Origin of the sequence: Pantoea sp. Tr-811 (assembly GCF_011752535.1) — a bacterium.
In the GTDB taxonomy this organism is placed as follows: domain Bacteria; phylum Pseudomonadota; class Gammaproteobacteria; order Pseudomonadales; family Pseudomonadaceae; genus Aquipseudomonas.
Genome location: NZ_VWXJ01000005.1, coordinates 114,792 through 172,462, shown reverse-complemented (window position 1 = coordinate 172,462; position 57,671 = coordinate 114,792). Strand labels below are relative to the sequence as shown.

50 protein-coding genes and 1 tRNA gene (2 of these 51 cut by a window edge) are annotated in these 57,671 nt (G+C 62.5%); 28 read left to right on the top strand and 23 right to left on the bottom strand.

The genetic code is table 11. The features are described from left to right. Positions 1–251, top strand: the 3' portion of a protein-coding gene (locus tag F3J44_RS09750; RefSeq protein ID WP_167069630.1) for a hypothetical protein. Its footprint begins 31 nt before the window's first position; 251 of the gene's 282 nt are visible here — the last part of the coding sequence; the start codon falls outside the window, past its left edge; it ends in the stop codon at positions 249–251. Positions 252–379: 128 nt separating this feature from the next. Further along, positions 380–1,357 carry a L,D-transpeptidase family protein gene (locus tag F3J44_RS09745; RefSeq protein ID WP_167069632.1) on the top strand — a complete coding sequence of 326 codons (978 nt, stop codon included), beginning with the start codon at positions 380–382 and terminating at the stop codon, positions 1,355–1,357. 139 nt (positions 1,358–1,496) lie between these two features. Here F3J44_RS09745 and oprI read toward each other — a convergent pair whose 3' ends face one another. Further along, positions 1,497–1,748 carry an outer membrane lipoprotei OprI gene (gene oprI / locus F3J44_RS09740; protein WP_003259780.1) on the bottom strand — a complete coding sequence of 84 codons (252 nt, stop codon included), beginning with the start codon at positions 1,746–1,748 and terminating at the stop codon, positions 1,497–1,499. Between the two features lie 510 nt (positions 1,749–2,258). On the opposite strand from oprI, the gene F3J44_RS09735 reads away from it, so the two are divergent. Then, positions 2,259–2,540 carry a GNAT family N-acetyltransferase gene (locus F3J44_RS09735; RefSeq protein WP_084854752.1) on the top strand — a complete coding sequence of 94 codons (282 nt, stop codon included), beginning with the start codon at positions 2,259–2,261 and terminating at the stop codon, positions 2,538–2,540. A 67-nt stretch (positions 2,541–2,607) separates the two neighbouring features. On the opposite strand, the gene F3J44_RS09730 is transcribed toward F3J44_RS09735, so the two are convergent. Then, positions 2,608–3,684: a 3-deoxy-7-phosphoheptulonate synthase gene (locus tag F3J44_RS09730; RefSeq protein ID WP_167069650.1), complete on the bottom strand. Its 1,077-nt coding sequence runs from the start codon at positions 3,682–3,684 to the stop codon at positions 2,608–2,610. A gap of 203 nt (positions 3,685–3,887) precedes the next feature. Between F3J44_RS09730 and F3J44_RS09725 the strand changes: the two genes are divergently transcribed. The 3 genes from F3J44_RS09725 to cysB all read left to right on the top strand — a co-directional run bounded on the left by F3J44_RS09725 (position 3,888) and on the right by cysB (position 6,541). Beyond that, the gene (locus F3J44_RS09725; RefSeq protein ID WP_167271978.1) at positions 3,888–4,835 is read left to right on the top strand and encodes a putative 2-dehydropantoate 2-reductase; all 948 of its coding nucleotides are present in this window, start codon (positions 3,888–3,890) and stop codon (positions 4,833–4,835) included. 104 nt (positions 4,836–4,939) lie between these two features. After that, positions 4,940–5,437, top strand: coding sequence for a universal stress protein (locus tag F3J44_RS09720; protein ID WP_167069654.1), 498 nt, complete (start codon positions 4,940–4,942; stop codon positions 5,435–5,437). 129 nt (positions 5,438–5,566) lie between these two features. Then, on the top strand, positions 5,567–6,541 hold the full coding sequence (gene cysB / locus F3J44_RS09715) for an HTH-type transcriptional regulator CysB (RefSeq protein WP_167069664.1): 975 nt from the start codon (positions 5,567–5,569) through the stop codon (positions 6,539–6,541). Between the two features lie 176 nt (positions 6,542–6,717). Here the strand turns inward: cysB and F3J44_RS09710 are convergent, their stop codons facing one another. From F3J44_RS09710 to F3J44_RS09690, 5 genes are all read right to left on the bottom strand, one after another. After that, positions 6,718–7,452, bottom strand: a complete 735-nt coding sequence (locus F3J44_RS09710; RefSeq protein WP_167069666.1) for a phosphoadenylyl-sulfate reductase — start codon at positions 7,450–7,452, stop codon at positions 6,718–6,720. 82 nt (positions 7,453–7,534) lie between these two features. After that, on the bottom strand, positions 7,535–8,878 hold the full coding sequence (gene pabB, locus F3J44_RS09705; protein ID WP_167271976.1) for an aminodeoxychorismate synthase component I: 1,344 nt from the start codon (positions 8,876–8,878) through the stop codon (positions 7,535–7,537). A 189-nt stretch (positions 8,879–9,067) separates the two neighbouring features. Continuing rightward, positions 9,068–10,048 carry an alpha-L-glutamate ligase-like protein gene (locus F3J44_RS09700; RefSeq protein ID WP_167069670.1) on the bottom strand — a complete coding sequence of 327 codons (981 nt, stop codon included), beginning with the start codon at positions 10,046–10,048 and terminating at the stop codon, positions 9,068–9,070. After that, positions 10,048–11,583 carry an inactive transglutaminase family protein gene (locus F3J44_RS09695; protein ID WP_167069672.1) on the bottom strand — a complete coding sequence of 512 codons (1,536 nt, stop codon included), beginning with the start codon at positions 11,581–11,583 and terminating at the stop codon, positions 10,048–10,050. The genes F3J44_RS09700 and F3J44_RS09695 overlap by 1 nt, the downstream gene beginning before the upstream one ends. 5 nt (positions 11,584–11,588) lie before the next feature. Beyond that, positions 11,589–12,050 (bottom strand): ATP-dependent zinc protease, encoded by a 462-nt coding sequence (locus tag F3J44_RS09690; protein WP_205299801.1) that lies wholly within the window; start codon positions 12,048–12,050, stop codon positions 11,589–11,591. A gap of 368 nt (positions 12,051–12,418) precedes the next feature. Here F3J44_RS09690 and F3J44_RS09685 point away from each other — a divergent pair, with 368 nt between their 5' ends. From F3J44_RS09685 to prpD, 6 genes are all read left to right on the top strand, one after another. Next, entirely contained in the window at positions 12,419–13,135 is a 717-nt protein-coding gene (locus F3J44_RS09685; protein ID WP_167271972.1) for a GntR family transcriptional regulator, read from the top strand. Further along, on the top strand, positions 13,132–14,022 hold the full coding sequence (prpB, locus tag F3J44_RS09680; protein ID WP_167069678.1) for a methylisocitrate lyase: 891 nt from the start codon (positions 13,132–13,134) through the stop codon (positions 14,020–14,022). The genes F3J44_RS09685 and prpB overlap by 4 nt, the downstream gene beginning before the upstream one ends. 155 nt (positions 14,023–14,177) lie before the next feature. After that, the gene (gene prpC, locus F3J44_RS09675; RefSeq protein WP_167069680.1) at positions 14,178–15,305 is read left to right on the top strand and encodes a 2-methylcitrate synthase; all 1,128 of its coding nucleotides are present in this window, start codon (positions 14,178–14,180) and stop codon (positions 15,303–15,305) included. A gap of 127 nt (positions 15,306–15,432) precedes the next feature. Next, complete coding sequence (acnD, locus tag F3J44_RS09670; protein ID WP_167271970.1) at positions 15,433–18,021, top strand: Fe/S-dependent 2-methylisocitrate dehydratase AcnD; 2,589 nt, start codon at positions 15,433–15,435, stop codon at positions 18,019–18,021. A gap of 125 nt (positions 18,022–18,146) precedes the next feature. Further along, the gene (gene prpF, locus F3J44_RS09665; RefSeq protein ID WP_167271968.1) at positions 18,147–19,337 is read left to right on the top strand and encodes a 2-methylaconitate cis-trans isomerase PrpF; all 1,191 of its coding nucleotides are present in this window, start codon (positions 18,147–18,149) and stop codon (positions 19,335–19,337) included. Positions 19,338–19,477: 140 nt separating this feature from the next. Beyond that, complete coding sequence (prpD, locus tag F3J44_RS09660) at positions 19,478–20,962, top strand: 2-methylcitrate dehydratase (protein WP_167271966.1); 1,485 nt, start codon at positions 19,478–19,480, stop codon at positions 20,960–20,962. Between the two features lie 145 nt (positions 20,963–21,107). Here prpD and acnB read toward each other — a convergent pair whose 3' ends face one another. Further along, positions 21,108–23,717 (bottom strand): bifunctional aconitate hydratase 2/2-methylisocitrate dehydratase, encoded by a 2,610-nt coding sequence (gene acnB, locus F3J44_RS09655; protein ID WP_167272217.1) that lies wholly within the window; start codon positions 23,715–23,717, stop codon positions 21,108–21,110. 406 nt (positions 23,718–24,123) lie between these two features. Here acnB and F3J44_RS09650 point away from each other — a divergent pair, with 406 nt between their 5' ends. Together F3J44_RS09650 and F3J44_RS09645 are read left to right on the top strand one after the other, a co-directional pair. After that, the gene (locus F3J44_RS09650; protein WP_167069689.1) at positions 24,124–24,591 is read left to right on the top strand and encodes a DUF1289 domain-containing protein; all 468 of its coding nucleotides are present in this window, start codon (positions 24,124–24,126) and stop codon (positions 24,589–24,591) included. Between the two features lie 74 nt (positions 24,592–24,665). Then, complete coding sequence (locus F3J44_RS09645) at positions 24,666–25,310, top strand: hypothetical protein (RefSeq protein ID WP_167271964.1); 645 nt, start codon at positions 24,666–24,668, stop codon at positions 25,308–25,310. Positions 25,311–25,365: 55 nt separating this feature from the next. Here F3J44_RS09645 and queD read toward each other — a convergent pair whose 3' ends face one another. After that, positions 25,366–25,722, bottom strand: coding sequence for a 6-carboxytetrahydropterin synthase QueD (queD, locus tag F3J44_RS09640; RefSeq protein ID WP_167069693.1), 357 nt, complete (start codon positions 25,720–25,722; stop codon positions 25,366–25,368). Between the two features lie 319 nt (positions 25,723–26,041). Here queD and F3J44_RS09635 point away from each other — a divergent pair, with 319 nt between their 5' ends. The 5 genes from F3J44_RS09635 (at position 26,042) to F3J44_RS09615 (ending at position 30,171) form a co-directional block, all read left to right on the top strand. Next, a complete protein-coding gene (locus F3J44_RS09635) occupies positions 26,042–26,350 on the top strand; it encodes a PepSY domain-containing protein (RefSeq protein WP_167067632.1) in 309 nt (102 codons plus the stop codon). After that, positions 26,350–26,664: a PepSY domain-containing protein gene (locus F3J44_RS09630; protein ID WP_167271962.1), complete on the top strand. Its 315-nt coding sequence runs from the start codon at positions 26,350–26,352 to the stop codon at positions 26,662–26,664. The genes F3J44_RS09635 and F3J44_RS09630 overlap by 1 nt, the downstream gene beginning before the upstream one ends. A 1-nt stretch (position 26,665) precedes the next feature. Further along, a complete protein-coding gene (locus tag F3J44_RS09625; RefSeq protein WP_167271960.1) occupies positions 26,666–27,334 on the top strand; it encodes a response regulator transcription factor in 669 nt (222 codons plus the stop codon). After that, positions 27,331–28,647, top strand: a complete 1,317-nt coding sequence (locus F3J44_RS30335) for an ATP-binding protein (protein WP_167271958.1) — start codon at positions 27,331–27,333, stop codon at positions 28,645–28,647. The genes F3J44_RS09625 and F3J44_RS30335 overlap by 4 nt, the downstream gene beginning before the upstream one ends. Positions 28,648–29,013: 366 nt before the next feature. Then, a complete protein-coding gene (locus F3J44_RS09615) occupies positions 29,014–30,171 on the top strand; it encodes an HPP family protein (RefSeq protein WP_167271956.1) in 1,158 nt (385 codons plus the stop codon). Here the strand turns inward: F3J44_RS09615 and F3J44_RS09610 are convergent. Next, complete coding sequence (locus tag F3J44_RS09610) at positions 30,145–31,011, bottom strand: LysR family transcriptional regulator (RefSeq protein ID WP_167067644.1); 867 nt, start codon at positions 31,009–31,011, stop codon at positions 30,145–30,147. The genes F3J44_RS09615 and F3J44_RS09610 overlap by 27 nt on opposite strands. Before the next feature lie 198 nt (positions 31,012–31,209). Here F3J44_RS09610 and F3J44_RS09605 point away from each other — a divergent pair, with 198 nt between their 5' ends. Then, positions 31,210–33,099 (top strand): propionyl-CoA synthetase, encoded by a 1,890-nt coding sequence (locus F3J44_RS09605; protein WP_167271953.1) that lies wholly within the window; start codon positions 31,210–31,212, stop codon positions 33,097–33,099. A gap of 94 nt (positions 33,100–33,193) precedes the next feature. Here F3J44_RS09605 and zapE read toward each other — a convergent pair whose 3' ends face one another. Together zapE and F3J44_RS09595 are read right to left on the bottom strand one after the other, a co-directional pair. After that, complete coding sequence (gene zapE / locus F3J44_RS09600) at positions 33,194–34,279, bottom strand: cell division protein ZapE (protein WP_167271951.1); 1,086 nt, start codon at positions 34,277–34,279, stop codon at positions 33,194–33,196. A 105-nt stretch (positions 34,280–34,384) separates the two neighbouring features. Next, positions 34,385–34,627, bottom strand: coding sequence for a hypothetical protein (locus F3J44_RS09595; protein ID WP_167068242.1), 243 nt, complete (start codon positions 34,625–34,627; stop codon positions 34,385–34,387). A gap of 269 nt (positions 34,628–34,896) precedes the next feature. Here F3J44_RS09595 and F3J44_RS09590 point away from each other — a divergent pair. Beyond that, positions 34,897–34,971 (top strand) — tRNA-Gln (locus tag F3J44_RS09590). Between the two features lie 172 nt (positions 34,972–35,143). Here the strand turns inward: F3J44_RS09590 and F3J44_RS09585 are convergent. Genes F3J44_RS09585 through F3J44_RS09575 form a run of 3 tightly spaced genes read right to left on the bottom strand, consistent with a single transcriptional unit; the run spans position 35,144 to position 40,273 of the window. Next, entirely contained in the window at positions 35,144–37,531 is a 2,388-nt protein-coding gene (locus tag F3J44_RS09585) for a response regulator (RefSeq protein WP_167271949.1), read from the bottom strand. A 12-nt stretch (positions 37,532–37,543) separates the two neighbouring features. Beyond that, positions 37,544–38,005 carry a response regulator gene (locus tag F3J44_RS09580; protein WP_167068235.1) on the bottom strand — a complete coding sequence of 154 codons (462 nt, stop codon included), beginning with the start codon at positions 38,003–38,005 and terminating at the stop codon, positions 37,544–37,546. 15 nt (positions 38,006–38,020) lie between these two features. Then, positions 38,021–40,273 carry an ATP-binding protein gene (locus F3J44_RS09575; protein ID WP_167271947.1) on the bottom strand — a complete coding sequence of 751 codons (2,253 nt, stop codon included), beginning with the start codon at positions 40,271–40,273 and terminating at the stop codon, positions 38,021–38,023. A 520-nt stretch (positions 40,274–40,793) separates the two neighbouring features. On the opposite strand from F3J44_RS09575, the gene F3J44_RS09570 reads away from it, so the two are divergent. From F3J44_RS09570 to F3J44_RS09540, 7 genes are read left to right on the top strand one after another with little or no spacing between them, the layout of a single operon-like run. Then, positions 40,794–41,321, top strand: a complete 528-nt coding sequence (locus F3J44_RS09570) for a spore coat U domain-containing protein (protein ID WP_167068229.1) — start codon at positions 40,794–40,796, stop codon at positions 41,319–41,321. 30 nt (positions 41,322–41,351) lie between these two features. Further along, entirely contained in the window at positions 41,352–41,888 is a 537-nt protein-coding gene (locus tag F3J44_RS09565; protein WP_167068226.1) for a spore coat U domain-containing protein, read from the top strand. Between the two features lie 19 nt (positions 41,889–41,907). Then, on the top strand, positions 41,908–42,441 hold the full coding sequence (locus F3J44_RS09560; RefSeq protein WP_167271945.1) for a spore coat protein U domain-containing protein: 534 nt from the start codon (positions 41,908–41,910) through the stop codon (positions 42,439–42,441). 3 nt (positions 42,442–42,444) lie between these two features. Then, positions 42,445–42,948 carry a spore coat U domain-containing protein gene (locus tag F3J44_RS09555; protein WP_167271943.1) on the top strand — a complete coding sequence of 168 codons (504 nt, stop codon included), beginning with the start codon at positions 42,445–42,447 and terminating at the stop codon, positions 42,946–42,948. A gap of 40 nt (positions 42,949–42,988) precedes the next feature. Then, on the top strand, positions 42,989–43,765 hold the full coding sequence (locus F3J44_RS09550; RefSeq protein ID WP_167068216.1) for a molecular chaperone: 777 nt from the start codon (positions 42,989–42,991) through the stop codon (positions 43,763–43,765). 60 nt (positions 43,766–43,825) lie between these two features. Then, the gene (locus F3J44_RS09545) at positions 43,826–46,171 is read left to right on the top strand and encodes a fimbria/pilus outer membrane usher protein (protein ID WP_205299798.1); all 2,346 of its coding nucleotides are present in this window, start codon (positions 43,826–43,828) and stop codon (positions 46,169–46,171) included. Next, positions 46,168–47,136, top strand: coding sequence for a spore coat U domain-containing protein (locus F3J44_RS09540; protein ID WP_167068213.1), 969 nt, complete (start codon positions 46,168–46,170; stop codon positions 47,134–47,136). Before F3J44_RS09545 ends, F3J44_RS09540 begins: the two co-directional genes overlap by 4 nt. A gap of 120 nt (positions 47,137–47,256) precedes the next feature. On the opposite strand, the gene F3J44_RS09535 is transcribed toward F3J44_RS09540, so the two are convergent. The 8 genes from F3J44_RS09535 to F3J44_RS09500 all read right to left on the bottom strand — a co-directional run. Further along, positions 47,257–48,405: a M14-type cytosolic carboxypeptidase gene (locus tag F3J44_RS09535; RefSeq protein ID WP_167271941.1), complete on the bottom strand. Its 1,149-nt coding sequence runs from the start codon at positions 48,403–48,405 to the stop codon at positions 47,257–47,259. 69 nt (positions 48,406–48,474) lie between these two features. Continuing rightward, positions 48,475–48,732: a PAAR domain-containing protein gene (locus tag F3J44_RS09530; protein ID WP_167271939.1), complete on the bottom strand. Its 258-nt coding sequence runs from the start codon at positions 48,730–48,732 to the stop codon at positions 48,475–48,477. Positions 48,733–48,750: 18 nt separating this feature from the next. Continuing rightward, positions 48,751–49,560 carry a type IVB secretion system protein IcmH/DotU gene (icmH, locus tag F3J44_RS09525; protein ID WP_205299797.1) on the bottom strand — a complete coding sequence of 270 codons (810 nt, stop codon included), beginning with the start codon at positions 49,558–49,560 and terminating at the stop codon, positions 48,751–48,753. 108 nt (positions 49,561–49,668) lie between these two features. Continuing rightward, entirely contained in the window at positions 49,669–50,604 is a 936-nt protein-coding gene (locus F3J44_RS09520; protein WP_167271937.1) for a DUF6708 domain-containing protein, read from the bottom strand. A 267-nt stretch (positions 50,605–50,871) separates the two neighbouring features. Further along, positions 50,872–51,810, bottom strand: a complete 939-nt coding sequence (locus tag F3J44_RS09515) for a DUF6708 domain-containing protein (protein ID WP_167271934.1) — start codon at positions 51,808–51,810, stop codon at positions 50,872–50,874. A gap of 280 nt (positions 51,811–52,090) precedes the next feature. Beyond that, complete coding sequence (locus tag F3J44_RS09510) at positions 52,091–54,625, bottom strand: toxin VasX (RefSeq protein WP_167271932.1); 2,535 nt, start codon at positions 54,623–54,625, stop codon at positions 52,091–52,093. 205 nt (positions 54,626–54,830) lie between these two features. Further along, the gene (locus F3J44_RS09505; RefSeq protein ID WP_167271930.1) at positions 54,831–55,772 is read right to left on the bottom strand and encodes a DUF6708 domain-containing protein; all 942 of its coding nucleotides are present in this window, start codon (positions 55,770–55,772) and stop codon (positions 54,831–54,833) included. Then, positions 55,769–57,671, bottom strand: partial view of a toxin VasX gene (locus tag F3J44_RS09500; RefSeq protein ID WP_167271927.1) — the 3' portion only. The gene runs 911 nt beyond the window's last position; only the last 1,903 of its 2,814 coding nucleotides appear in the window; its start codon lies off the right edge, out of view; the stop codon is at positions 55,769–55,771. The genes F3J44_RS09505 and F3J44_RS09500 overlap by 4 nt, the downstream gene beginning before the upstream one ends.

Here is a 57,671-nt window from a genome sequence, read left to right as displayed (position 1 = left end):
ACCAATTGATCGAGCCCGATGAACAGCTCGACCTGTTCGCCTGCCAGGAAATTCGCGTTCACCTGGTCGCCCGTCAGCTCGAATTGGGCGTGCCGGTCGACCGTACCCTGTGTGGCGGCTTGTTGCCGGCGCAGCCGCGCTGGTCGGGGGTTGCGCGTGCCATCTACCGCGACGAGCGCCTGTGCGACCTGTGCCGGGCGATTCTCGATGCCCAGCGTCGCGGCATGCGGCCGGTCTGGCCGGAGCTGTAACGCGCCTGGCGCGGAACTACGCTCACCTTTCATCATCTGAAACGCATGGAAACCGCCAATGCCTCCCGCTGGCAGCGAGGCGGGTGTACAATCGTGCCTCTTGTCCCACCTTTCGAAGGATTTACCGGATGTTGCCGCGCTTTCCCGCCGTCACCCGTTGCCTGACCCTGGCCGCCATGCTGGCAGCAGGCCCCGCCGTTGCGCTGGAGCTGCCGCTGCCCCCTCCTGGTGAAGACGTCGTCGGCCAGGTTCACACGATCAAGGCCAAGTACGAAGACACCTTCGCCGACATCGGCACTGCCAACGACCTGGGCTACCTGGAAATGATCGCCGCCAACCCCGGCGTCGACCCCTGGTTGCCGGGCGCGGGCACCGAGATCATCCTGCCCACCCGCTACATCCTGCCACCGGGGCCGCGTGAAGGCGTGGTGATCAACCTGGCCGAGTACCGCCTGTACTACTACCCGAAAGGGCAGAACGTGGTGTACACCTTCCCGCTGGGCATTGGCCGTGAAGGTTGGGGTTCGCCCATCGCCAACACCAAGATCACCGCCAAGACGCCGAACCCCACCTGGACGCCGCCGGCTTCCATTCGCGCCGAGCACGCCGCCGATGGCGACATCCTCCCGGCCGTGGTGCCCGCGGGTCCCGACAACCCGCTGGGCCCGTTCAAGTTCACCCTGGGCGTGCCGGGCTACCTCATCCACGGGTCGAACAAGAAGTTCGGCATTGGCATGCGCACCAGCCATGGTTGCTTCCGCATGCTTAACAACAACGTGCTGGAGTTGTCGAAACTGGTGCCGGTCGGTACCCCGGTACGCATCATGAACGAGCCGTACAAGTTCGGTATCAGTGGCGGCAAGGTTTACCTGGAGGCGCATACGCCGCTGGACGACCAAGGCAACCCGTCGGTAGTCGATAAGCACACTGCCGTTATCAATGCCTTGCTCAAGCGTGAAGACCTCGCCAACAACCTGCGCATGAACTGGGACATGGTGCGTGACGTGGTGGCCGCCGAAGACGGCATGCCTGTGGAAATTGCCGTACCGGTCAATAATCCGGGTGCCGAAACTACCGTGTCGAGCATTCCTGCCGAACTGCAGTAAGGCGTTCTGCGACACACCTGGAGCCCGCTCAGGCGAACCGCCTGGGCGGGCTTCGTCGTGTGTGGGCAAGGGCTTTTCGGCAGGCAATAAAAAAGCCGACCCACAAGTGGGTCGGCTCCATAACAATCCGGGAGGATTATTACTTGCGGCTGGCTTTGTCCAGCATACGCAGAGCGCGCTCGTTGGCTTCGTCAGCAGTTTGCTGAGCCTTCTGAGCAGCGGCCAGAGCGTCGTCAGCCTTACGGTAGGCTTCGTCAGCACGGGCTTGAGCGCGAGCTGCTGCGTCTTCAGTCGCAGTCAGACGAGCTTCGGTTTCTTTGGATACGCTGCTGCAACCGGTAGCCAGAACTGCGGCCAGAGCCAGAGCAGAGAATTTCAGAACGTTGTTCATCGTGTTCCCCTTCAAGGACTTTCTATTAAATAGCCATCTCTCGGAAAAGAGAAACTGGCCGGCGTACATAGTACCCATTACTTGTAGTAAGTAAACTGACGGAGCGCAAGAACTGCAAAAAAATATGTTGCAAGGAGCGGTGGTCGACAGAAATTGTAGGGCAAATGTGAAAAAAGCGTGCGACGCTCGCAAGCGGTTGTAGTGCGGGAACTTTTTGTTGAACTAACGGTGACTTTAACTGTCCTTCGGCGTCTTAAGGTGCAGAACATCCGGCTGCTCTTGCCAGGTTGCCCAGCATCAAGCCGGGCGCGGGTTGGCGCTACTTTTTAAGCGTTGACTGCTTGAGTAATCCCGCTTGCGGTGCCTACTATTTGGGAGTGCCCGGCCCGGTCGAACGTTTGCCGTCGGCCCGGGGTCCAAGGGGCAAGAGGTGGCGTTGAGGTTCCTCCGCCGGATCAACCACCATCGGTTAAGGTAAGGGTCTGCCAAGAAGACCTGCGAGGAGTAGTGATGAGTGAAGCGCTGACCATCCACCATGACCAGGCCGGTCATCAGTTCGAGACCAACGTGGACGGTCATCGTGCCTACCTGACGTACATGGACCTGGGCAAGCAGACGCTGGATATCTATCGCACCTTCGTGCCCAACGCCCTGCGTGGCCGGGGGATCGCTGCAGCGTTGACTGAAAAGGCCCTGGAGTACGCTGAACAGATGGGTTACACGGTGATCCCTTCCTGCTCGTACGTGGAGCGCTACATGGAGCGCCAGCAGCGCCATTCAAGCAAGGCCTGAGCCGGCGCCCGCTCACACCAGACACAAAAACGCCGGGCAATGCCCGGCGTTTTCTTTGGCTGCACCCTTAGCTGCGCTTGCGCTGTGGCAGCACATCCTTGAGCTTGGCATGCATGCTGCGCAGGGTGTTCTCGGTAGCCGACCAGTCGATGCAGGCGTCGGTCACCGACACGCCGTACTGCAGTTCGTCGAGGTTCTTCGGAATCGACTGGCAGCCCCAGTTCAGGTGGCTTTCCACCATCAGGCCGATGATCGACTGGTTGCCTTCGAGGATCTGGTTGGCGACGTTCTCCATCACCAGCGGCTGCAGGGCCGGGTCCTTGTTGGAGTTGGCGTGGCTGCAGTCGACCATGATGTTGGCCTTGATCTTGGCCTTGGCCAGGTCTTGCTCGCACAGGGCGACGCTGACCGAATCGTAGTTAGGCTTGCCGTTGCCACCGCGCAGTACCACGTGGCCGTAAGGGTTGCCCTTGGTGGTGACGATCGACACGCCGCCTTCCTGGTTGATGCCGAGGAAGCGGTGCGGCTTGGACACCGACTGCAGGGCGTTGATGGCCACGGTCAGGCCGCCGTCGGTGCCGTTCTTGAAGCCAACGGCCGAGGACAGGCCCGAGGCCATCTCGCGGTGGGTTTGCGATTCGGTGGTGCGGGCGCCGATGGCCGACCAGCTGATCAGGTCCTGCAGGTACTGCGGGGAGATCGGGTCGAGTGCTTCGGTTGCGGTCGGCAGGCCCATTTCCGCCAGGTCCAGCAGCAGCTGGCGGCCGATATGCAGGCCGTCCTGGATCTTGAACGAGTCATCCAGGTACGGGTCGTTGATCAGGCCCTTCCAACCCACGGTGGTGCGTGGCTTCTCGAAGTACACGCGCATCACCAGGTACAGCGTGTCGGACACTTCCTCGGCCAGCACCTTCAGGCGCTCGGCGTATTCGTGGGCGGCCTTGATGTCGTGGATGGAGCAGGGGCCGACCACCACGAACAGGCGATGGTCCTTGCCATCGAGAATATTGCGCACCACTTCACGGCCGGCAGTTACGGTCTGCAGGGCCTTGGCGCTGAGGGGGATTTCCTTCTTGAGCTGATCGGGGGTGATCAAAGTCTCGTTGGAGGCAACGTTTAGGTCGTCGATCGGTAAATCAGCCATCGTGTTACTCGTCAGGTCACGGGTGCCGGCCGCCAGCAATCCCCGTGCGGCCCAGCAGCAAGAATGTTCGCAGCGGGGAGCGGAACCTTAGCGCGTTACAGGGGGCGCGACAATGGGCTTGGGCATGCGCAGATACACTTGCCGGTTCATCCCGGGGCGTGGAAGGGTGTAAAAAGGCCTGTCGACATTCCAAGGAGATTCGCATGACCCGTGGCAAACCTCGTATCGGCATTATTGGCAGTGGCGCCATCGGCGGCTTTTACGGGCTGATGCTGGCGCGTGCAGGGTTCGATGTGCACTTTCTGTTGCGCAGTGAATACGACGTGGTGCGCCAGCAGGGCTTGACGCTGGACAGCGCCGTGCACGGGCAACTGCAGATGCCGGTTCAGGCCTACGCCGGCGCGGCCGACATGCCGCCCTGCGACTGGCTGCTGGTGGGCGCCAAGGCCACCAGCAATGCCGAGCTGGCACCGCTTGTCAACCAGGCTGCGGCGGCCGATGCCAAGGTGGTGCTGCTGCAAAATGGCCTGGGTGTCGAGCAGCAGCTGCGCCCACGGTTGCGCAGCGACCTGCACCTGCTCGGCGGCCTGTGCTTCATCTGCGTCAACCGCCAGGCTCCTGGGGTCATTCGTCACCAGGCACTGGGTGCGGTCAACCTCGGTTACCACAGTGGCCCGGCGGGTGATGGCGGGGCGGCCATCGTCGAGCAGGGCGCAGGGCTTTTCCGCGCCGCGGGCATCGACTCCCAGGCCATGGCCAACCTGGGCCAGGCGCGCTGGCAGAAGCTGGTGTGGAATGTGCCCTACAACGGCTTGTCGGTGTTGCTCAATGCCAGTACCACGCCACTGATGGCCGATGCCGATAGCCGCGCGCTGATCCAGGCGCTGATGGCAGAAGTGGTGCAGGGCGCCGCCGCCTGTGGCCATGTGCTGCCCGAAGGCTATGCCGAGCACCTGTTCCGGGTCACCGAGCAGATGCCCGATTACTGGCCGAGCATGTACCACGACCACGCCCAGCAGCGCCCGTTGGAGCTTCAGGCGATCTATGCCGAGCCGCTGGCCCAGGCCCAGGCGGCCGGTTGCAGCCTGCCGCGCATGGCCATGCTGCACCAGGCACTGGCCTTTATCGACCGCGCCAACCGGCCTGGCTGAAACCGCTGCAGCCCGCGGCAGCAGTGCGCCGGACGGCAAAGCGTGGATCCGGCGCGCTGCTAAGCTCAAGCTTGCTCTGCCGCAGCGGCAGTCGAGGAGGTCGAATGATCCGCTCCATGCTGTACGCCACCGACCTCGGTGTGTACGCGCCCTTCGTCATGCAGCATGCCCTGACCCTGGCTCGCACGTTCAATGCCGAGCTGTACGTGATCCACGCGGTGGAGCCCATGGGGCAATTCGCCGAATCCCTTTTGCAGAGTTACCTCGACGAGCAGACCTTGGACGCGCTGCACAGCGAGGGTGTCAACACGGTGATGGCCAACATCGAGCAGCGGGTACTGGAGAACTTTCGCGATGAGCTGGGGGAGGATGCCGACCTGGCCCTGATAAAGGCGGTGCGGGTGCGTCAGGGCGACCCGGCGCAGGTGATTCTCGAACAGGCGCAGCGGCTGTGCGTCGACCTGTTGATCTTCGGCAGCCACAGTGCCGGGGCTGGGGTGGATGTGCCGCTGGGACGCACGGCGGTGCGCCTGCTGCAGCTGGCGCCCGTGCCGGTGTACATGGTGCCGCTCTCCCAGCACCTCGGGCGTAGGAAATCGTAAGGCTGTTTGTAGGAAATGTCGGAAGCGCGTGTAACAAAATAGTTCTAGTTTTATTTCGAGAACCACTAATATAGTTATATCTCGTCGCTGCCTGCTGCCGCTGACCTACCGCCGATTCGAGGGAAACCTATGAAGCTTCAACAACTGCGCTACATCTGGGAAGTAGCGCACCATGACCTCAACGTCTCCGCGACGGCGCAGAGCCTGTACACCTCGCAGCCGGGGATCAGCAAGCAGATCCGCTTGCTTGAGGATGAACTGGGTGTTGAGGTCTTTGCTCGCAGTGGCAAGCACCTGACCCGCGTAACCCCAGCCGGTGAGCGCATCATCACTACCGCTGGCGAGATCCTGCGCAAGGTCGAAAGCATCAAGCAGATCGCCCAGGAGTTCTCCAACGAGAAGAAGGGCACGCTGTCCATCGCCACCACCCACACCCAGGCGCGCTATGCCCTGCCGCCGGTGATCAGCAACTTCATCAAGCAGTACCCGGAAGTGGCCCTGCACATGCACCAGGGTTCGCCCATGCAGATCGCCGAGATGGCGGCTGACGGCACCGTCGATTTCGCCATCGCCACCGAAGCGCTGGAGCTGTTCGGCGACCTGATCATGATGCCGTGCTACAAGTGGAACCGCTGCGTGGTGGTGCCCCAGGGGCACCCGTTGGCCAAGCTGCCGAAGCTCACCCTGGAAGCAGTGGCCGAGTACCCGATCGTGACCTACGTGTTCGGTTTCACCGGCCGTTCGAAACTCGACGAAGCGTTCAACCACCGCGGCCTTACGCCGAAAGTGGTGTTCACCGCGGCCGACGCCGACGTGATCAAAACCTATGTGCGCCTGGGCCTGGGCGTGGGCATCGTGGCCAAGATGGCGGTCGACAGCAAGCTCGACAGCGACCTGGTGGCCCTGGATGCCAGTGAGCTGTTCGAAGCCAGCATCACCAAGATCGGCTTCCGTCGTGGCACGTTCCTGCGCGGCTTCATGTGCGATTTCATCGAGAAATTCGCCCCGCACCTGACCCGCGAAGTGATGGCCAAGGCCATTCAGTGCCATAACAAGCAAGAGCTCGAAGAGCTGTTCGAAGGCGTCGAACTGCCGGTGCATTAAAAGCACCGCGAGCTGCGCGGCCTCCTGTAGGAGCGAGCGCAGCTCGCGATGGCTGCAAGGCAGCCCGGCATAATCACTTGCGAAGCTGAAACCCTGGGGCCGCTGCGCGCCCCATCGCGAGCTACGCTCGCTCCTACCGGGGCGGCGGCGGCCTGGAAATGGCGGCAGCGGCCGAATCAGGCCTTGCTGATCAGGTTGCCAGCGTGCAGCCCGCATTCCTTCTGGGTCGACTCTTCCCACCACCAACGCCCTTCGCGCTCGTGCTGGTTCGGCAGTACTGGCCGGGTGCACGGCTCGCAGCCAATGCTGATGAAGCCACGTTCGTGCAGGCTGTTGTACGGCAGCTCCAGCATGCGGATGTAACCCCACACTTCCTCGCTGCTCATCTGCGCCAGCGGGTTGAATTTGTACAGGGTGCGTTCAGGGGTGGAAAACGCGCTGTCGATCTCCAGTGCGGCCACCTGGCTGCGGGTGCCCGGGCTCTGGTCGCGGCGCTGGCCGGTGGCCCAGGCGCTGACGGTGGCCAGCTTGCGGCGCAGTGGCTCGATCTTGCGAATGCCGCAGCACTCGCCGTGGCCGTCCTTGTAGAAGCTGAACAGGCCCTTGTCCTTGACGAACGGGTCGAGCTTGGCCCGGTCCGGGCTGAGAATCTCGATCGGCAGGTTGTACTGCTCGCGCACCTGGTCGATGAAGCGGTAGGTTTCCGGGTGCAGGCGGCCGGTGTCGAGGCTGAACACCTTGACCTGCTTGTTCAGCTTCCAGGCCATGTCCACCAGCACCACATCCTCGGCGCCGCTGAAGGAGATCCACAGGTCATCGCCGAAGTGTTCGAAGGCGAGCTTGAGGATGTCCTGTGGGGACTTGTTGGCGTAGGTCGCGGCCAGGGCGGCGACGTCGAAGGGTTGGCTCATCAGGCGGTTTCCATCTTGGCTGTGGCGCTGTGCGCTCGTAATGGGGTGATGGTAACAAAAAACGGCGGGGTAGACGGGCTGATCACAAGCCCTGCAAGGTCTCCATCAGCACCCGCACCTTGGCAATCGATTCCTCGTATTCGGCCTGCCAGTTCGAGTCGGCCACCACTGCGCCGCCGCCCCAGCAACTGACTTGGCCATCCTTCACCAGCAAGCTGCGGATGGCGATGGAGCTGTCCATCTCGCCACGCACGTCCACGTACAGCAGCGAGCCGCAGTACAACGCGCGGCGGGTGGGTTCCAGCTCGTCGATGATCTGCATGGCGCGAATTTTCGGCGCGCCAGTGATCGAGCCGCCGGGGAAGCTGTCGCCGATCAGGTCCAGGGCGTCTTTGTCGGCGGCCAGTTGGCCGGTGATGCTGCTCACCAGGTGGTGGACGTTGGGGTAGCTTTCCAGGCTGAACAGCTCTGGCACCTTCACCGAGCCGATCTCGCAGGTGCGGCCCAGGTCGTTGCGCAGCAGGTCGACGATCATCAGGTTTTCCGAACGGTCCTTGGCGCTGTGGCGCAGCTCCTGGGCATTGCGCGCGTCCTCGGCAGGGTCTGCCGAGCGTGGGCGGGTGCCCTTGATCGGGCGGGTTTCCACCTGGCCCTGGCTGACGCGAATGAAGCGCTCGGGGGAAAAGCTCAGCAGCGCGCTGCCGTCGGCCAGTTGCTGGAAGCCCGAGAATGGCGTTGGGCACGCCAGGCGCAGGGCCTGGTAGGCGTGCCACGGGTCGCCCTGGCAAGGCGCACGAAAGCGCTGGGTGAGGTTGATCTGGTAGCAGTCGCCGGCCTGGATGTAGCGCTGCACCTGGTCGAAGGCGGCCTGGTACTGCGCAGGTTGCAGGTCGCCGCGCATGGGCGCAAGCAGCTGGAACGGGCCGCATGGCGCGGTGTCGGCAGCCTCGAACAGGGCAATCAGGCGAGCCTGTTCGTCATGGCCGAGGCTTGGGTGGAACACCAGTTGGCTGGTGCCAAGCAGGTGGTCGGTGACCAGTGCCCAGGCATACAGGCCCAGCTGTGCATCGGGCAGGCCGAGGTCATCGACGGCCAGGCTTGGCAGCTGTTCCAGGCGGCGGCCGAAGTCGTAGCTGAGGTAGCCGATCAGGCCGCCGGCAAACGGCAGGTCGGTGCCGGCGGGCAGTTGCGCCGCACCCAGTTGCTGCAACCCTTCGCGCAGGCGCTGGAGGAAGGCTCGGCCTTGCTCGTCTGGGCCGGCTTGCAGCTGCTGCACGGGCCAGGCGCTGAGCAGGTCGAAGCGCCCGCGCGCGGCGCCGGGGCGGGCGCTGTCGAGCAGGATCGCGCCGGGGGCCTGGCGCAGGCGGGCGAAATAGGCGGCGGGGTCGGGCTGGTAGGGCAGGGGGTGAAGCGTACAGGTCGGCATCAGTGTGGACGGCGATGTAAAAGCGAGGAGGGCGATTGTAGACCTGCGAAGGAAATGCGCCTAGCCCTGTGGGAGCGGGTTCACTCGCGAACACCGGCGAAGCCGGTGTCATCTACCGCGTCGCCTGCTTCGCGGGGTAAGCCCGCTCCTACAAGAGCGGGCTTGCCCCGCGAAGGGGCCTGGGCAGGCCTAGCGCGGATGCACGTGCCCGAACAGGTTCTGGGTAACCCGCACCCGCTGCTCGGCATCTTCGGTAATACCATCCTTGGCCAGCGCCTCGATGTGCGCCTCGATGGCGTGGGTGCGCTGGGTCAGCCCGGTGTCGTTGGCAATCTGGATGTTCAGGCCTGGACGGGCGTTGAGTTCCAGAATCAACGGCCCCTTGTCCTGGTCCAGCACCATGTCGACACCGATGTAGCCCAACCCGCACAGCTCATAGCAGCCGGCGGCCAGCTTCATGAAGCCGTCCCAGTTCGGCAGTTGCACACCGTCCACCGCGTTGGTGGTGTCCGGGTGCTTGCTGATGATGTTGTTCAGCCAGGTGCCGCGCAGGGTCACGCCGGTGGCCAGGTCCACGCCCACGCCGATGGCGCCCTGGTGCAGGTTGGCCTTGCCGCCGGACTGGCGGGTGGGCAGGCGCAGCATGGCCATCACCGGGTAGCCCATCAGCACGATGATGCGGATGTCGGGTACGCCTTCGTAGCTGATGCTCTTGAAAATCTGGTCTGGCGTTACCCGGTATTCGATCAGCGCGCGGTCGCGGTGCCCGCCAAGGGAGTACAGGCCGGTGAGGATGCTCGACACCTGGTGTTCGATTTCCTCGTGGCTGATGATCTTGCCCGACACCGTGCGGTAGCGGTCCTCGAAGCGGTCGGCGATCACCAGGATGCCGTCACCGCCGGCGCCCTGGGCCGGCTTGATGACGAAGTCGTTGCGCCCGCCGATGATCTCGTCGAGCTTTTCGATCTGCTTCTCGGTTTCGATGATGCCGTACATTTCCGGCACATGGATGCCGGCTGCCAGTGCGCGTTCCTTGGTGATGATCTTGTCGTCGACGATCGGGTACAGGCTGCGCTTGTTGTACTTGAGCACATAGTCCGCGTTACGCCGGTTGATCCCCATGATGCCCCGGGCCTCCAGGGCTTTCCACGTCTTGATCAGGCCAAACATCAGGCGTCAGCCTTCTTCAGGAATGCCTTGAAGCGCACGAGCTCGGTCAGGCGGTAACCGCGGTAGCGGCCCATCGCCAGCATGAAGCCCACCAGCACCAGCAACACCGCCGGGAAGGTGAACACGAAGTACACCAGCTCCGGCACCATCATCAGCAGGTGTGCCAGGGAGGCGGCGAACAGGGTGCCGATCGCCACTTTCATGGCATGGCCGCCGCCGCGCTCTTCCCAGGTGATCGACAGGCGTTCGATGGTCATGGTCAGAATCACCATCGGGAACAACGCCACCGACAGGCCGCGCTCCAGGCCCAGCTTGTGGCTGAACAGGCTGATGGCGGCAATCAGTACCACGACGAAGGTCAGCACCACCGACAGGCGCGGCAGCATCTGCAGCTTCAGGTGTTCCAGGTACGAGCGTAGCGACAGGCCCAGCGCCGTGATTACCGTGAACAGCACGATGCCGAAGCCCAACTGGGTTTCGCGGAAGGCCAGGGCGATCAGCACCGGGGTGAAGGTGCCGAGGGTCTGGATGCCGATGAGGTTGCGCAGAATCAGGATTACCAGCACGCCGATCGGGATCATCACCATGATCATGAAGGTTTGCTGGGTTTGCAGCGGCAGGCCGTACAGCGAGTATTCGAGGAAGTCGGCGTCGGTGTTCTCGTCGGTCAGCTTGGCCAGGCGGATGGCGTTCATCTCGCTGTTGTTCATGCTGAAGGTGACGTTGGCTTTCTTGCCGCCATCGACGGTGATCAGGTTGTCGTCACCGGTCCACCACAGCAGGCGGTCAGCTGGCAGGCCCTGCTCGCCGGTGTCGGGGTTGAAGTACAGCCAGTCGCTGCCATTGAAGCTGCGCAGCCACAGTTCGGGGGTTTGCGGGGTGTCGGCCACCAGGCGAATGGTGTGGACCTTTTCCATCGGCACATGGGCAATCGACAACAGCAGGTCGATGACCTGGGCTTTCTTCATCGGCGACGTGTCGCCGGCCAGCAGCAGCTTGGCGTTGTCGTCGTTGAGGTTGTTGACCCGCTTGATCGTCTCGCTGACAAAGGTTTCGACGTCGGCCGAATGCTGGCGGATCGGCGCCATCAGGGCTTCGGCGGCGATCTTCTCGGGGCCGTCGATGGCCAGGCTGTCACGGAAGGTTGGGCCCTTGACGGTGGATTTTTCGTTGCTGTAGCGCTTGGTCAGCACCAGGCGGTAGTACAGGGTCTGGTTGCCACTGACCCGGCGCGCCGACCAGGTGACCTTGCGGTTGCCATCCACGCGGTTGACGCTGACCCCGTAGTTGTTGGAGATGAAGCTCTCGTTGAGGCTGACGTAGTCACGGTTCAGCGGCGGCACGAACATCTGGATCTTGACCGGGTCCTTGCTGCTGGCGACGAACTCGACCTTGGCGTCGATGTTCCACAGGTCGTCGGTTTCGTCTTCGGTCACCGGAATGCCGAGAACGAAGATCTGATAAGCCGTGACCGCCACGCCGAGCAACACCAGCACGGTGATCAGAACTTTCAGATGGAGGGTAAGAGAGCGCATCGGGATTACTCTGCTTTGGGAGCGTCGGTGGCACAGGCAGGTTTGCCGGCCGCGTATTTAAGGCTTGGGTCGACCAGCGCGTCGAAGTGCTTGAGCGCCTCGGAGCCGATCAGCAGCGGGAACTGGAATGCGCTGCGGTCGGTGAGGTTGACTTCGATGGTGCGCAGGGCCTGGCCCATGCAGATTTCAAGTTCGATGACCGGGCGTGCGGTGTAGGCCTTGCCCGACTCCACATCGTAGTCGCCGGCGCGGCGCTTGATCTTGCTCACTCGCGCCAGGGGCCGTTCGATGGGGTGTGAATGGGCGGCGTCGATGGCCAGGTAGAAGCGCACCCAGCTTTCGCCGTTGCGCTTGAAACGCTTGATATCGCGGGCGCTGAGCGATGCAGTCTTGGCGCCGGTGTCGAGCTTGGCGGCGACCTCAAGGTCCAGGTCGCCAAGCCGGGCGTATTCATTCAGACCGTACACGGTCTTGCTCGCCGCCTGGCCAAGGGCCGGCAGCAGCGTTAGGCATAACAGCAATAAAACGGGTGTAAGTCTCATAGTCCTGGCGCGGTGCTGTGCAAGGTTCGGGGCAAGGCGACTGGCAACTGCTGCGCAAGCTTCCTCGTTCATCTGTCAACAACATGAATTGATGACAAATACACTATCCATACTCCGTAGGAGGCGCGGCATTCTATCACGGCGGTGCCTTGACGCCAGCGCGTCGCGATCTGACAACGCCAGCGTTGGGTAAGTTCGTTCTTAGACGATTGTCGACAATGTTCATTTTGTCTTTGACTGAAATCCTTTGATTCGCTAGTTTTGGCTTAAGCGATCGTAAAGGTGTCGACAATATGCTGGACCTTTCCACCCCCAGCCCAGCAGCATCAGACGAAACGGAAACCTTGTCCGAGCATGTTTTCCGTTCCATCCAGGCCGCCATCGTCAGGGGCGACATCGCCCCCGGCAGCAAGATCTCCGAGCCTGAGCTGGCGCGCACCTACGGCATCAGCCGTGGCCCGCTGCGTGAGGCCATCCACCGCCTGGAAGGCCAGCGCCTGCTGGTGCGGGTGCCGCATGTGGGCGCGCGGGTGGTGTCGCTCAACCATGCCGAGCTGATCGAGCTGTATGAAATTCGCGAATCCCTGGAAGGCATGGCCTGCCGCCTGGCCGCCGAGCGCATGAGCCAGGCCGACATCGACGAGCTGCGCCGGGTGCTCGATACCCATGAGCGCGATGCCGCGTTCCAGGCCGGGTTGGGGTACTACCAGCAGGAAGGCGATTACGACTTCCATTACCGGATCATCCAGGGCAGCGGCAACCAGACCCTGGTCAAGATGCTCTGCGGCGAGCTGTACCAGCTGGTGCGCATGTACCGCATTCAGTTCTCCGCCACGCCCAACCGCCCACGCCAGGCATTTGCCGAGCACCATCGCATTCTTGATGCCATCGATGCCCGTGACGGCGAGCTGGCCGAACTCCTGATGCGCCGCCACATCGGCGCCTCAAAGCGCAATATCGAGCGTCACTACCTGGACGCCAACAACAACAGCCCACGAGGTGAGAAATGACTGTGAAGAGCACACCCGGCCAGCGTTTTCGCGATGCCGTTGCCGCCGAGCACCCGCTGCAGGTGGTTGGCGCGATCAATGCCAACCACGCCCTGCTGGCCAAGCGCGCTGGTTTCAAGGCCATCTACCTGTCTGGTGGCGGGGTGGCGGCGGGGTCGCTGGGCCTGCCTGACCTGGGCATCAGCAACCTGGATGACGTGCTGACCGACGTGCGCCGCATCACCGACGTTTGCGACCTGCCGTTGCTGGTGGATGTCGACACAGGCTTTGGCGCCTCGGCGTTCAACGTTGCCCGCACGGTGCGCTCGATGAGCAAGTTCGGCGCGGCCGCCATCCATATCGAGGACCAGGTGGGGGCCAAGCGCTGTGGCCACCGGCCGAACAAGGAAATCGTCTCGCAGCAGGAGATGGTCGACCGTATCAAGGCGGCGGTGGATGCCCGCAGCGACGACAGCTTCGTGATCATGGCGCGTACCGATGCGCTGGCGGTGGAAGGCCTGAACGCCGCCCTGGACCGTGCGGCGGCGTGCATCGAGGCCGGTGCCGACATGATCTTCCCGGAAGCCATTACCGAGCTTTCGATGTACAAGACCTTCGCCGACCGGGTGAAGGCGCCGATTCTGGCCAACATCACCGAGTTCGGCGCCACGCCGCTGTACACCACCGAAGAGTTGGCGTCGGTCGACGTGTCGCTGGTGCTGTACCCGCTGTCGGCGTTCCGCGCCATGAACAAGGCGGCCGAGAATGTCTACACCGCGCTGCGCCGTGACGGTACGCAAAAGAACGTGATCGACACCATGCAAACCCGCATGGAGCTCTACGATGCCATCGGCTACCACGCCTTCGAGCAGAGCCTCGATGCGTTGTTTGCCCAGAAAAAGGCTTGAACCAGTGCCGGCCTTTTCGCGGGGCAAGCCCGCTCCTACACAGAGCGTGACCGCGTCGCACTCCCTGTAGGAGCGGGCTTGCCCCGCGAAGAGGCCGGCCCAGGCAACCCCGATTAGCCCGTTTTCCATAACAAATTCAAGAAAGGAGAAACACCATGGCCGAAGCAAAAGTACTCAGTGGCGCAGGCCTGCGCGGCCAGGTGGCCGGCCAGACCGCGCTGTCCACCGTCGGCCAGGCCGGTGCCGGCCTGACCTACCGCGGCTACGACGTGCGTGACCTGGCCGCCGGCGCCGAATTCGAGGAAGTCGCCTACCTGCTGCTTTACGGCGAACTGCCGGGCAAGGCGGAACTGGCCGACTACAAGCGCAAGCTCAAGGGCCTGCGCGACCTGCCCCAGGCATTGAAGGAAGTGCTTGAGCGCATTCCCCGCGATGCCCACCCGATGGACGTGATGCGCACCGGCTGTTCGGTACTCGGCACCCTGGAGCCAGAGCTCACCTTCGAGCAGCAGCGCGACAAGACCGACCGCCTGCTGGCGCTGTTCCCGGCGGTGATGTGCTACTGGTACCGCTTCACCCACCATGGCGTGCGCATCGATTGCACCAGCGACGAAGACACCCTCGGCGGCCACTTCCTGCACCTGCTGCATGGCAAGCCGCCGAGCGCGCTGCACGTCAAGGTGATGAACGTGTCGCTGATCCTGTACGCCGAGCACGAATTCAACGCCTCGACCTTCACCGCGCGGGTGTGCGCCTCGACCTTGTCCGACCTTTACTCCTGCGTCACCGCCGCCATCGGCTCGCTGCGTGGCCCGCTGCACGGCGGCGCCAACGAGGCGGCGATGGAACTGATCGAGCGCTTCCAGAGCCCACAGGAAGCCACTGCCGAGCTGCTGCGCATGCTGGAGCGCAAGGACAAGATCATGGGCTTTGGCCATGCCATCTACAAAGAGTCCGACCCGCGCAACGAGGTGATCAAGGGCTGGTCGAAACAGCTGGCCGACGAGGTGGGGGACACCGTGCTGTACCCGGTTTCCGAGGCCATCGACAAAACCATGTGGGAGCAGAAGCGCCTGTTCCCCAACGCCGATTTCTACCATGCCTCGGCTTACCACTTCATGGGTATCCCGACCAAGCTGTTCACCCCGATCTTCGTTTGTTCGCGCCTGACCGGCTGGGCTGCGCACGTGTTTGAGCAGCGCGCCAATAACCGCATCATCCGCCCCAGCGCCGAGTACGTTGGCGTAGAGCAGCGCCAGTTCGTGCCGATCGAGCAACGCTGACAGTGTAGGAGCAGGCTTGCCTGCGATTACGTTCGCAGCACCTGCACGGATGCCAGATATGGCGCCATCGCAGGCAAGCCTGCTCCTACAACGTGGCAACCTAACCGTGACCGAGCCTGATAACGATATGAACAGCGCATACCGCAAACCCCTGCCAGGCACCGCCCTGGACTATTTCGACGCCCGCGCCGCCGTCGAGGCGATCAAGCCCGGCGCCTACGATGGCCTGCCGTACACCTCCCGCGTGCTCGCCGAAAACCTGGTGCGCCGCTGCGACCCGGCGACCCTCGATGCCTCCCTGGGCCAGCTGATCGAGCGCAAGCGCGACCTCGACTTCCCGTGGTTCCCGGCCCGCGTGGTGTGCCACGACATCCTAGGCCAAACCGCGCTGGTGGACCTTGCCGGCCTGCGCGATGCCATCGCCGACAAGGGCGGCGACCCGGCGCAGGTGAACCCGGTAGTGCCGGTGCAGTTGATCGTCGACCATTCCCTGGCCGTGGAGTGCGGCGGCTTCGACCCACAGGCGTTCGACAAGAACCGCGCCATCGAAGACCGCCGTAACGAGGACCGTTTCCACTTCATCAACTGGACCAAGAAGGCCTTCAAGAACGTCGATGTAATCCAGCCTGGCAACGGCATCATGCACCAGATCAACCTGGAGAAGATGTCGCCGGTGATTCACGCCGAGCGCGGCGTGGCCTACCCCGACACCTGCGTCGGTACCGACAGCCACACCCCGCATGTCGATGCCCTGGGCGTGATCGCCATTGGCGTCGGCGGCCTGGAAGCTGAAAACGTCATGCTCGGCCGCGCCTCGTGGATGCGCCTGCCGGAAATCGTCGGCGTCGAGCTGACCGGCAAGCTGGCACCGAACATCACCGCCACCGACCTGGTGCTGGCCCTGACTGAATTCCTGCGCAAGCAGAAAGTGGTCGGCGCCTACCTCGAATTCCATGGCGAAGGTGCGCGCGCCCTGACCCTGGGCGACCGTGCCACCGTCTCCAACATGGCCCCGGAATACGGTGCCACCGCTGCGATGTTCGCCATCGACCAGCAGACCATTGATTACCTCAAGCTGACCGGCCGCGACGACCAGCAGGTGCAGCTGGTGGAGACCTACGCCAAGGCCGCCGGCCTGTGGGCCGACAGCCTGGTCAAGGCCGAGTACGAACGCACCCTGAGTTTCGACCTGTCGAGCGTGGTGCGTAACATGGCCGGCCCGTCTAACCCGCACGCCCGCGTCGCCACCAGCGACCTGGCGGCCAAGGGCATTGCCGGTGCCTGGGATGACGTGCCGGGGCAGATGCCCGATGGTGCGGTGATCATTGCCGCCATCACCAGTTGCACCAACACCAGCAACCCGCGCAACGTGATTGCTGCCGGCCTGATTGCGCGTAATGCCAACAAGCTTGGGCTGGCCCGCAAGCCGTGGGTCAAGTCGTCGCTGGCACCTGGCTCCAAGGCGGTGCAGCTGTACCTGGAAGAGGCGGGCCTGGAGAAAGAGCTGGAACAGCTCGGCTTTGGCATCGTCGCTTTCGCCTGCACCACCTGCAACGGCATGTCTGGCGCGCTGGACCCGGTGATCCAGCAGGAAATCATCGACCGCGACCTGTACGCCACCGCCGTGCTCTCGGGCAACCGCAACTTCGACGGGCGCATTCACCCCTATGCCAAGCAGGCGTTCCTCGCCTCGCCGCCGCTGGTGGTGGCCTACGCCATTGCCGGCACCATCCGCTTCGATATCGAAAAGGACGTGCTGGGCGTCGTCGATGGCAAGGAAATCCGCCTCAAGGACATCTGGCCGAGCGACGAGGAAATCGACGCGGTCGTGCGGGCAGCGGTCAAGCCGGAGCAGTTCCGCAAGGTGTACATCCCGATGTTTGCCATCGAGGAAGACCGTGGGCCGAAAGTTGCGCCACTGTATGACTGGCGCCCGATGAGCACCTACATCCGCCGCCCGCCGTACTGGGAAGGCGCCCTGGCCGGCGAGCGCACCCTGCGCGGCATGCGCCCGCTGGCGGTGCTGCCGGACAACATCACCACCGACCACCTGTCGCCGTCCAACGCTATCCTGCTCGACAGCGCCGCTGGCGAATACCTGGCGAAGATGGGCCTGCCGGAAGAGGACTTCAACTCCTACGCCACTCACCGCGGCGACCACCTGACCGCCCAGCGCGCCACCTTCGCCAACCCCAAGCTGTTCAACGAGATGGTGCGCAAGGACGATGGCGGCGTGAAGCAAGGGTCGCTGGCGCGCATCGAGCCGGAAGGGCAGGTGACTCGCATGTGGGAGGCCATCGAAACCTACATGCAACGCAAGCAGCCGCTGATTATCGTGGCCGGTGCCGACTACGGCCAGGGTTCGTCCCGGGACTGGGCAGCCAAGGGCGTGCGCCTGGCCGGGGTGGAGGCGATCGTGGCCGAAGGCTTCGAGCGCATTCACCGCACCAACCTGGTGGGTATGGGCGTGCTGCCGCTGGAGTTCAAGCCCGGGACCGACCGCAACACCTTGGGCCTGGACGGCAGCGAGACTTATGACGTGCTTGGCAAGCGCAAGCCACGGGCGACCTTGACCCTGGTGGTGACCCGGCGTAATGGCGAGCGCGTAGAGGTGCCGGTGACCTGCCGCCTGGACACGGCCGAAGAGGTGTCGATCTACGAGGCGGGGGGCGTTTTGCAGCGCTTTGCCCAGGACTTCCTGGAAGCGACCGCGTAGTTGCAGGGGGCTGCTGGGCAGCCCATTCGCGGGGCAAGCCCGCTCTTGTAGGAGCGGGCTTGCCCCGCGAATGGGTCGCAAAGCGGCCCCAGGGATATTCGCTTTTCATACAGGACAGCACAGCCATGGCACATGCACCTCAAATCAAGATCCCTGCCACCTACATGCGCGGCGGCACCAGCAAAGGCGTGTTCTTCCGCCTGCAAGACCTGCCCGAAGCGGCCCAGGCCCCAGGCCCGGCCCGCGACGCGCTGCTGCTGCGGGTAATCGGCAGCCCCGACCCCTACGCCAAGCAGATCGACGGCATGGGTGGCGCCACCTCCAGCACCAGCAAGACGGTCATCCTGGCCCACAGCCTCAAGGCCGGCCACGATGTCGACTACCTGTTCGGCCAGGTCGCCATCGACAAGGCTTTCGTCGACTGGAGCGGCAACTGCGGCAACCTTTCCGCCGCCGTCGGTTCGTTCGCCATCAGCAACGGCCTGGTCGACCCGGCGCGCATCCCGCGCAACGGTATCGCCACCGTGCGCATCTGGCAGGCCAATATCGGCAAGACCATCATCGCCCATGTGCCGATCACCGACGGCCAAGTGCAGGAAACTGGTGACTTCGAACTCGATGGCGTCACCTTCCCGGCCGCCGAAGTGCAGCTTGAATTCCTCGACCCGGCTGCCGACGAAGACGGCGACGGCGGCGCGATGTTTCCCACCGGTAACCTGGTGGATGACCTGGCAGTGCCAGGCGTCGGCACCTTCAAGGCGACCCTGATCAACGCCGGGATTCCCACCGTGTTCGTCAATGCCGCCGACATCGGCTACACCGGCACCGAGCTGCAGGACGCGATCAACGGCGACCCGCAGGCATTGCAGCGCTTCGAGGCCATTCGGGCCTACGGCGCCGTGCGCATGGGCCTGATCGAACACATCGACCAGGCCGCCGGGCGTCAGCACACGCCGAAGGTGGCCTTCGTCGCGCCGCCGAGCGCCTACACTGCCTCCAGTGGCAAGGCCGTCGCGGCTGGCGACATCGACCTGCTGGTGCGCGCGTTGTCCATGGGCAAGCTGCACCACGCGATGATGGGCACCGCCGCCGTGGCAATTGGCACCGCTGCCGCCATTCCGGGCACGTTGGTCAACCTCGCCGCGGGTGGTGGGGAGCGCAGTGCGGTGCGGTTCGGGCACCCGTCCGGCACCTTGCGGGTTGGCGCCGAGGCGCAGCAGGTGGATGGCGAGTGGACGGTGACCAAGGCAATCATGAGCCGCAGTGCTCGCGTGCTGATGGAAGGCTGGGTTCGCGTGCCCGGCGACAGCTTCTAACGCACCCCAGGCGCTCGGCTTTCGTTAGTGGGGGCCGCTTTGCGGCCCTTCGCAGGCAAGCCTGCTCCTACACACCGCACCTGTAGGTGCGGGCTTGCCTGCGAAGGGTTGCAAGGCAGCTCCATTCACAGGAGCAGGCTATGAGCGCCAATGTGGACCTGAACGACCGCCCGGACTACGACCGGGTGCTGCAAACCCTCGCCGACTACGCCCTGACCTACCGGGTCGAATCCAGCGAGGCGCTGGACACCGCACGCAATTGCCTGATGGACACCCTTGGCTGTGGCCTCCTGGCCCTGCGCTTTCCTGAATGCACCAAGCTGCTCGGCCCCCTGGTGGAAGGCACGGTGGTGCCCAACGGCGCCCGCGTCCCCGGCACCGCCTACCGCCTGGACCCGGTCAAGGCCGCCTGGGACATCGGCTGCACGGTGCGCTGGCTGGACTACAACGACACCTGGCTGGCTGCCGAATGGGCGCACCCCTCGGACAACCTCGGCGGCATCCTTGCCGTTGCCGATCACCTGTCGCAAAAGCGCGTGAGCAGCGGCGAAGCACCGCTGCTGATGCGCGATGTGCTCGAAGCCATGGTCATGGCCCACGAGATCCAGGGCGTGCTGGCGCTGGAAAATGCCTTCAACCGGGTGGGCCTGGACCACGTGATCCTGGTCAAAGTCGCCTCCACGGCGGTGTGTGCCCGGCTGATGGGCGCCAACCGCGAGCAGATGCTCTCAGCCTTGTCCCACGCCTTCGTCGATGGCCAGGCGCTGCGCACGTACCGCCATGCGCCCAATGCCGGCTCGCGCAAGTCGTGGGCGGCGGGCGATGCTTCCAGCCGGGGCGTACGCCTGGCCGATATTGCCCTGCGTGGCGAAATGGGTGTGCCGGGGGTGCTGACCGCGCCGCAGTGGGGCTTTTACGAGGTGTCGTTCAGCCACACCAACAAGGACCTGGCGCTCAAGCCTGCCGGCCAGTACGAGCTGCGCCTGCCGCAGGCGCTGGCCAGCTATGTGATGGAGAACGTGCTGTTCAAGGTCAGCTTCCCAGCCGAATTCCATGCCCAGACCGCCTGCGAGGCGGCCATTGCCTTGCACCCGCTGGTGCGCAACCGCCTGCATGAGGTTGACCGTATCGTCATCACCACCCAGGAGTCGGCGATTCGTATCATTTCCAAGAGCGGCCCGTTGGCCAATGCCGCCGACCGCGATCATTGCCTGCAGTACATGGTGGCGGTGCCGCTGATTTTCGGGGCTTTGGTGGCTGAGCATTACGAGGATGCCTTCCATGCCAACCACCCCAGCATTGACCGCTTGCGCGAAAAAATGGAAGTGGTCGAAGACCCGCGCTTCAGCCGCGAGTACCTGGAAGCGGACAAGCGCTCGATCGCCAACGCAGTGCAAGTGTTCTTCAAGGATGGCAGCAGCACCGAGCAGGTGTTGGTGGAGTACCCGGTAGGCCACCGGCGGCGGCGCGGGGAGGGCATACCGTTGCTGGAGGCCAAGTTCAGGGGCAACCTGGCGACGCGGTTTGCGCGGCAGCGGTGCGAGCAGATTTTCGCCTTGTGCAAAAACCAGCAGGCGCTGGAGCAGACGCCCGTGCACAGGTTTGTGGAGCTGTTTGTGCTGTGAAAAATCGCGAGCTACGCTCGCTCCTACAGGATTGACGCAGGCCTGGTAGGAGCGAGCGCAGCTCGCGATGCGCCGCTCATCTATCAGGTACAAAAAAGCCCCGGCATCACTGCCGGGGCTTTTGTCTACAACCTACAACTGAAGCTTACGCCTGAACCACTGGGATCTTGGCGTTGGCCGCCGCTTCGCGGAACTCGGCGATCTGGTCGAAGCTCAGGTAGCGGTAAACGTCGGCAGCCATGCTGTCGATGTCCTTGGCGTACTGCATGTACTCCTCGACGGTCGGCAGCTTGCCGATGATCGAAGCGACCGCGGCCAGCTCGGCCGAAGCCAGGTACACGTTGGTCGCGTCGCCCAGGCGGTTCGGGAAGTTACGGGTCGAGGTGGAAACCACGGTCGAACCGGTCTGCACACGTGCCTGGTTACCCATGCACAGCGAGCAGCCTGGCATTTCCATGCGCGCACCGGCCTTGCCGTAGATGCCGTAGTAGCCTTCTTCGGTCAGCTGGTGGGCGTCCATCTTGGTTGGCGGGGCCAGCCACAGGCGGGTTGGGATGCCACCCTTGACCTTGTCCAGCAGCTTGCCGGCGGCGCGGAAGTGGCCGATGTTGGTCATGCACGAACCGATGAACACTTCGTCGATCTTCTCGCCCTGTACCGAGGACAGCAGGCGGGCATCGTCCGGGTCGTTCGGCGCGCAGAGCACAGGCTCCTTGACGTCGGCCAGGTCGATTTCGATGATCTCGGCGTATTCGGCATCGGCGTCGGCCGACAGCAGCTCAGGCTTGGCCAGCCAGGCTTCCATGGCCTGGGCGCGGCGCTCCAGGGTGCGGGCATCGCCGTAGCCTTCGCCGATCATCCAGCGCAGCAGGGTGATGTTCGACTGCAGGTACTCGGCGATGGCCTTTTCCGGCAGCTTGATGGTGCAACCGGCAGCGGAACGCTCGGCCGAGGCGTCGGACAGCTCGAATGCCTGCTCGACAGTCAGTTCGTCCAGGCCTTCGATTTCCAGGATGCGGCCCGAGAAGGCGTTCTTCTTGCCTTTCTTCTCGACGGTCAGCAGGCCCTTCTGGATGGCGTAGTAAGGGATGGCATGGACCAGGTCACGCAGGGTGATGCCCGGTTGCAGTTTGCCCTTGAAGCGCACCAGGATCGATTCTGGCATGTCCAGCGGCATGACGCCGGTGGCGGCGGCGAAGGCCACCAGGCCGGAACCGGCCGGGAACGAGATGCCGATCGGGAAGCGGGTGTGCGAGTCGCCACCGGTGCCCACGGTGTCTGGCATCAGCATGCGGTTCAGCCAGCTGTGGATGATACCGTCGCCTGGGCGCAGCGACACGCCGCCACGGGTGCGGATGAAGTCTGGCAGGGTGTGGTGGGTGGTGACGTCGATCGGTTTCGGATAGGCCGCGGTGTGGCAGAACGACTGCATCACCAGGTCAGCCGAGAAGCCCAGGCACGCCAGGTCTTTCAGCTCGTCGCGGGTCATCGGGCCGGTGGTGTCCTGGGAACCGACGGTGGTCATCTTCGGCTCGCAGTAGGCACCTGGGCGCACGCCCAGGCCTTCTGGCAGGCCGCAGGCACGGCCGACCATCTTCTGCGCCAGGGTGAAGCCCTTGCCGGTGTCGGCAGGCTGCTCTGGCTTCTTGAACAGGTTGGATGCGCCCTGGCCCAGCTCGGCGCGGGCTTTTTCGGTCAGGCCACGGCCAACGATCAGCGGAATACGGCCGCCAGCGCGAACTTCGTCCAGCAGCACTTCGGTTTTCAGCTCGAAGCTGGTAACCAGCTCGTCGCTGCCGTGGCGGCGTACTTCACCTTTGAACGGGTAAACGTCGATGACGTCGCCCATGGCCAGGTTGGTGCAGTCGAATTCGATCGGCAGGGCGCCGGCGTCTTCCATGGTGTTGTAGAAGATCGGGGCGATCTTGGTGCCGAAGCAGAAGCCACCGGCGCGCTTGTTCGGCACGTTCGGGATGTCGTCGCCGAAGAACCACAGCACCGAGTTGGTGGCGGATTTACGCGAGGAACCGGTACCGACCACGTCACCGACGTAGGCCACCGGGAAGCCCTTGGCCTTGACCGCTTCGATCTGTGCCAGCGGGCCAACCGAACCTGGCTGCTGTGGCTCGATGCCGTCACGGGCCATTTTCAGCATGGCCAGGGCGTGCAGCGGGATGTCAGGGCGCGACCAGGCGTCCGGGGCAGGGGACAGGTCGTCGGTGTTGGTTTCGCCAGGCACCTTGAACACGGTCAGGGTGTACTTCTCGGCGATGGCCGGGCGCGAGGTGAACCACTCGCCAGCCGCCCAGGATTCCAGCACGGCCTTGGCGTGAACGTTGCCGGCCTTGGCCTTTTCAGCCACGTCGTGGAAGGCGTCGAACATCAGCAGGGTGTGCTTGAGCTGTTCGGCCGCGACGGCGCCCAGTTCGGCGTCGTCCAGCAGCGCGACCAGCGTCTCGATGTTGTAGCCGCCCTGCATGGTGCCCAGCAGCTCGGTGGCGTGCTTGCGGTCGATCAGGGGCGACTTGGCTTCGCCCTTGGCCACGGCGGACAGGAAAGCGGCCTTGACGTAGGCAGCTTCGTCGACCCCTGGCGGAACGCGGTTGGTGATCAGGTCTACGAGGAAGGCTTCTTCGCCGGCCGGCGGGTTTTTCAGCAGCTCGACCAGGCCTGCAGTTTGTTCGGCGTTCAGCGGCTGGGGCACGATACCCAGGGCGGCACGCTCTTCGATGTGTTTGCGGTAGGCTTCAAGCACAGTTATTACCCTCATCAGTGGTCCCTAAAGGGAGTCCGGGACGCTCATCCAGCATTCGATGCACCCATGCGCGGTCACGGCTTTTTGGGCCGCCCAGCCAGGGTCGCAAAGAATCCTTACAGAAGCTGCTTTCAAAGTTTTACGCCTGCAGAACGGGAGCTGATGAGGGCTGGCACGGGCATGCGAGGGATGCATGGCCCGGGCCAACGCCGTTCTACCGGATGAACTGTGCTCGTGACGCTTTGAAAACAGCTTCCAACGGACATTGTTGCCTTTGAAAAGGCGGGATGATTCTACGGCAAAAAAAGCCCGAAAGTAAGGCGCTGAACATGACTTTAACGGGTGACCCTGGTTAGACAAAGGGCTAACATGACCCCGTGTTCCACCGCCAAGCCGTTGTTTGCCAATGTCCAACCAGTCCATCAAGACCCCTTGCGTAGGCCTCTGTTCCACCGTTTACGGTGACACGGTGTGCCGTGGCTGCAAGCGTTTCCACCACGAAGTGATTAACTGGAACGGGTATGACGAGGCGCAGAAACGTGCGGTGTGGCTGCGCCTGGAGCAGTTGCTGGCCCAGGTGATGATGGCCAAGCTGGAAGTGTTCGACAAAGGGCTGCTGCGCCAGCAATTGCAGCAGCGCTCGATCCGCTTCGTCGAGCAGCAGTCCGAATACTGCTGGGCCTACCAGCTGATTGCCCGTGGCGCGCGCATGATCCGCGACCTCGAAGCCTACGGCATGGCCCTGCTGCCGGAGTTTCGCGACTGGGAGCTGCCGCAGCTGCGCGACGCCATCGATCGCGAGTTCTTCCTGTTGTCCGAGGCGCATTACCAGCGCTACATCGCCCCGGCGTTCCTTCAGCAAGGGATAGGGTGAGCTGCTTCCTGCTGCGCTAGGCAGCCTGGGCTTCCTAAGGTACGCGCTTCTTTGGCCTGGCGAGGAGCGTCAGCATGAGCGAGTACCTGTTTTCCCCCCGTGATACCTTTCTGGCGCGCTGCTGGTGGCAAGGTGCGGGCGCACGCATCGAGGCGGCGGCCTGGGCCGAGGCGCAACCCCATCTGGCCGCCATCTGGGTCGAAACCGGCAGCCGCAAAGCCCGTGGCCACTGGGACCGTTACCTGCAATCGGAAAAAAACGGCGTGCTGGAAAAGCACCTGACCCCGGACATCTATGTGTCACCCGAGCAGCGCTACTACGAGCTATTCTGGTTCGGCGCCTACACCCAGGGCAGTGTCGCGCCCGACAAACGCCGTTATTACGAGATCAGGCCGGCAGACCGGGTGGGCAGTGTGTATCGCTGGGTACTGGATTCCAGCCTGGACGCCCTGTCGGGCAATGTGGGCATCTGGGAAACCGAAGAAGCGCAAGGGGTTCTGCGCAAGCCGCAAAGCGCACGGCTATGGACCATCGATGGCCTGGGCAGGCCGCTGAGCCGCGGCGACCGGCCATGCAACCTGCGCCTGATAACGCCCAGTGGCTACGCGCTCAAGCGCTTCGAGAGCCACGGCGAGCGCTTTTTCAGCAGCCGCAAGGGGGAGGAGGGGTTCGTGGCGATGGAAATACTCAGCATCCCGCATCATTTCGGCGAGGTCTGACAAACGCCGCCGGCCCAGCGCTCCTGAAGGCGATGGGCCGGCGCACAGGCATTGTTCAGTCGCCGGTGTATTCGCAACCGCTGGTGCAGGTTTCGTGGATGCGCACCTTCGACAGTTCCGGCATCAGCGGCTTGACCTGCTCCCAGATCCACTTGGCGATCACTTCGCTGGTGGGGTTTTCAAGGCCTGGGATGTCGTTCAGGTAGTTGTGGTCCAGCTGCTCGTAGATCGGCTTGAAGATCGCCTTCACTTCGGCAAAGTCACGGATCCAGCCGGTGTGTGGGTCCAGCGGGCCGGTCAGGTGCAGGCCCACCTTGAACGAGTGGCCGTGCAGGCGGCCGCACTTGTGGCCGGCCGGAACGTTGGGCAGGCGGTGCGCCGATTCGAATGTGAACTCTTTGAAAATTTCCACGCGGTCATAACTCTGCGTCAATCAGTAATTGCTGCAGTCTACCAGCATGGCCGTTACAAGGCTTGCAGGCGTTCGTGCAGCCGCCCGGTGGCATGTGAGCGGGCTTGCCCCGCGAAGCAGGCGGCGCGGTGTATGGCACCGGCTGCGCCGGTGTTCGCGGGGCAAGCCCGCTCCTACAGGGGCGGGCGCGGCGAGCCCTTGGCGCTGATGCTCATTGACCTGCGCTATCATGCGGCCAGTTGTTTTCAGGTTGAATTAAGGACCGCTGGTTAATCTCGAACCTGTAGACAACTTGAACGACGCTTGCTGGAGAGCTCACATGAAAACCTTGACTGCCCTGTTCACCGCCACTGTTCTCGCCCTGGGCGCCAATGCTGCACTGGCCAAGGACGTCCAGCCTGACGAAGTGGTCAAGCTGGTGAACGCCAAAACCATCAAGTCGCTGGACGAGCTCAAGGCCACCGCCGTGGCCAAGCACCCAGGGGCTACCGTCAAAGACTCCGAACTTGAAAACGAATACGGCCGCTACATCTACAAGGTCGAGCTGCGCGACACCCAGAACGTCGAGTGGGATGTCGACCTCGATGCCAAGACCGGTGAAGTGCTCAAGGACGAACGGGACAACTGATGATCCACCTGCCCCGGCCAGCGCGCTACCTGGCGTTGTCGCTGCTGGCCGTCTGCTCCCTGGCTGCGGCCCGTGACCTGGACCAGGACGAAGCCCTGAAGCTGCGCCAGAAGGGCATCATCCTGCCGCTTGAGCAACTGCTGGAAGCCGCCCTGGGGCGTTACCCCGGGGCGCGCCTGCTGGAGGCCGAGCTGGAAGAGGACGATGACCGCTACGAATACGAGGTCGAGCTGCTGACCACGGACGGCGTGGTGCGCGAGATCAAGCTCGATGCCAGCAGCGGTGCCCTGCTCAAAGACGAGGAAGACGACTGACATGCGCCTGTTGCTTGTCGAAGACAACGTGCCCCTGGCCGATGAACTGACCACCGGCCTGCAGCGCCAGGGGTACGCCGTGGACTGGCTGGCCGATGGCCGCGATGCCGTGTACCAAGGCCAGAGCGAGCCCTATGACCTGATTATCCTCGACCTTGGCCTGCCCGGTTTGCCGGGGCTTGAGGTGCTGGCGCAGTGGCGTGCCAGCGGGCTGGTGACGCCGGTGCTGATCCTCACCGCACGCGGGTCATGGGCTGAACGTATCGAAGGGCTGAAGGCCGGTGCCGACGATTACCTGAGCAAGCCGTTCCACCCCGAGGAGCTGCAACTGCGCATCCAGGCCCTGTTGCGCCGCGCCCGGGGCCTGGCCAACCAGCCGACCCTGGAGGCAGCCGGCCTGCACCTGGATGAAAGCCGCCAGTGCGTGAACCGCGATGGCCTGGACATCCAGCTTACCGCCGCCGAATTCCGCCTGCTGCGTTACTTCATGCTGCACCCGCAACAAATCCTGTCCAAGAGCCACCTGGCCGAGCACCTGTACGACGGTGAAACCGAGCGCGATTCCAACGTGCTGGAAGTGCACGTCAATCACCTGCGCCGCAAGCTTGGCCGCAGCGTCATCGAAACACGCCGCGGCCAGGGCTACCTGTACGCCGGGAGTGCCGGGTGAAGTCGATCCAGGCACGCCTGAGCCTGGGCCTGATCGCCGTGCTGGTGGTGGTGGGCGTGGTGCTCGCACAGCTGACCTTGTGGCTGTTCGAGGCAGGCCTGCAGCGTTACCTGGAAAACGGCCTGCGCAAGGAAAGCGAGAACCTGTTGGTGGCCCTGGTGCGCGGCCCATCGGGCTTGCAGCTGGATGAGCGGCGCGTTTCCGCAGCCTACCAACGGCCGTTCTCGGGCTATTACTTCCGCATCGATTTCGACCAGGGCACCTGGCGTTCCCGTTCGCTGTGGGACCTGGACATGCCCAAACCGTCGGCGCCGGGGTTGTCCGACAGCCATGAGCTGGGGCCCGAAGGCCAGCAGCTGCTGGCCCTGCGTGCCGACTACCGGCGCCTGGGCCAGGACATCTCGATCAGCGTGGCGCAGGACTACTCACCGGTGCGCGAGGGCTTTCGCCGCCTGCAGCAGATTGGCCTGGGCATGGGCCTGGTGGCGCTGATCATCGTGCTGGTGCTGCAGCGCATCACCGTCACCCGCTCGCTGCGCCCGCTGGAGCGCGCCCGCCAGCAGATCGCCCAACTGCAGCAGGGCCAGCGCTCGCAGCTCGATGCCCTGGTGCCCAGCGAGCTGGCGCCGTTGGTTGGCCAGATCAACCACCTGCTCAGCCATACCGAAGACAGCCTGCGCCGCTCGCGTAATGCCTTGGGCAACCTTGGACACGCGCTGAAGACGCCATTGGCGGTGTTGTTGAGCTTGGCCGCCAGCGAGCGCTTGAAGGGCCTGCCCGAGGTGCGCGTGCAGTTGCGCGAACAGCTGGAGCAGATTCAGCAGCGCCTGGCCCGCGAACTGAACCGTGCGCGCCTGGCCGGGGATGCCTTGCCGGGGGCGCAGTTCGACTGTGATGCCGAGCTGCCTGGGTTGTTCGAAACCCTGGGCATGATCCATGGCGAAGGCCTGTCGCTAACGCGCGAGGTGCCGCCGGGCTTGCACCTGCCGTGGGACCGTGAAGATGTCCTGGAGCTGCTGGGCAACCTGCTGGACAACGCCTGCAAGTGGGCCTACAGCGAAGTGCACCTGGGGGTCGCGCCGATGGCCGACGGCTATCAGCTATGGGTTGATGACGACGGCCCGGGGATTCCTGAGGGCCAGCGTCTGCAAGTGCTTGAGCGTGGCCAACGGCTGGATGAACAGGTGGATGGGCATGGCCTGGGCCTGGGCATCGTGCGCGATATCGTCGAGGCCTGGGGCGGTCAGTTGGCGTTGCTGGAAAGCCCACTGGGCGGGCTGCGTGTGAGCATCGCGTTGCCGCGCAAATTTTGAAGCCTGCGCTGTACCTAAAGGCAATCACCCACCCCTGCGCTTGCCTGTAGGAGCGGGCTTGCCCCGCGAACACCGGCAAAGCCGGTGCCATCCACCGCGTCGCTTGCTTCGCGGGGCAAGCCCGCTCCTACAGGCGAATGGGGCGCCCCAGCATCTCAGCAATGCAAAAAAATTGCAGTACAGGCGCATTTTTTTGAATTAGCCCTATCCCGGAACCCCCGGCACAATCCCCCCCACGAAACCCTGCGGTTTCCATCTCTCCACGGACGGAGCCCCTTGCGCTATTGCACTGGCAATACGAGGCCCAGGCCAACCCGGCTGGGCTTTCTTTTTAACTAGAAAAACGACAGATTCCCGATTACCCCCATGCCTGCCTCACGTTCCGAAAGCCGCCTGCAGCGTCTGCTGCCAGCGTCGCTGAATATCCCCCCCAAACAATGGCTGCGTGCCGGAATCGGCGCCTTGCTTGGCCTGTTCCTCGCCGGTTGGCTGACCAGCCTGGCCTATGGCCCCGGCATTGCCCTGCACCTGCTCGGCCCGCTGGCCGCCTCGGCGGTGCTGGTGTTCGCCGTGCATTCCGGGCCACTGGCGCAACCGTGGCCGGTACTGGGCAGCTACGCGCTGGCCGGCGCGCTTGGCCTGGCCATGCGCCAGGGCTTTGGCGCCGAGCTGTGGGTTGCTGCGGCCGCCCTGGGCTTGTCCATCCTGGTGATGTGCCTGTTGCGCTGCCTGCATCCGCCAGGCGGTGGCGTGGCGGTGAGCGTGGTACTGGCCGACCCTGGGCTGACGGCACTGGGCGATCACCTGCTGGAGCCGGTGCTGCTCAATGCGCTGATTCTGGTGGGGGTGGCCATCGCCTACAACCGCCTGACCGGCGTGCGCTACCCCAAGGGTGCCCCGCCACGCAAAGACCTGCACCACACCTACGACCCGCTGCCCAGCGAGCGCGTTGGCGTCAATGCCGCCGACCTGGACCAGGCACTGGAAGAACTGGGCGAATTCGTCGACGTCACCCGCGACGAGCTCGAACGCATCATCCTCGCCACCGAACAACACGCCCTGCAGCGCAGCCTCGGCGGCATCACCGCGGCCTCGTTGATGTCCCGCGACGTGCAGTTCGCCTCGCCCGACACCAGCCTGGAGCAGGCCTGGAAGCTGCTCGCCAACCATCACCTGAAAACCCTGCCGGTGTTGCAGGCAGGCAAGCTGGTGGGCATCGTCAGCCTCAGCGACCTGGTCGGCCCGGCCATGCAGCGCGGGCGTTTCAGCTGGCGCAACCTGTTCGGCGGCAACGCCGTGCGCATGGCCCAGGTGATGCAGCGGCAGGTGGTCAGCGTCAGCAGCCAGCACCCGCTGGAGCGGCTGCTGCCACTGCTGTGCGAGCAGGGCCTGCATTGCCTGCCGGTGCTAGACGGCGAGCAGCTGGTGGGGGTAATCACCCAGACCGACCTGATTGCCGGGCTCAAGCGCCAGTTGCTGAGCGCGGCGGGCAGCGCTTCAGATCACCGGGTCCCAGCGCTGTGACCAGTCACTGGCGCCGGCTGCCACCAGCTGGCGCAACACCGTGAAGGCCTGCTGCAGGGCTTCGCTGTCGCGTTTGCGCGGGTACACCAGGTAGGTGGGGTAGGTGAACTCCGGGGCCTGTGGCACCCGTTCGAATACGCCGCTGTCCAGGTAGGCCTGGACCACGCGGGTGCGAAAATAGCCGCTGCCGCCCTGGTCGAGAATGAACTGCAGCGCCAGTGGCCCCAGGTTGAAGCTCAGGGCGGCCCGCGCGTGGTCAGGCAGGGCGGCATCGTGCTGGCGGCGGAAGGCCTCGCCCCAGTCGATGTAGATGTAGGGCTCGGGCCGATCGACACGGCGCACGCGGATCAGCTTCTCTTCCATCAGTTGCTCCACCTGCAGGCCTGGGCCGTAGGTGGGTTGATACACCAGCGCGGCATCCAGCAGGCCCATTTCCACCTTGCGCAGCAACGACTCCCCGTCGCTCACCTCACTGCGGATGGCATGGCTCGGCAGCGCGTGGTACAGGGCGCTGACCCAGTCGAGCAGCATCGGGTTGCCCAGGCTTACCTCTGCCCCTACATGCAACAGCTGTTGGCAGCCCTCGGGCAGCGGCAGGTCGCGCCGCGCCGCTTCCCAGGTTTGCACCAGCTGGTTGGCATAACTGACGAAGGCTTCACCGTCGCTGGTCAAGCTGGCGCCATTGCGGCTGCGCACGAACAACTGGCAACCCAGCTGCTGCTCCAGGCGCTGCACCCGCGCGGTGATCGCGGTTTGTGACACGAACAGGCGTTCGGCGGCGGCGACCAGGCTGCCGCACCGCACGATTTCCAGGAAGGTCCGGGCCTGTTCGATATCCATGGGTTGCTCTGTTTCGTGGCGGAAAGGGTTGCCTATTCTAAAGGCCTTTGCGCGGTTCTTGGCAGCGCGCGCAGGGCGGTTCTGCAGAGTGTGCAAATTTGCAGGTCGGTTGTGACGTTAGTCCCATGGCGAGCCCGGTGTGGCGGGCCATACTCAGGGTTCGCCCTTCAATAACAACAAGATCGGGTTTTCGTCACCATGACCTATCAGCACAGCTACGCCCAGTCCATTGCCGAACCTGCCGCCTTCTGGGCCGAACAGGCCGCCGAGCTGGCCTGGTTCCGCGCGCCTTCCCAGGCCTTGCAAGCCAACGCCGACGGCACCCACCGCTGGTTTGCCGACGGCCGCCTGAACAGCTGCTACCTGGCCCTCGACCGGCAGATCGAGCTGGGCCGTGGCGAGCAACTGGCGCTGATCTACGACTCGCCAGTGACCGGTGTGCAGCAGGCCTTTACCTACCACCAACTGCGTGACGAAGTGGCGCGCCTGGCCGGGCTTTTGCGGCAACTGGGCGTGGGCAAGGGCGATGGGGTAATCATCTACATGCCCATGGTGCCCCAGGCGGCCATGGCCATGCTGGCCTGCGCGCGCATCGGCGCGGTGCATTCGGTGGTGTTCGGTGGCTTTGCCGCCAACGAGCTGGCCCTGCGCATCGACGATGCACGGCCAGCGCTGCTGCTCACCGCCTCGTGCGGGCTGGAGTTCGACCGGGTGATCGAGTACAAGCCGCTGGTCGACCGGGCGCTGCAGCTGGCCCAGCATCAACCGCGCCATGTGCTGGTGCTGCAGCGGCACCAGGCCCACGCGCACTTGCAACCGGGGCGTGACCTGGACTGGCAGCAGGCGCTGGCTGGCGCCGCGCCGGTGCCACCGGTGGAGCTGGATGCCGCCGACCCGCTGTACATCATGTACACCTCCGGCACCACCGGCAAACCCAAGGGCGTCGTGCGTGAAAACGGCGGCAACGCCGTGGCCCTGAGCTATGCGATGAAGCAGGTGTATGGCATGCAGGCGGGTGATGTGTGGTGGGGCATTTCCGATGTGGGCTGGGTGGTCGGCCATTCGCTGATCGTCTACGGGCCGTTGATGAGCGGGTGCACCACGGTATTCTACGAAGGCAAGCCGATTCGCACCCCGGATGCCTCGGCATACTGGCGTGTGGTGGAGCAGTACCGGGTGAACGCGCTGTTCTGCGCCCCCACCGCCATGCGTGCCATCCGCAAGGAAGACCCACACGGCGAGTTGATCGCCAAGCACGACCTCAGTTCCTTGCGCCAGTTGTTCCTGGCCGGGGAAAAGCTCGACTCCAGCACCCACGAATGGCTGGAGCGGGTCACCGGCAAACCGGTGCACGACCACTGGTGGCAAACCGAGACCGGCTGGCCGGTGACCGCACCCTGCGTGGGCCTGGCGGGCAGTGCGGCGCGGCCGGGGTCGAGCAACCGCGCAGTGCCGGGCTACCACGTGCAGGTACTGGACGACGACGGTCGCCTGCTGGGGCCCAACCAGCAGGGTGCGATCGTGATCGCCCTGCCATTGCCACCGGGGTGCAGCCAAACCTTGTGGGGCGATCACCCGCGCTACTTGCAGGCTTACCTGCAGGCGTACCCGGGGTACTACCACACCGGCGATGGGGGCTTTCTCGACGAGGACGGTTTCGTCTACATCATGGGCCGCACGGACGATGTGATAAACGTCTCCGGGCATCGACTGTCCACCGGGGAGATGGAAGACCTGGTCGCCCGCCACCCGGCGGTGGCCGAATGCGCGGTGATTGGCGTGTTTGATGAGATCAAGGGCCAGGTGCCGCTGGCGCTGGTGGTGCTCAAGGATGGCGAAGGCATTGGCGAGGCGCAGCTGTTGGTGGAACTGGTGGGCAGCGTGCGCGAGGAGATCGGCGCGCTGGCGTGCTTCAACCGGGTAAGGCGGGTGAAGCGGTTGCCCAAGACGCGGTCGGGGAAAATTTTGCGGGCGGTACTGCGCAAGATTGCCGATGGCCAGGATTATGTACCGCCCTCGACCCTGGATGACCCGGCGGTGCTCGGGGAGATCGAGGCGGTGCTGGCGGACTTGCCCAGGGCGGGGTGATCGCCTACAGGCAACGCACCCCCGTAGGAGCGAGCGTAGCTCGCGATGGGGCGCGTAGCGGCCCCAAGCGTTATTGCGCCGCGAACGGGCCGGATCAGGCAATAGCGCCCTCAGGCCCCACCTGATGCAACTGCCCCAACCGGCTGCGGGTGCGCATCAGGTCGGCCAGCGGCCCACCCAGGCTTTGCGCCAGGGGCCGGGTGCCGATCACCGTTACCTGCCGGTCCTGGTCATACAGCACATCCACCAGGTTGACGAAGCGTTGCTGCGCAGCCAGTGAGCACTCCGCCAGGTCATCCAGCCCCTCGATCACCCACTCGTCGTACTGCCCGGCCAACACCAGGTAGTCGATCACTGCGGTGGCCTTTTCGCACAGGTCGTCGAACGCCAGCACCACCCGCCGGCCATCGATGGCCAGCGCGCGCAAGGGCCGCTTGTTCACTTCCAGCACCACCGGTTGTTGATCCGGCAGCTTCAGTGCCTGGCGCTGGGCTGCATCACCCGGCCATACATAGTGGCCCTGGGTGAAACGCTGATGCTCGCGGTTGGCCGGCAGGCTGCGAAAGTCCGTGTCACCCCCCACTTCAAGCACTTCCATTGAGCTGTGGATCAGGCGAATCACCGGCAGGAAGCGCTCGTGGTAGAGCGGGTTGGGCAACAACCCTTCGGGCGCGTAGTTGGACGTTACCAGCAGGAAGATACCGCGGGCGAACAGGGCGTTGAACAGGCGTGTGAGCAGCATGGCATCGCCGATGTCATGCACATGGAACTCATCGAAGCACAGCACCCGGCAGCCGCCCAGCAGCTCATCGAGGGTCGCGCCCAGGGCGTCGTCCAGCAGACGGTGCTGGTGCATGCCCTGGTGCAGGCGGGCAAAGAAGTCGTGAAAGTGCAGGCGCTGTTTGGCCTCGACCGGCACGGCCTGGAAGAAGCCGTCCAGCAGCCAGCTTTTGCCGCGCCCCACCGAGCCATACAGGTAAAGGCTGCGCGGTTGGCCCTCTTCAAGCTGCGCCAGTTGCGCCGCCATGCTGCGGATGACCCGGCGCTGGCCTTCGCTGAGCTGGTAGCCGCGGCTGGCGGCCTTGTCTTCGAACCAGGCAAGCAGTTCGCAGTGCTGCGGCGCGGCGGCACGCAGGCGCTGGCCGAGTTGGCGCAACGGGGCAGGGATCCAGGCGGACAAGACGAAGCCTCCTTGGGTGATGGCAGGGCAGGGCGCAGCTTGCCCGAGGACGGCGCGTTTGACCAATACAAAAAATGCCAGGCATCGATCGCCTGGCTCGATAGCTCAGGCCTTGCGCTGCAACTGGCGCTCGATCATGTACTTGATGCTGAGCCGGCGCTCCTTGAGGTGGCGCAGGTCGTCGTCCTGGAAATTGCCGGCGGAGATGGACTCGGCCGCCAGTACCTGGTTGTCGATATCCACGTACTCGTCGAGCAGGCGGTCCAGGGCCGGGTCCTGCTGGCGACGCTGCTGAACGATCTCGCGGGGGTAGTGCAGGTCCTGGTAGAGGTCGTGGGAGACGGGCATGAAATCCTCCTTGGTCAATGCAGTTGGCTTATCTGATTGGAAGGGAGGAATGCCAATGTGTTGAAGCGAAGCGGCAGAAATGCGACGGATGGTGCCCTGGAGGCCGCAAAACCGGCTCGCGAACACTAACTTGCTGTTTTAAGGCATTTTTTTTCACGTAGGGGGTTCACAGACTGAAACTTTGTTGTTAAAGTGCCGCGCATTCCAAGACAACAACCCAGTTGTCACCTAATTGGAATTGTCAGAGCAGCATCAGCTGCATCCGATACAGGGGCGTCGCCAAGCGGTAAGGCAGCAGGTTTTGATCCTGCCATGCGTTGGTTCGAATCCAGCCGCCCCTGCCATTTTTCCTATCGAATTCTTTATTCAGTGCAGACAACGGTCGGTGCTGTTTTTTGCGTTTTCGGGTTTCCTGTTTTGGCCCTATCGCGAGCTGCGCTCGCTCCTACCGAGGGCGGTGCGGTCCTGGTAGGCGCGAGCGCAGCTCGCGATAGGGCCGAAACAGGTAGCGCCTGGCTACCCGCCCACCCGCAACAACTCATTCAACACCCGCGCCAGCTCATCGGCCTGCACCGGTTTCTGCATCACCAGGCTGCCTGGCAACTCCAGCCCACCCAGCTCGGCATACCCGGTGAGGAACACCACCGGCAGTTGCGGATAACGCTCGCGTGCCGCCAGCGCCAGTTGGGCACCGTTGAAGGCCGGCATGGCGAAGTCGGTCAGCAGCAGGTCGATGCCGTCATCCAGCAACGCCAGCGCCTGTTCGCCACTGTGCGCCTGGCGCACCTGGTAGCCATACTGGCGCAGCACATCGCCGAGCATGTCGCGCACCAGGTGGTCATCGTCCACCAACAGCACCGTGCGGTCGCGGCCACTGTCGGCAGCCGACTGCACCGCCCCGGCTGCGACTGGCTCGTTTGGCATGTCATGTTTCACCGCCGGCAGGTAAACGGCCACCTGGGTGCCGTGCCCAGGCTCGGTGTCGATGCGCACGCCACCGCCGGACTGCTTGGCAAAGCCAAATACCTGGGCCAGGCCCAGGCCCGAGCCCTTGCCGATGTCCTTGGTGGTGAAGAACGGTTCGAATACCTTGGCCAGGACGTCTTCGCTCATGCCGCAGCCGGTGTCGCGGATGCTCAGCATCACGTACTCGCCAGGCTCCGGGTCTTCCGGGCGTTGCGGGCGGGCGCTGATGCGGGTGTTGCGGGTAGCCAGGGTCAGCTGGCCGCCGTCGGGCATGGCGTCGCGGGCGTTGATCGCCAGGTTGAGGATGATCATCTCGGTCTGGGTCGGGTCCGTCAGCGCCTGCCACAGGCTGTGGTCCAGGTCCAGGCTTACCGCGATGCTGCCACCGAGGGTGCGGCTGAGCAGGTCCTCAAGGCCGGTGAGGGTGCGGTTGAGGTTCAGCGGCACCGGTTCCAGGCGCTGGCGGCGGGAGAATGCCAGCAACTGCGAGGTCAGCTTGGCGCCGCGCTCGCCGGCTTCGCGAATGTGCGTGAGGCGGCTGCGGGCCTTGCCCAGGTCGCCCTTGCCCAGGTCGCGCTCAAGGAAACTGGCGCCGGTGAGGATCACCGTCAGCAGGTTGTTGAAGTCGTGGGCAACGCCGGCGGTGAGCTGGCCCACCGCTTCCAGGCGCTGCATCTGCTGCAGCGCCGCCTCGATGCGTTCGCGCTCGGTGATCTGTTCGCGCAGGCGGCTGTTGGCCTCGGCCAGGCCCAGGGCGGTTTCCCGTTCGCTGGTGATGTCCCGGGCCACCACGTAGAGCAAGGTGTCTTCCGGCACCACCACCCACGACAGCCAGCGCAGCTGGCCACTGGCATGCTGGATGCGGCCAACGAAGCGCGCACTGGTGCGGCCATGGGCAAGTGCGGCCAGTTCGGTCAGCAGCGCTTCCTGGTCAGCTTCAGGCAACAGGTGCAGCAGCGAGGCCTGGCTCAGGCGTTCGCGGGAGAAGCCCAGGCTGGCTTCCCACGCCGGGTTGAGGGCGACCGGGGTCAGGTCCTTGTTGAGTACCGCCAGCAAGTCCTGGGACAACTCCCAGGCGCGGTCGCGCTCGCGGGTACGCCGCTCGACCCGCTCGCCGAGCATTTCGTTGAGCTGCTTGAGCGCCTGGGTGGCCTGGCGCTGGGTGTGGATGTCCTGCAGCACGCCGGAGAAGCGCACGCACTGGCCATTGACGAACTGGCACTGGCCACTGCTGAGCAGCCAGCGCGGCTCCTGGCCAGCAGGCGGTGCGATGCGCAACTCGACCCGGTACAGGCCATCGCTGTCCGGGCGCATGGCCTGCTCCACGGCTTGGCGCACGCGCGCGCGGTCGGGCGGGTAGATACCGGCGTAGAACACGTCCAGGTTCATCTCGGTATCGGCTGGCAAGCCGAACAAGGCCTTGCAGCGGTCGTCCCAGACCAGCAGGCCCTGCTGCGGGCGGTAATCCCAGGTGCCCATGCCGGCGGCGTCAATGGCAATGCGCGCACGTGCTTCGACGTCGGCCAGGGCTTCTTCGGCGCGGCGCCGGCGCTGGCGCTCCTGCACTTCGGTGAGGGCGCGGCGCACGGCCTTGGGCAGCAGCGGCAGGTTCTTTTTCAGCACATAGTCGGTGGCACCCAGGCGGATCATTTCCACCGCGTGCTCTTCGCCATAAATGCCGGACAGGAAGATGAACGGCGTGTCCGGTGCCAGGCGCTGGGCGATGGCCAGCACGTCGGTGCCAGAGGAGCCCGGTAGCACGCAGTCGCAGAGAATCAGGTCGAAATGGCTGGCGAGCAGGGCATGTTCGACGCCGACGTGGTCGAACACCAGGTGCGACTGTACCTGCAGGCCGCTGCGCTCAAGGCGCATCAAGGCCAGCTCGGCGTCCATCGAGCTGTCTTCGACCATCAGCAGTTTCAGGGGCGTTGGCTGCATCTGGCGCTGGCCTCAGTGGCTGCCACGGCGGTTCAGGCGCAGCGAGCCGGGTGGCGGCTCGTTGAGCACCGCCCAGAACACGCCCAGGTCGGAAATGGCGGCGACGAATGCCTTGAACTCCACGGGCTTGACCACGTAGGCGTTAACCCCAAGCTCATAGGCGCGCAGCAGGTCGGGCTCCTCGCGCGAGGAGGTCAGCATCACGGTCGGGATGCTGCGCAGGTCGGCGGTGGCGCGCACAGTCTTGAGCACTTCCAGGCCATCGACCTTGGGCAGTTTCAGGTCCAGCAGCAGCACCGCCGGGTTGCCGTCGTCGCGTTCGGCGTAGGCGTTGCGCCGCAGCAGGTAGTCCAGGGCGTCGGCGCCGTCACGCAGAACGATCACCTCGTTGGCCAACTGGCTGCGCTCAAGGGCCAGGAGCGTGAGCTCCAGGTCCCGGGGGTTGTCTTCGACCAGCAAAATGGGCTTGAGCATGATGGTACGGGTGCCTCAGGGGGTCGCTGGGTGACGGGGTAGGGTGAAGTGGAAGCTGGCGCCCCGGTCGATCTGGCCCTCGGCCCAGACCCGGCCATCGTGGCGCTCGATGATGCGCCTGACGCTGGCTAGGCCAATGCCGGTGCCTTCGAATTCTTCCATGCGGTGCAAGCGCTGGAATACGCCGAACAGCTTGTTGGCGTAGGCCATGTCGAAGCCGACGCCATTGTCTTGAATATAGATCTCGGTTTCCCCGGCGTGCTGCCGGGCGCCCACGGTGATGCGCGCAGGCTCGCGGCCACGGGTGTACTTGATGGCGTTGGCGACCAGGTTGTGCAGGGCCAGGTTGATGAACGCAGGGTCGGCGATGACCTTGGGCAGCTTGGCGATGTTCCAGACGATTTCCCGGCCTTCGTAGTCGGGCGCCAGTTCCTCGCGGATGGTTTGCACCAGGGCATTGAGGTCGACGTCCGACAGGCGCAGCGCCGAGCGGCCCATTTGCGAGAAATTGAGCAGGTTGTCCACCAGGCTGCCGGCAAACCGCGCCGCTTCCTCGATGTGCTGCAGGTAGCGCTTGCCGCGCTCGCTCAGGCCCTGGCCTTCGATTTCACCCAACAGTTCGGTGTAGCCGGCAATGTGCCGCAGCGGTGCGCGCAGGTCGTGGGACACGCTGTACGAGAAGGCTTCCAGCTCCTTGTTCGAACGGCGTAGCTCGTTGGCCAGCTGGGCCATTTCCTCGGCCTTGCGCAGCACGATGCCGAGCACGGCGGAGCGCAATTCAAGCACGCCTTCGAGCACCAGCGGGTCCCAGGGCTCGCAGTAGCCACTGAGCTGTTCCTGCCAACGGACGAAGCTGTGCCGCGGGTCGAGCGCGCCGTGGGCGCCGATGTGTTTGTCGGGGCGGCCGGCCCAGTCGACGTTGCGCACCTGTTCGGCCCGGAACCACAGCAGGTAGTGGGAGTGGATTTGCGAGATGGCCACCGCCAGTACCCCGCCGGCATGGGACGCCAGCTCCGGCAGGTCGTCGACATCGCGGCCGAGGTTGTCGGTGTGGAACACCGCTTCCTCGCCGCGCTGGGCCAGCCAGTGCACCAGGGCGTTGACCTGGGCGGCGGGCGGGGCTTGGCCGATCAGGTCGCAGCGCTCGGCGGAGATCACCGCGGCACCGTTGGCACCGGCGAACGCCAGCAACACCTCGGGCAGGTCGAGCAGGCCGGCACTGACGCTGTCGTGGTCGGCCATCGACGAGATCATGCGCACGATGTGCTGGCGCAGGTAGAGCAACTGGCGGGTCTTGGCGTGGGCCTCGCGCGACTCGATCTGCAGCGACAACACGCTGGCCAGCAATTCGCACGCGGTGCGGGTGCGAAAGTCCACCGGCTGGGGCTGGGCGTGGTGGCAGGAAATCAGCCCCCACAGCTGGTCGTCGACCACGATCGACAGCGACATCGACGCCAGCGTGCCCATGTTGCGCATGTACTGCAGGTGCACCGGCGACACGCTGCGCAGGGCGGCGAAGCTCATGTCCAACGGCTTGCCAGTGCGCGGGTTGAGGGCCGGGTGCAGGGGGGATGCAGTGTAGTTGGCGTCTTCGATCACGCGAATGCGGTTGACCCGGTACAGTTCACGGGCCTGGCGCGGGATGTCCGCGGCAGGAAAGCGCAGGCCCAGGTAGCGCGGGTAGCCGGCGTCGGCCACCTCGGCAAGCACTTGGCCGTTACCCTCGGCATCGAAACGGTAGGCCTTGACCCGGCCGAAGCCGGTGATGCGCTTGAGCTGCACCACGCACTGCTGCAGCAGGGCCTCCAGGCTGTCGGCATTGTGCAGGCTGCTGACGAAGCCGCGTACCAGCGGGTAATAGTCGCCTATGTCGGCCATGCTGGCGGGTTGCCGGCAGGGTTCGAATTCGGCGATCAGCACTTGGTCGTGGCGGTGCGCAAGCAGGCGCAGCGGCGCACTGTAGGGCGCGCCCTGGCGCAGGTGCAGGTCACCGATATGGAACGGGAAGGCTTCGTCGCCGGGCAGGCGCTGCAGGTGCTGGCGCAGGTCGAAGCTTTCGCTGACCACGTCGGTGAAGGTGCAGCCGAGCAGTTCATTGGCCGGCACCCCCAGCCACTGCGCGACGTTTTCACTGGCCTGGAGGATGCGCAGGTCGTGTTCGTCCAGTACCAGCAGAAAACCGTGCGGCTGGATGCTGCCGGGCACCTGGATCGGCTCCTGGGCGCAGCGCTCCACGGCTGCGGCTAGCGCGGTGTCTGCTGTGGTCAATGGAAACGCTCCTGTGTTCAGGTACCGGCCGGGTATAGCCCTGCACCGTAACAGAATGCGGGGTGTTTTGCCGGTTCAAGGCTTTTGAGGGCTTGTGCGGGTTGGGGTTCGGTTTGGGGGGTGGAAAATCTTTGGGGCGTTGGGGGTCCGGCTGGGGAGTTGGGTTGGCCGTGAGATCGAGCGCCGCCCGCGCGGCGCTTCGCGAGCTTTGCTCGCTCCTACGTTTGTTTCGGGCCAGTTATGCCTGTTAAGGCGCGCGCGACCGCCTTGTTTGTACGGCGCGATATCGTGCCATGCGCCAAAGCGTTCGCGCGCAAATCCCCCAGGACTCACTGGCCCGAAACAAACGTAGGAGCGAGCGCAGCTCGCGAAGCGCCGCGTGGGCGGCGCTCGGTCTCCCGGCCAACCCAACGCCCCAGCCGAACTTTATGCCTAACACCAAAGAGTGGCCCCCCGCCATTACGCACTTGCCACCTGCTGCTACGCTCAAAACAGAGAACAGGGAAACAAGGAATATTCAGTGACGGAACGCTTCCTGGCCGCGCTGTTGGGCCTGTTGTTGAGCGGCAGTGCCGTGGCGACAGACTTCCTGGTAGAAGTGCGGGTGTTGGTCGAGCGCGGTTGCATGCTGGTGACCCAGCAGCGCGACGCGGGCGCTCAGGCCCTGGGTCAAATCGACCTGGGCAGTGCCGCTCGCCTGGACGGCCCAGGCGCGCCCTTGAGCGGCGTGCTGGTGACCCGCCACCCACCGCGCCTGGAATGCAACCCTGACACCACCTACCAGGTGCGCATCGACGGCGGCCAACACGGCGGCATTGGCGAACTGCGCTTTCTGGCAAGCCCGGACGGCAAGGCCCGGCCCATTCCTTACAGGCTCTACCGCGACCCCGCCTGGCGCGAGCCGGTGGTGGTGAACGAGGCGCAGACGGCGCGGGTACCCGACAGTGGCAGCGTGGAGCTGCCGCTGTATGCACGGATCGACCGCCTGGCCTGGGTGCCGCGCGCCGGGCAGTACGCCGACCTGCTCAAAGTCACGGTCACCTGGTAGCGAGGCCGCCATGGACAAGGATGCCACCCCATGAAAACCACGTCGATCCTGCTTCTGAGCCTCGGCCCACTGCTGTTGCCCGAAGGCGTGGCCCATGGCACCACCACCGGTTTCATCCAGGCGCGCCTGGAAATCAGCGCCGCCTGCCAGATCAATAGTGGCGACCAACCGCCTGCCACCCTCGGCAACCCTGGGGTGATGGACTTCGGCCAGCGTGGCCCGAACTGGGAGCAGCCCCTGCGAACCCGGGTCGATGGCGCCGCCGGCGATGGCAATCTGCAGATCAGCTGCACCCCTGAGGTGCGGGCCTTCAACGTCAGCATCAACGCTGGCCTGAACGGCGGCGACGGCGTGCGCCGGCTGAGCAACGGCAACGTCATGATTCCCTATCAGCTGGCGGTCGACCCCAGTGGCAACAGCCATTACGGCATCGGCCAGGCCCGCGCGTTCCTCATCAACAGCACCGACCAGGTGCCGATTCCCATCTTCGGCGTAGTGGTAGCGCAGCCGCGCGCGCTGCCTGCCGGGCTGTACCGCGACACCCTGAGAGTGACCCTGGACTGGTAAACGACGCAAGGAGACTCCGATGCGAACGACTTTCACGCGCTGCATGCTCGCCGGCCTCGGCCTGGCCTTGGCTGCCCAGGCCCAGGCGGCCACGGTGACCGGGACCATTTCATCCACCCTGACCCTGATCTCGGCCTGCCAGGTCAATGGTGCCGGCGGCACCTCGGGGTTGAACTTCGGTACGTTGAACTTCGGTACGGCCGATGCCCTGTTCACCACGGCCAACGGCCAAGTGCTGGGCGGTGGCGGCGGTGCCATGAGCATTCTCTGCTCGGCAGGCACCGTGCCGGCCATTCGCGTGCGGGCCGGCGCCCACGATGGCCAGTCCACCGGCGGCACCCGCGCGCTGGCCGATGGCGCCGGCAACTTCGTGCCCTACGACTTCTACACCGACTCAGGGCGCACCACGCTGCTGGCCATCGACGGCACCATTACCCTGCCCACCAGCACGGGCGTGGCGCAAACCGTCAACCTGTACGGCCAGGCACGCGGCAAGGCGGGCCTGCCGGCCGGGGTGTACACCGACACGGTTGCGGTCGAGCTGTCGTTCTGAGCCATGCGCAGCTGGCTCGGCGGGTGCCTGGCGGGCCTCGGCGTGCTGCTGGCCACGCCCTTGGACGCGGCCACCACCAGCACCTTCCAGGTGAGCGCGCAAATCGTTGCCGGCTGCCTGGTGGTAGGCGGGGTGAGCAACTATGGGGTGCTCAACTTCGGCACCCAGTCGGCGCTGTCCACCGGCATTCTCAGCACGTCCCTGGGCGGCACCACGGTGACCTTCCAGTGCACCCCGGGGGTGAGCATGACCATGAGCGTGGACGGCGGCCAGAACAGCGCCAGCGGTACCCGCAACCTCAAGCTCAGCGGCGGCACGCAGGTGCTGGCTTACCAGTTGTACCGGGACGCGGCCTACAGCCAAACCCTGGGAATCGGCCAGAGCGTGGCGGTGAGCTACACCGACGCCACGGCCATCAAGTTGCCGGTGTATGGCCGTACCCAGTTGCCCGGCACCTTGCCGGCCGGGACCTACACCGATGTGGTGCAAGTGTCGGTGACCTGGTGAACCCAGCGGCACCGCAGAAGAAGAAACCAAGGAGAGCGGCATGGTGGCAGGCGCGAAGTGGGCGCAGGGTGTAGTCGGTTCACTGTTGCTGGCAAGCCTGCCGGCGGGGGCGGCGACGTCGGTGCTGATCTGGCCGATCGACCCGGTGCTGGAAGCCGGCCAGAAGGCCGGTGCATTGTGGCTGGAGAACCGCGGCGCGGCCCCGGCCAGCTTGCAGGTGCGGGTGTTCGCCTGGCGCCAGGGTGACTACCAGGAGCAATTCCAGGCCCAGCGCGACATCATCGGCAGCCCGCCGGTGGCCAACATCGCGCCGGGGCAGAAGCAACTGATCCGCCTGACCCGCACCGGCAGCTCGCCGGCCGGCCAGGAGCAGGCCTACCGCATCATCATCGATGAAATCCCTTCACCCCTGCCGGCCGACAGCGCAAGCCAGGGCACCACTGCAGCCATTCGCCTGCAGATGCGCTATTCGGTGCCGCTGTTCGTCTATGGCGAAGGCTTGTGGGGCAAGGCCGACCCGGAAGGCAAGCGCAACGCCGCCGGGGTCGGCAAGCCGCAGCTGAGCTGGCGCCCGGTGACGGTGCAGGGCAAACCCTATGTGGAACTGCGCAATACCGGGCCGGTGCACGCGCGGCTGACTGATGTGGTGGTGCAGCAGGGCAGCCAGGCCAAGCCATTGGCCGAAGGGCTGCTTGGCTATGTGCTGCCCGGCGCCAGCATGCGTTGGCCGGCCCCGGTGGCGCCCAATGCAGGCAGCGTGATCAAGGGGAGGGTCAACGGCCAGGAAACGGCCGAAGCGATCCGGCAAGGGCAATGAGTGCGCGGTTGAATGAGCGTCAGGGACCAGGGAGGCCCCGGCAATGGTCGGAATCCGGGAGTGAAAAGGCTATGGCAGGTGCCGTGCCGCTGGTGCATGGGGCTGGCGATGATCGCCCCCTGCCTGGCCGTGGCCGACGACCTGCCGCCACCGCCCACCGAAGCCGCCGCCGTGGCCGATGCCACCCTGTACCTCGACCTGTTGGTGAACCAGGTGCCCAGGGCTGAATTGGTGCCGGTGCAGCAGCGCACCGGGCGGCTGTACCTGGACAGCGACGTGTTGCGTGCCGCTGGCATTCACCTGCCCGGCGAACCCCAGGGCGAGGTGGCGCTGGAGGACATCAGCGGCCTGCACGCCGATTACGACAGCCAGAACCAGCGCTTGATGCTGCAGGTGCCGCCGGCCTGGCTGCCGGACCAGCAACTGGGCGATCGCAACCTGTATCCGCCGAGCGAGGCGCGCAGCAGTTTCGGTGCCTTGCTCAACTATGACATCTACCTCAACGACACCGACGACGGCGGCACCTACCTGGCGGCCTGGAACGAGCTGCGCCTGTTCGACAGCTGGGGCACGTTCAGCAGCACCGGCCAGTGGCGGCAAAGCTTCAATGCCGCGCAGAACGACACCAACCGGCAAGGCTTCCTGCGCTACGACACCACCTGGCGCTTCACCGACGAGCAACGCCTGCTGACCTTTGAGGCGGGCGACTTCGTGACCGGCGCCTTGCCCTGGACCAGCTCGGTCCGGGTCGGCGGCCTGCAACTGTCGCGCGACTTCGGCGCACGCCCCGACCTTGTGACTTACCCGCTGCCGGCCTTTGCCGGCGAGGCGGCGGTGCCGACTTCGCTGGACCTGTTCATCAATGGCTACAAGGCCAGCACCTCGGAACTGCAGCCCGGCCCCTACACCCTGACCAATGTGCCCTTCATCAACGGCGCCGGCGAAGCGGTGGTGGTAACCACCGACGCCCTTGGCCGGCAGGTGTCCACCACCTTGCCGTTCTATGTCACCAGCAGCCTGCTGCAAAAAGGCCTGTCGGACTACTCGGTGGCTGCCGGTAGCCTGCGCCGTGACTACGGGGTGAAGGATTTCGGCTATGGCCCAGGTGTCGCCACCGCCAGTCTGCGCCATGGCCTCAGCGACACCTTCACCCTGGAAACCCACGTTGAAACCGCTGAGTCGCTGCTGCTGGGCGGGTTGGGCGGCAACATGCGCTTGGGCACCTTCGGGGTGCTCAACGCGGCCTTGGCGCAAAGCCAGTTCGACGGTGACAAGGGCCATCAGGTCGCCCTGGGCTACCAGTACAACAGCCAGCGCATCGGCTTCAGCTACCAGCGCCTGCAGCGCCATGGCGACTACGCCGACCTGACCCGCGTCGACACCCCCGATATCCAGCTGAGCCAGCGCAGCGAGCAGGTGACTGTCAGCCTGAACCTCAACCGGTACGGCAGCCTTGGCGCCGGTTACTTCGATGTGCGCGCCGGTGACGGCACGCGCACCCGGCTGATCAACCTGAGCTGGAGCAAGCCGCTGTGGGGCAACAGCAGCCTGTACCTGTCGGCCAACCGCGAGGTGGGTGACAGCAACTGGGCGGTGCAGGCGCAGGTGGTGATTCCGTTCGACTTCGGCAGCACCCTGGCGGTCAGCACCGAGCGCAGCAAGGACGGCGAGAGCCTGCAGCGGGTGAACTACAGCCGCGCCGTGCCGGTGGGCGGCGGCGTTGGCTACAACCTCGGTTACGCCAGCGGCAGCGACCGTGATGCCTACCGTCAGGCCGACGTCACCTGGCGGCTGCAGTCGGTGCAGCTGCAGGCTGGCGTGTATGGCAGCAGCGGCGAGATGACCCGCTGGGCCGATGCCAGTGGCTCGCTGGTGTGGATGGATTCGGGCGTCTACGCCGCCAACCGTATCGACGACGCCTTCGTGGTGGTCAGCACCGGCGGTTACGCCGATGTGCCGGTGCGCTATGAAAACCAGGAAATCGGCCACACCGACCGCAGCGGCCACTTGCTGGTGCCCTACAGCAGCGGCTACTACCGGGGCAAATACGAGATCGACCCGATGAACCTGCCGCCCGATGTGCTGGCCGCGCAAGTGGAGCAGCGAGTGGCGGTGCGCCGTGGCAGCGGCTACCTGCTGGAATTCCCCCTCAAGCGCGTGTTGGCGGCGAGCATCGAGCTGGTCGATGCCAACCAGCAGCCGCTGAAACTGGGCAGCACGGTCGTGCACCAGGAAAGTGGCGGCCAGGCGGTGGTGGGCTGGGACGGCCTGGTGTACCTGGAGAACCTGTCGCCGCGCAACCACCTGCAGGTGACGGTGGAGGGCGCAGGGCCATGCACGGTCGAGTTCGAGCTGCCCGATACGCAAGGCACGGTGCCGCTGATCGGCCCGCTGGTGTGCCGATGAAACGGTTGCTGTATGCGTTGCTACTGCTGCTTCTGCCGGCAGGCTCGGCGTGGGCGCTGTGTTCGTCGGTGGCAACCCTGCCTGCAGGGTTCGGCACGGTCAACTCGACCCTGGTACGCACCACCGCGCAGACGGCCTCGACGACCAACGCGGGGCTGCAATGCACCGGCTCGCTGTTGAGCTTGCTCAGTTCCACCGACCATTTCTACGCCACCATCACCGGTAGCAGCAGCGGCGGCCTGGTTGGCCCAACCGGTGACGTGATCGCTTACACGCTGTATGCCGACAGCACCACCAGTTACCCGATCACCCGGGGCGTGGCATTCGACTTTGCCCGCAATGGCATTCTCGACCTGCTCGGCCTGCTCAACGGCACCTCACCCAAGGCCGTGCCGTTGTACATGCGCACGGTGGTTGGCAGTAACGTCGCCGCTGGGGTGTACCAGGAAACCTTGACCGTGCTCTGGAACTGGAATTATTGCTCCGGCATCGGTATTGGCGCCATCTGCCTTGGGCGTGATATTGGCTCAGGCACGCAGACGCTGGTCGTGACCCTGACCGTGAGCAACGATTGCCAGATCACTACACCCAACATCAATTTCGCCAGCGCGCCCGTGGTGGCCGGGTTTGGTACGGTGAGCCAGAGCGTGAGCCTGTCGTGCACCAAGGGCAGCGCCTACACGGTGGGTTTGAATGATGGCGAGAACGTTTCCAGCGGGCGCCGGCGCATGAAGTCATCGGCCGGCAACTTCCTGGCCTATGACATCTTCAAGAGCGCCGGCACCGTGCGCTGGGGCTCGCTGACCACCGCCCGGCGCTCCAGCAGCGATGCCGACGTGAACCCCGGCAACGGCACGGGGACCGGGAGCCAGGTGTTCAACTACAACGCGAAGGTTTACACCGACCAGACCACGCCTCCGGCTGGCAGCTATCTCGACAATGTGATTCTTGATGTGGCGTTCTGAGCGCGCAGTCCTGCTCCGGCCCTTTCGCGGGGCAAGCCCGCTCCTACAGGTTGTCCGCTAGGCTCAAGGCCAGTGCGGTACCTGTGGGAGCGGGCTTGCCCGCGAAGGGGCCGAATTTGCTCAGCGCAAATCGTCAACCATCTTCAAAAGCGTCTCCAACACCGCCCCCGCCAAGGCCTTGGACCTTGCCCCCGACCACCCAGCGACCGGCTCCGGTGCATCGTCGTGGTCCTTGAACGGCATCTCCAACGTCAGCGACAGGCAGTCATACGCCATGCCCACCGCATTGCACGCCAACGTGGTATTGGCCTGCCCCGGTTCATCCCGGGTGTACCCGTGCACCGTCTGGAAGTCCCGGGTCACGCTGCACAAGGTGCTGCGAAATTGCTCCTCAAGCTTTGCCAGCCGTGGCGTGTACCCTGGGTTCCCCTCGCAGGCTGCGGTGAACACATGGGGGATCTCCTCATCTCCATGCACATCGATAAAGGCATCCACCCCGTACTGCTTCATCTGCGCCTGGGCGAAGAACACCTCAGGGCTCAGCTCCACACTCGCATCCTGCCAAGCCCGGTTCAGGTCCTTGCCCTTGAAGTTGGTGCGCAGGTGGCCGAGGAAGGCACCGTCGGGGTTCATGTTCGGAATCAGGTACAGGTCGGCTTTTTCCAGCAGCTTCTGCACGGTCGAATCATTGGCCTGCAGGCGGTCGATCACCCCCTCCATGAACCATTCGGCCATGTGCTCGCCCGGGTGCTGCTGGGCAATCAGCCACAGCTTGCGTTTGCCCGCTGCGCCGTCGCCGGCGCGCAGCAGCGGAATGTCCCGCCCTTGCACACTGCGCCCATGGGCCAGCAACTCGACGCCCGGCAACTGCTGGGCCCGCTCGATCAGCTGGTTGTGGCGCGCACGCGGGTAGGGCTCGAAGTAGGCGAACCAGATCTGCTCCTGCTCGGCCTTGACCTCGAACGCCAGCGCCTTGCCATCGAACTGGCTCGGCACCCGGAACCAGCGCTGCTGGTCGTAGGAGGCCACCGCGTTGTAACCGCTCCAGGCGTTCTTGTAGGAAGACTCGCTGGCGTTGTCCAGGCTGAAGCGATGGACCTGGCCCGGCGTGAGGCCGCTGACCTTGAAGTGGAACCACTGGAAGTGGCCGCTGTGGGTGTCCGGGCGAATGGCCAGGTGCACCTGCGCCGGGTTGCTTGCATCCAGTACCCGGATATTGCCGGAATCGAAGGCGCAGTCGATTTGCAGGGGGGACAGCGTCACGGTCATGGGCGGGCTCCTTGGGAATTGTTGTGGGGGTTACTGTACACCGCTTGGGCGCCCCGTGAGTGCGCCGGATCACGCCACCAGCCAACTCGCGTCACCCTCGACCAGCGTGCCCCCATGGCTGGTGGTATCGCCCACCCGCGCGGCAGGGCTGCCTTCGATGAGCAAGTGGGCGGCACCGGTTTCGATGATGGCGCCACAGGACGTTTCGTCGCCGACGCGGGCGATGGGGGAGCCGTTGACGGTGGCGTGGGCGGCACCGGTGGTGACGGTGGTGGCGCCGTGGAGGGGGCAGTCGTGGCGGTGGCCGATGAGGACGATGGGGTTCATTGAGGCTCCAGAACGTGACTACTGCAAGATCAGGTTGAGTGAATCCAGCACTTCGGCGGTGACAAGGCGCAATCGGTAGCTGTAGTAGGCATACATGCCTGTGATCATGCCGGTAGCTAGCACCAATGGGCTCCACCACGGCCAGTGGCGGCGCATGCGGAAGTTGCGAGGCGCAACGTTGCTCAGCGCATCGGGAAACAGTTCAGGAAGTGGCCCGCGCTGTTTGCTGATCAGCGTGCGCAGTTCAGCGATGTGGGCTTCAAGTGTTTTATCCCCCCCGGGGACGACGGCATACTTGCCTTTCAAACCCATGCACAGCACCAGGTACATGAATTCCAGTACGTCCACGAAACGCGCGGGTTCCTGTTTCATGCGTTCCAGGATTACAAAAAATTTTTCACCACCCAAGGCGTCGTCGTGAAACTCACTCAGCAGCGGCATGTGGCTCCAAACTGAAACTTTGCCCCAAGGCCGGTCCATGACGGTTTGGTCCAAGTACAGGCACAGCGCGTAGGAAAAGGCCGATACCTGTAAAGGCTCATAGGGAAGCTGGGCCATTTCCGCGAGGATGTTGGTTATCTGGATAGAGACAACGCGATAGAGCTCTTCGAGATCGTCGATGTCGTCGAGTGTTTCCAAGCGAAGGGCTAGCCCAAGCAGTGACAGGGCGGCATTGCACATTGGGTTCATGAAGCCGGTGCGCAGGTCGAAGTCGGGGTCGCCCGGTGCATGCTGCAGGAGGAAGCGAGTGGTTGAAGTGGAGGAGGGGGAGGCGTTATGTTTTTCTGCGTGTTTTGTAAGTTTTGGGAGTAGTGTGTTGGATGGCATTTTAAGAGTTACCTAGTGTTGTGAGAGGTTGGCTTAATCGGTTGCGAAATGAACAGGAGTTTTGGAGTTCAGTTATTGGGTTGATGACCTTCGAAGGTGGGGCGGTATCTAATCGCCAGTCTTTACGCCATTCACTCGTATCACGGGCTTGCGTTTTTCAGCGAAGCCGCAGAGTACGTCGTTTTCATGAGGAAATTTAACGTAGGGTACGTTGTATTGAATCCATGCTTCGACGCTATTCGGGTATGTGTAAAAAAGCAGTAGAAAAATTGCTAGGGGTATAGTTAGTGGTGACCACAGCCAGGCCCGAGTCTTTGAGTGGTTTTCTTGAATGTCTTTTACCCATTCCCTATAAGGTTGAATTGTGGAGTCGAGTCGACTTAGCTTCTCGGCACGCTTTGGCGGTAGGGGTAGGTTTTGTATTCCGTCACTCATAAAGCGTTGTAAGTATTCCCAGAGGGCACGAGCGGAGCGCCCATTATCTAGCGCGCTAAGGTTCCCACAGGCAGCGCATATTTCAGTGGGAGGGCTCATGCGATAGTCAATGGCGAAGAGGTAAAGTGGGTGGCGGGAGCTATAGCCGTAAGATGAAACTATCGGGATGAACCCAGCCATAGCCTCTATTTTGTCCCAGTCGATGATGTGCATGTGTTTTTGGTTGTTTGGATATATGAAATATAGTTTTCGGGTGATTCGGTTTATACGGATATAAGCGCCGCGACAGCGATGAGCGCCGCTTGCAAAATACATGGCCAAGGCAATACAGGGAGTAAGCGGTGACCATGCTAGAGCTATCAGTAGGACTTTGCTGTCGGTGCTGACAAAAATTGCGACAACTACAAGAAATATCAGTGACAGTAATGCCGATAATCCAATGAACATAGCGCTGCCGCTTCTTGTGAGATTTGAATATGTCTCGAGTTCGATGCAGGTGTCATTTATACGATGTACTCCGTCTGGCAACGGTAAAATGTGATGATTTAAGGCGTGCGGTAAAATCGTGCCGCCAGCTTTTAGACTTTTAGGCAAGTTCTTGATTTTCATAATCTAACTGGATCTCGAAATAAATTAAATTTGCTCGCCTCTACGAGGGCGGAGATCGCGCGCTTGAAATTGCAGGAGTATTTCTGATCCCTTGCGGTGGTCGGGCTGGGAATGGCTAGGAGGCGGTTGTCGGAATCCATCAGTCGAGATTGCTCCTGAGTGCCGGTGCCGAGTATGAATTGCAGAGGGTGCGATCCTTGGCGAATGGCTGATTGGGTAAGGGCCGGCGAAGTTGCTTTCTCGAAGCCGGGCTGTCGTGAGCGGTGCTTACTGATCAAGTTTCACACCATTTACACGTATTACCGGTTTCCGTTTTTCGGCGAAGCCGCAGATTACGTCGATTTCGCGAGGAAATTTAACGAAGGGTACATTGTATTGAATCCACGCTTCGACACTATTGGGGTAGGCGTGAAAAAGCAGCAAAAATATATATTCGGGAATTGTGAAGGGAGCCCATAGCCAGCCGTGTTTTTTACAAAGCTGTTTTCGGAAATCATCCGCCCACTCTCGGTATGGCTGAAGCGTTGCGTCTCGTCGGCTCACTGTTGCAGTTTGATTCGGTGGTGAGGGCAAGTCTTTTGCGCCATGGGTCATGTAATGCTGTAGGTATGCCCAAAGTGATTGAGCTGACTGACCACCATCAAGAGCTCCAGAGTTTCCACATGCAGCGAATATTTCTGTGGGAGGCGTCATGGCGTAGTCGGTGCCGAAGAGATAGAGAGGATGCCTCGTGGTATAGCCGTGCGAAGTTACAATGGGTATGAATCCAGCTAAGCCTTCGATACTGTCCCAATCAATAACGTGCATATAGTTTGGGTTGTTTGGATGTATGAAGTAGAGCTTTCGTGTGTTTCGGTTAATTCGGATGTATGATCCTCGGTACCGATGAGCCCCGCTGGCAAAATAAAATACAATAGAAAATAAGGGTAGCGAAGGGCTGGCCATTAATATGGCTAGAAGCGTTTCTGTATCTGTGCCAAGCACCAGGGTAATCATAATTGATATTATGATGGATGCTAGAATCGAGACGCCAATGAAGCCGGCGCTTCCGCTTCTAACAATGTTGGCGTAGGTGTTGATTTCGATGCATTTGTCATTGATGCGATGTACCCCGTCAGAATCTGGAAGAGAAGGCTGCTGGGTGCCGTGGTATAACTTTTTACCCCCAAAGCGAAGGTTTTTCGGTAGTTTTTTTATTGCCGTCATTTTTTAGGGGGCTCAATCAATTCTAGCTTGGCTGGGTCTATGATTTCTGAAAATAGATCGGGTGCTCTAAATTCTAGCGGAGACGGCGCTCCGTTTTGTTGAAAATAAATATCGGGTTGCGCAGTGTCTGGGATGAATAAGTACTCTAGCCAGACTTTTGCGGATTGGTGCATTTGAATACTCCAACCATTTGGTTTTCCACCATGAAACGTAGGAGTGACCAGGCACTCAATCTCATAGTTGGTAGCTCGTTTTTCTGTGTTATGTGCTATAGGGCCCGTTATTTGTTTGAGTTTTTTTCATGTAGTGAGAGTGATAGTCGAGTTTGGAACTCTTCGGTTGGTATGTCGCTGGAATGTGGGAGTTGATACGTAATTCGGAGGGTTCCCACCCGAAATCCGAAGGTTTGCTGCCAGTCAGCCGATATGCGAGGGCGATAATGCAAATTATGCACGGCATTAAGTTCTTCGAGGTTTGTGTAATGCTTGAAATGTTTTCCCCAGGCACTATGTTTTAACCATATTTCTACCGGCCCATGCTTTGTTAAATCAACGCCTGCTGAAAATGCTATAGCTGCGCCAAGTGAAATTAATGCTAAAATCGACCATCCTGGTGGTGTGAGCCCTAATACCGTAACTGGGCCAGCTGTACTTATTGCACCTGCCGCTGCTGCTGTCCCTCCCGCCCATGAAGCGAGAGCTATGACCCCTCCTGCGATAGCAGAGCCAAAATACATAGCTGCTTGTTCAGTGTTTTTTTCTTTGACTGCTCGGATACCTTTTGCGCTGTCAATCAGAGAAACTAGCCCGGCTCCGCCTGCTCCAAAAAATGATACGCCAAATTTTGAAGACAAATATTTCATTGTAGATAAGCCCGTTTTCTGTCCGGCGATCTGGAACTTTAGTGACAGTGCTGTGGTGGTGAGTTCAATTCCTGCACCTATTAGCGTTGCGCTGGCGCCTACTAGTTCGAATACACTGAAAACTGTTTCATTGCTATTTCTCGCTGCTTTTATGGTGTTGGTTAGGTTTGTTATCGCTAAAAACCCTCCGAGTCCTGCTAATGAAGGTCCGAGTCCTGAGCTTAGTGTATGTTTTGTGCGTAAAAACAGGTTGGTTTCCTTTTTTGAAAGGTGGTTGTTTTGGGTGGTGCTATGGGATGGATTTGTTGTTTGGTAAGTTGTTTCTCCAATCTTAATTAATTCGTAAATTTTTATTTGGACTGTGAATTTGATTTGGTTGGCACTGGCGCGTGGCGATTTCCAGTGCTTAAGTTTATTTTCTTCAAGAATTTCTGGGATTTGAAACTCCTTGGCTTGTCGAACAAAATCTGCGAGATTCATTTCGTGCATAACTATCGTGGCATTAAACCGAATCTCCACCACAGCCTTGAGCCTAGGCACCAACACATCCGCCTTATGAATGGTTGGCAGTGCCTGCAGTAACCCCATCAATGCATTGGTCGCAGGTGTACCTGCGTGCTCGTCGAGGTAGTTATCCACCACCGCAAACGCCCCTTTGACGAGGTCTCCGGCCTTTTCCTTGAACCGGCCGGCCAGTAATTCGCTGCCATTGCCCACCGCCAACCAGAACGGGCTCTGGTCGGTCGGCATCATCACCACGTCATGCAGCAAATCCCGACCTTCACTGCAATGCACCAATCCACCCAGGCAGTCGAACACGGTTTCTTCGTAAGCATCCGCCACCGCCTTGACCTGCAAGTCGAAGGTTTCCAGCGCCTTGCCCAGTAATTGTTCGGCATCGATCAGTCGAACCCAGGCGATAACATCCGCAACCTGTTCGGCAACGGCGTTGTCCAGCTTCGCCAGTTCTTGGGCATACAGATCGGGGAAGCGCATTGCGCCTTCGTAATCCAGCAATTTGCGTTGCCGCTTGAGGGCTTCGGCGGTTTCGGCGTTGCTTCCGGCCTGCTGGTTGGCGGCGTTGAAATAACCAGCAATGAAATTGGCACTCTGCAGGCGGTGGGCGTGCTGGCCGGCGTAGCGGGTCTTTCTTTCAACGGCCAGGGTCACCAAGTGGTGAAGTTCGCTCACTATCCCGATAGGGTCATGCAGGGCCACTGCCAATGGGCTTACGCCTGGGCGTGGGCCTAACTGACGGGTTAGGTTTATCAAGGCCTGGCCATAGCGAGCCATGAAGTCTGGGCGCTTTGAGGGGCCTGCGAAAAGGGGGAATATGCCGGCGGTGCCGGAAGGCTTTAGGTCAGCCAAGGCATTGCCGGCATGGGCTGAATCGAACACATGCGGCTGCTTGGGCGAGCCTGCCGGTTGCACGGCAGTGGCAAGCTGGCTGCGCAGGCCGCCGTCGTCCTGCTCGATGCGCCACAGGGTGGCGTGGCTGAGCAAGGCTTCGCTGACCATCAGGTACACCCTGTCAGCGATACGGGTTTCGGGTGCCAATACGTGGTAGGCGGCACGGGCGGTGTCCGGGTGTGCGTGGCTGCCGGGTGCATCGCTGTTGTAGTCCTCTGGTGTCCACCACAGGTGGGCGAAGCGCACGTCCTCGGTCACCTGGTAATGACGGGTTTTCATGCGCCCCTGGTGGAAGTAGAACAGGTAGAGATAACTGCCCGGGCGCAGCAGCCTTAGCCCGTAAGGCTTGGTCGACTGCAGGGGCGGGTACTGATCGATGCTGAGGGTCTGGAAGACTTCACGGTCCAGCGGTTGATCCGCGATGCCATAGCGCACGGGGTAGAGTGGAATGCCGCGCTCGCAGGGCGGCGGCGCAATGGCCTGGCCAACCCTGGGGGCACAGGGGTGATCGGGTTGAATGGCGCGTTTGAAGCTGCGGGTCATTGCTGATCCCTCTTGGTAATTGGGCTGGAGATCGCCAGCAGGCGGTCGTTGATATCCATCAGCCGTTGTTGGCCCTGAGTGTTGTTGTCGAGCAGCTTTGGGACGGTGAGATCCTTGGCGAATAGATGTACAGGGACGAGCAGGCGAAACTATATGTATTAGCGGCGCAGCTTTTTTTTGGAGCTGCCCCTGTCGTGACAATTTCTTACTGATCAACTTTCACACCATTTACTCGTATTATCGCTTTGCGTTTTTCAGCAAAACCGCAGAGTACGTCGTTTTGGTGAGGGAATTTGAGATGCGGAACATTGTATTGGAGCCAGGCTTCAAAGCTTTCTGGGTATGCGTCAAAAACGAGCAGGAAGAGTGCAATTAGAATTGTTACAGGGGATAGAATCCAGTCGCGTGGAGTACGAAACTGTTGGCGTACATCGTCAGCCCATTCTTTGTAGGGAAGCAGAGTTGCTTCACGACGGCTCAGGTTGGATGGGCGTACATCAGGTTTTGGAAGGTCTTCGGGGCCGTTTGCCATGAAATGTTGTAGGTATGTCCAGAGTGAGCGTGCAGATTGATCTCCAGTAATAGCTCCAGCGTTGCCACAGGCGGCGAAGACTTCCGATGGTGGGTCTAGAGCATGATCGATACCAATTAAATATAGCGGGTGTCGGGTAGTGTATCCGTGAGAGCTGAAAATAGGTATGAATCCCGCAAAGCCCTCAATACCATTCCAATCGAGGATGTGCATGTGCTTAGGGTTTTTATTGTGTATAAAATAAATTTTGCGGGTGATGCGATTGATGCGGATAAAGGCGCCGCGGCATCGATGTGCCCCACTGGCAAAGTAAAATATCACGGCCAGTAGGGGGAGTGCGGGCATTGCTATAATCATCCCTAATAACCTTTCTGGTGTGGCGCCAAGAAAAAATGTAAAAAAAATTGAGAGTATTGGTGAAATTAATAGTGTTGAGCCGATGAAGCCAGCCGTTCCGCCTAGTGTGAGATTGGCATAAGTTTCAATTTCGACGCACCTATCGTTGATGCGGCGAACTCCATCCGGTTGAGGTGGAGTTGACTGATGTACCCCATGTCTAAGGCGTGTTCCTCCGAATCGTATGCTTTTAGGTAATCGTTTTGTTTTGGTTTTCATCGTGGAGGATTAACCGGTTCTAGTTTGATAGGGTCGATAGTTTCTGAAAAAATATTGGATGCCCTGAACTCAAGCGCGGAGGGAGCTCCCTGTTGGTTGATATAAAGATCTGGTCTATTTAGGTTTGGAAGGAATAAATATTCAAGCTCTACCCGTGCCGATTGATGCATTTGAATAGCCCATCCAGTCGGCTTTTTGCCGGAGTATGTAGGGGTGATGAGGCACTCATGTTGGGGGTCAAATGATTGAGTGTCAGGGGCATGTGCGATGGGGCCTGTTATCTGCCTTAGGGGATAGTTTTTGATCTTCACAGATAGGCGATGCTGGAAGTGCTCGTGGAAGTTATCCGTGATATTTGGTAATTCGTAAGCAATGCGGAGTGTTCCTACCCTATAACCTGGCGTTTGTGCCCACTCGGTAAAAATTCGTGGTCGGTAATATAGGTTGTGGATCGTGTCAAGCTCCTCTTGCATAAAGTAGTGCCTGTGGTTTTTTCCCCAGGCGCTATGCTTGAGCCAAACTTCTATCGGACCATGTTTTTTTGAGTCAACTCCTGCGACAAAGGCAATGGCTATGCCTAGCACGATTAATGAGATTACTGACCACCCCAACGGGGTTAGTCCGAGTACGGCTACCGTTGTGTTGGAAGCTATGCTTGCTGCGGCCGCTGTTCCGCCCGCCCACGTTGCGAACGCAACCACACCCCCGGCAAATGCAGATCCGAAATACATAGCAGCTTGTTCAGGATTGTTATCTCGAATTGACTGCAAACTTCTGACGCTGTCGATGATTGAGGTCAGTGCGACACCGCCTGTACCATATAGAGCGATTCCCCTTTTCGCAGCAAAGTATCTGACCCCAGATGAAAGCTTAGGATTTCCCCTGAGGTTGTGATATGTCGCGATTGCGGTAGCGCCAGATTCTATGCTGGCTCCGATTAGTGTTGAGGCGGCGCCAACTAAATCGATCACGTGTAACGCTGCATCACCTTCCTGTTGTGCTTTTTTTAAAGTGCTCGCAAGATTTGTAATGGCTAGATACAAGCCTAGGCCCGATAGTGCTGGACCTAAACTTTCTCGTATCGTGCTTAGCATTTTTGTGAATATGTTCACTGTTTGTGAAGTGGCTGGCGTTGTCTTGGGGGTGTCACCCATTGATGCGCTCTTTTGGTAGGTGGTTTTCCCGATTTCTACGAGTTCGTAAATTTTTATGAGTGCAGTGAACTTGATATGAGCGGTTTTCGGTGGCGGTAGCTTCCAACCATCTAAATACTCATGCCCTGAGGCACGCTGCGCTTGGAAGTTTCGTGCCTGCTGCAAAATATCTGTTAAGTGTATTTCGCGCATAATTATGGTGATGTTAAACCTGATCTCCACCACAGCCTTGAGCCTAGGCACCAACACATCCGCCTTATGAATGGTTGGCAGTGCCTGCAGTAACCCCATCAATGCATTGGTCGCAGGTGTACCGGCGTGCTCGTCGAGGTAGTTATCCACCACCGCAAACGCCCCTTTGACGAGGTCTCCGGCCTTTTCCTTGAACCGGCCGGCCAGCAATTCGCTGCCATTGCCCACCGCCAACCAGAACGGGCTCTGGTCGGTCGGCATCATCACAACGTCATGCAGCAAATCCCGACCTTCACTGCAATGCACCAATCCACCCAGGCAGTCGAACACGGTTTCTTCGTAAGCATCCGCCACCGCCTTGACCTGCAAGTCGAAGGTTTCCAGCGCCTTGCCCAGTAATTGTTCGGCATCGATCAGTCGAACCCAGGCGATAACATCCGCAACCTGTTCGGCAACGGCGTTGTCCAGCTTCGCCAGTTCTTGGGCATACAGATCGGGGAAGCGCATTGCGCCTTCGTAATCCAGCAATTTGCGTTGCCGCTTGAGGGCTTCG

Coding starts and splice junctions, on each gene's coding strand:
- F3J44_RS09745 (WP_167069632.1), top strand. CDS start 380: ATGTTGCCGCGCTTTCCCGCCGTCACCCGTTGCCTGACCCTGGCCGCC.
- oprI (WP_003259780.1), bottom strand. CDS start 1,748: ATGAACAACGTTCTGAAATTCTCTGCTCTGGCTCTGGCCGCAGTTCTG.
- F3J44_RS09735 (WP_084854752.1), top strand. CDS start 2,259: ATGAGTGAAGCGCTGACCATCCACCATGACCAGGCCGGTCATCAGTTC.
- F3J44_RS09730 (WP_167069650.1), bottom strand. CDS start 3,684: ATGGCTGATTTACCGATCGACGACCTAAACGTTGCCTCCAACGAGACT.
- F3J44_RS09725 (WP_167271978.1), top strand. CDS start 3,888: ATGACCCGTGGCAAACCTCGTATCGGCATTATTGGCAGTGGCGCCATC.
- F3J44_RS09720 (WP_167069654.1), top strand. CDS start 4,940: ATGATCCGCTCCATGCTGTACGCCACCGACCTCGGTGTGTACGCGCCC.
- cysB (WP_167069664.1), top strand. CDS start 5,567: ATGAAGCTTCAACAACTGCGCTACATCTGGGAAGTAGCGCACCATGAC.
- F3J44_RS09710 (WP_167069666.1), bottom strand. CDS start 7,452: ATGAGCCAACCCTTCGACGTCGCCGCCCTGGCCGCGACCTACGCCAAC.
- pabB (WP_167271976.1), bottom strand. CDS start 8,878: ATGCCGACCTGTACGCTTCACCCCCTGCCCTACCAGCCCGACCCCGCC.
- F3J44_RS09700 (WP_167069670.1), bottom strand. CDS start 10,048: ATGTTTGGCCTGATCAAGACGTGGAAAGCCCTGGAGGCCCGGGGCATC.
- F3J44_RS09695 (WP_167069672.1), bottom strand. CDS start 11,583: ATGCGCTCTCTTACCCTCCATCTGAAAGTTCTGATCACCGTGCTGGTG.
- F3J44_RS09685 (WP_167271972.1), top strand. CDS start 12,419: ATGCTGGACCTTTCCACCCCCAGCCCAGCAGCATCAGACGAAACGGAA.
- prpB (WP_167069678.1), top strand. CDS start 13,132: ATGACTGTGAAGAGCACACCCGGCCAGCGTTTTCGCGATGCCGTTGCC.
- prpC (WP_167069680.1), top strand. CDS start 14,178: ATGGCCGAAGCAAAAGTACTCAGTGGCGCAGGCCTGCGCGGCCAGGTG.
- acnD (WP_167271970.1), top strand. CDS start 15,433: ATGAACAGCGCATACCGCAAACCCCTGCCAGGCACCGCCCTGGACTAT.
- prpF (WP_167271968.1), top strand. CDS start 18,147: ATGGCACATGCACCTCAAATCAAGATCCCTGCCACCTACATGCGCGGC.
- prpD (WP_167271966.1), top strand. CDS start 19,478: ATGAGCGCCAATGTGGACCTGAACGACCGCCCGGACTACGACCGGGTG.
- F3J44_RS09650 (WP_167069689.1), top strand. CDS start 24,124: ATGTCCAACCAGTCCATCAAGACCCCTTGCGTAGGCCTCTGTTCCACC.
- F3J44_RS09645 (WP_167271964.1), top strand. CDS start 24,666: ATGAGCGAGTACCTGTTTTCCCCCCGTGATACCTTTCTGGCGCGCTGC.
- F3J44_RS09635 (WP_167067632.1), top strand. CDS start 26,042: ATGAAAACCTTGACTGCCCTGTTCACCGCCACTGTTCTCGCCCTGGGC.
- F3J44_RS09630 (WP_167271962.1), top strand. CDS start 26,350: ATGATCCACCTGCCCCGGCCAGCGCGCTACCTGGCGTTGTCGCTGCTG.
- F3J44_RS09625 (WP_167271960.1), top strand. CDS start 26,666: ATGCGCCTGTTGCTTGTCGAAGACAACGTGCCCCTGGCCGATGAACTG.
- F3J44_RS09615 (WP_167271956.1), top strand. CDS start 29,014: ATGCCTGCCTCACGTTCCGAAAGCCGCCTGCAGCGTCTGCTGCCAGCG.
- F3J44_RS09610 (WP_167067644.1), bottom strand. CDS start 31,011: ATGGATATCGAACAGGCCCGGACCTTCCTGGAAATCGTGCGGTGCGGC.
- F3J44_RS09605 (WP_167271953.1), top strand. CDS start 31,210: ATGACCTATCAGCACAGCTACGCCCAGTCCATTGCCGAACCTGCCGCC.
- F3J44_RS09595 (WP_167068242.1), bottom strand. CDS start 34,627: ATGCCCGTCTCCCACGACCTCTACCAGGACCTGCACTACCCCCGCGAG.
- F3J44_RS09585 (WP_167271949.1), bottom strand. CDS start 37,531: ATGCAGCCAACGCCCCTGAAACTGCTGATGGTCGAAGACAGCTCGATG.
- F3J44_RS09580 (WP_167068235.1), bottom strand. CDS start 38,005: ATGCTCAAGCCCATTTTGCTGGTCGAAGACAACCCCCGGGACCTGGAG.
- F3J44_RS09565 (WP_167068226.1), top strand. CDS start 41,352: ATGAAAACCACGTCGATCCTGCTTCTGAGCCTCGGCCCACTGCTGTTG.
- F3J44_RS09560 (WP_167271945.1), top strand. CDS start 41,908: ATGCGAACGACTTTCACGCGCTGCATGCTCGCCGGCCTCGGCCTGGCC.
- F3J44_RS09555 (WP_167271943.1), top strand. CDS start 42,445: ATGCGCAGCTGGCTCGGCGGGTGCCTGGCGGGCCTCGGCGTGCTGCTG.
- F3J44_RS09550 (WP_167068216.1), top strand. CDS start 42,989: ATGGTGGCAGGCGCGAAGTGGGCGCAGGGTGTAGTCGGTTCACTGTTG.
- F3J44_RS09540 (WP_167068213.1), top strand. CDS start 46,168: ATGAAACGGTTGCTGTATGCGTTGCTACTGCTGCTTCTGCCGGCAGGC.
- F3J44_RS09535 (WP_167271941.1), bottom strand. CDS start 48,405: ATGACCGTGACGCTGTCCCCCCTGCAAATCGACTGCGCCTTCGATTCC.
- F3J44_RS09530 (WP_167271939.1), bottom strand. CDS start 48,732: ATGAACCCCATCGTCCTCATCGGCCACCGCCACGACTGCCCCCTCCAC.
- icmH (WP_205299797.1), bottom strand. CDS start 49,560: ATGCCATCCAACACACTACTCCCAAAACTTACAAAACACGCAGAAAAA.
- F3J44_RS09520 (WP_167271937.1), bottom strand. CDS start 50,604: ATGAAAATCAAGAACTTGCCTAAAAGTCTAAAAGCTGGCGGCACGATT.
- F3J44_RS09515 (WP_167271934.1), bottom strand. CDS start 51,810: ATGACGGCAATAAAAAAACTACCGAAAAACCTTCGCTTTGGGGGTAAA.
- F3J44_RS09510 (WP_167271932.1), bottom strand. CDS start 54,625: ATGACCCGCAGCTTCAAACGCGCCATTCAACCCGATCACCCCTGTGCC.
- F3J44_RS09505 (WP_167271930.1), bottom strand. CDS start 55,772: ATGAAAACCAAAACAAAACGATTACCTAAAAGCATACGATTCGGAGGA.